Here is a 57,349-nt window from a genome sequence, read left to right as displayed (position 1 = left end):
TGCAGGCGAAGTCCACGACGTCGTAGACGACGCCGTCGCCGGGGATCGTCACCCGGCCGACCTCCGTCCCGACCCGGACCGCCAGCCCGGTCTCCTCGCGCACCTCGCGGGCGACCGCCGCGGGCAGCGTCTCGCCCGGCTCCACCCGCCCGCCGGGCACCGACCACAGCCCCCGGCCGGGGGCGTTGCGCCGGCGGACCAGCAGCAGCCGGCCCTCCCCGTCGAGGACCACGGCGCCGACGCAGGCCTGCACCGGCAGCCGGTCGCCGGGGGAGTCGGGAGCCACGGCGGCAGGCTACGGCCGCGGTCGCGGCGGGGGACACGGCGAGACGGGACGGCACCGTCCGCCTGCGCTTGACGTCAGCCCCGAGTGACAGGACGGTGTCATCCGATGAGCGCCTCCCCGGTCTGTCCCCGCTGTGGCGAACCACTGGTGGTGCGCCCCGGGGACTCGGCGGTGGCCTGGTGCCACGTGCACGGCGCGGTCACCCCGCTGCACCACACCACGCTCATCGCCCACGACGCCATCGCCGCGGTCACCGCGGACGCCCGGGTGCCGGCGTGGGTGCCCGATCCGGTACCGCCGGGCTGGTCGGTGACCGGCCTGGCCTGGGGCGGGGAGCCCGGGGCGCGCGCGATCGTCGTCGGCTGCGCCGGCCCCGCGCCGCTGGGCGGGTCGGCGGAGCTGGTGCTGGTCGCCGAGGAGCCGGGCATGGGGGTGGGCTGCGGCTACGCCGGCCTGCCGGGCCTGGACCCCGGCGGCGTCATCACCGGCCCGTCGTCGGCGTCGGTGGAGGCCGCCGGCCAGCACGCGCCGCTGTGGGCGGTGCCCACCTCCGACGACCGGGCCGCCTTCGTCGGCGAGGCGTTCGGCGTGTGGCTGTGGCTGGTGATGTGGCCGATGTCGACGGCCTGGCTGCTGGCCGAGGAGATGCGCCTGCTCGACCTGCGGGAACGGCTCTACCCGGACCTCCCGCTCGGCCCGCCCAGCGAGCACCTGCTGCCGGGGGACTGACCCGTCCGTCCGCCGCCCGGCGTGTCCCGGCGGGGGGCGCTGGGGCCTGTGTTACCCATGGGGCCGGCCTCCGGGCCGACCCGCGCGGGCACGTCGTCCGCCGGTCCGAGCGGATCCCCCGGGGGTGGCGGTGAACCTGAAGAAGGTGCTCGTCTGGCTGGCGGTGGCCTTCGTCGTGTTCTACGTCATCCAGCGCCCCGAGGCCTCGGCCGACGTGGTGCGCAGCGCCGGGGAGGCGCTCGGCAGCGCGGCGTCGTCGATCGCGGCCTTCGTCGGCTCGCTCGTCTGACCCCGGCGTGAGCGGCCCGGCCGGCGGCCGCCCGCCGCGGTGGGCCAAGGACGCCGCCAAGTACCTGCTCCCCGGCGAGCAGGCGGTCGTGGCGACCCGCCGGCACTGGGCGGTGCTGCTCTGGCCGGCCGCGAAGGCGGTCGCCGTCCTGCTCGTCGGGCTGTGGGTGCTCACCCTCGACCCGGACAACCGGGTCAGCGCGAGCGTCGGCCTGCTCGTCGTCCTCGGTGCCCTCGGCTGGTTCGCGCTGCGGGCCGGCGAGTGGTGGATGCGGCACTTCATCGTCACCCGCCGCCGCGTGCTGCTGACCTCGGGGATCGTCGCCCGCACGGTCAGCCTGCTGCCGCTGCGCCGGATCACCGACCTGACCTGGAAGGAGACCGTCCCCGGCCAGCTGCTGGGCTACGGCACCTTCCGGTTCGAGTCGGCCGGCTCGCAGCAGGCGCTGTCGCAGATCACCTACCTGCCGCGCGCGGACCTGCTCTACCGCGAGGTGAGCGAGCTGCTGTTCGGCAGCGACGGCGGCGGGGCCGCGGCCGGCGACGACGAGGGCAACCCGGACGACGGCCGGCGCCCCGCCGCGGCGCCGCCCCGGCACGACACCCAGCCGATCCCGCGCCCGCCGGGGGCCTGAGCAGCGCGCGCCCGGCTGGGGGAGGCTGGACGCCGATGCGCATCGACCTGCACACCCACTCGTCGGTCTCCGACGGAACCGACACCCCGGCGGAGCTCGTGGCCGCCGCCCGCGCCGCCGGCCTCGACGTCGTCGCGCTCACCGACCACGACACCACCGACGGGTGGGCGGCGGCCGCCGCGGCGCGACCGGAGGGGCTGACCGTCGTCCCGGGCCTGGAGCTGTCCGCGCGCTGGTTCCCCGCCGAGGGGCGGCCGGTCAGCGTGCACCTGCTGGCCTACCTGTTCGACCCCGAGCACCCCGAACTGGCCGGCGAGCTGCGGCGGCTGCGCGAGGAGCGGCTGACCCGCGGCCAGCGGATGGTCGCCGCGCTCGCCGCGGCCGGCTACCCGGTGGAGTGGCAGCGGGTCCTGGACTCCAGCGGCGGCGCGGTAGTGGGCCGCCCGCACGTGGCCCGGGCGCTGGTCGAGGCGGGCGTCGTCGCGTCGGTCGACGCGGCCTTCACCACGCTGCTGCACCAGGGCGGCCCGTACCACGTGACCAAGGCCGACACCGACGTGCTCGAGGGCATCCGGCTGGTCCGGGCGGCCGGCGGCGTGCCGGTGTTCGCCCACGGCCTGGCCACCCGGCGCGGCCGGGTGGTCGACGACGCCGCGATCGCCGCGATGGCCGCCGCCGGACTGGTCGGCCTGGAGGTCGACCACCCCGACCACGACCCGGCCCAGCGCGAGCACCTGCGCGGCCTGGCCGCCGACCTCGGGCTGCTGGTCACCGGGTCCAGCGACCACCACGGCGCGAACAAGGCGACGCCGCTCGGCGCGTGCACCACCGACCCGGAGCAGTACGAGGCGCTGGTGGCTGCGTCCACCGGCAGCGTGCCCCTGGCCGGCTGAGGCGCCGTCGCCGGTTAGCGTGGCCGGGTGAGGCAGTCCGACGGCGCACAGCTCGAGATGCCCGGCCTGCCGCGCCGGCTGTTCCCCGCGACGCCGAGCAAGCTGGCCACCTTCGCCGACTGCCCGCGCCGCTACCGCTTCGCCTACGTCGACCGCCCGACGCCGCCCAAGGGACCGCCGTGGGCGCACAACACGGTCGGCTCCGCCGTGCACGCCGCCCTGCGCTCGTGGTGGGACCTGCCGCGGGGCCGGCGCACCGCCGTCGCCGCCCGGCAGCTGCTCTACGGCGTCTGGTCGGCCAACGGCTTCCGCGACGACGAGCAGGCCGCCCGCTGGCGTGCCACCGCGGCCGGCTGGGTCACCGGCTACGTCGAGTCGCTGGACCCCGCCGAGGAGCCGGTGGGGCTGGAGCGGCAGGTCTCCTGCACCACCGAGCGGCTGGCGTTGACCGGGCGGGTCGACCGCATCGACCAGCGCGGCGACGAGTTGGTCGTCGTCGACTACAAGACCGGCCGGGTGCCCAGCACCGACGACGAGGCGCGCGGGTCGGCGGCGCTCGCGGCCTACGTGCTCGGCGTGCGGCGCACCCTGCGCCGGCCGTGCAGCCGGGTCGAGCTGCACCACCTGCCCAGCGGCACGGTCGCCTCCTTCGAGCACACCGAGCGGTCGCTGGCCAACCACGTGCGCCGGGCCGAGGACGTCGCGGAGGACATCGCCGTCGCCACGCGGCGGATGGAGGACGGCGTGCCGCCGGACGAGGCGTTCCCCGCCGCCCCCGGCCGGCAGTGCGGCTGGTGCGACTTCCGGCCCAGCTGCCCGGTGGGGCAGGCGGCGACGCCGCCGCGGGAGACGTGGAGCTTCCTGCCCGCCGACGGGGACCCGGCGGAGGGCTAGGCGCCGACCTCGACCGCGCCCGCCGTCCGCTCGAAGGCGGCGCGCCGGATCGGGGAGTGCCGGGCCCGGTCGGGCAGCGCGAGCATCCCGGTGCGGAACGCCCGCAGCGCCGCCGTCGCCGCGGTGTCGGTGAGCGTCAGCCCGGGCAGCGAGGCCATCCGGCGCGCCCACGGCGGCAGGGTGGCCACCGCCAGCGACGCCAGCGACCCCCAGGCCGGCCGGGCCGGGGTCAGGAACTGCACCCAGCGCGGCATCGGCGGGACGACGAGGAAGCGCCACGCCTCCCGTCCGGCCGCGGTGAGCGTGAGCTCGGGCCGGAGCCGCTCGAAGTAGCCGGCGAGCGCGGCCGCCGAGTCGGGGACGTCGGCGCGGTCGATCCCGATGAGCTCGGCGGCGGTCACCTGCTCGGCCACGTAGCGGTCGGCCTCGGCGGAGGTGACGACGCCGGAGCGGCGGGCGACGTCGAGCAGCGAGTCGACCTCGCAGTTGTGCACCCACAGCAGCAGGTCGGCGTCGTCGACGCGGTAGGTGCGGCCGGTGGTCTCCTCCGTGCCGCCCAGGCGCCGGTGCATGCCGCGGACCCGCCGCACGGCGCGCACCGCCTCGCGCCGGGTGCCGAAGGTGAGCGTGTCGACGTACTCGGCGGTGCGCACCAGCCGCTGCCACGGGTTCGCGCGGAAGACCGAGTTGCGGGCCACGCCGTCCATCGCGACCGGGTGCAGCGCCTGCAGCAGCAGGGCGCGCAGCCCGCCGACGCTGTAGACCGGATCGGCGTGCACCCGCCAGGTGACGCTGTCGGGCCCGAAGAAGCCGAGCAGGTCCTCCTCGGCGGTCCAGTCGCGCGCCGAGGGCCGGGCGCCGCTCACCGGGTCCCCTCCGGCACCGAGGACCAGAACGCCTCGAGCACCTCGAGCGTGCGGCGCGGGTTCTCGACGGCGGGGGAGTGGATCGCGCCGTCGATGACCTCGTGCCGGGCGCCCAGCCGCCGGGCCATGTCCGCCTGCACGTCCGTCGGCCAGGCGTCGTCGGCCACGCCGTAGGCGACCAGCACCGGCACGCCGGTCGCGGCCAGCTCGGCCACCCGGTCGGGCTCGGCGGTCATCGCGTCGGCCATGCCGCGCAGCCCGGCCGCGGTGTTGCGGAGGAACCGGCGGGCGTAGAACGCGCGGGTGGGGGCGGGCACCGCCTGGGCGCGCTCGTCGGTCATGGCCAGCTGCTCGAGCGTGGCGTGCACGCCCGGGACGCCGCCGGAGTCCAGCAGCGGGCCGAGGTGCTCGAGCAGCTCGGCGCGCAGGCCGCCCAGCCGGGAGGGGCCCGACCCGAGCAGGGTCAGCGAGCGGAAGGCGGCGGGGTCGGCGAGGACGGCGCCGCGGGCGACCAGTCCGCCGAAGCTGTGCCCGAGCAGGTGCGGGGTGCCGGTCTCCTCGCGCAGCAGGCGGGCGACGCCGACGACGTCGGCGGCGAGCTCGGCGACCGAGTAGGCGGCCGGGTCGTCGGGGCCAGGGGACTCGTACTGCCCGCGCTGGTCGATCGCCACCACCCGGTAGCCGTCGGCGGCCAGCGGCGCGAGCAGCGGGGCGAAGTCCTCCTTGCTGCCGGTGTACCCGGCGACCAGCAGCACCGTGCCGCTGGGCCCGTCGCCGCCGGTGTCCAGCGCGGCCAGCGGCCCGGCCCGCCCGGGGAGGGTGCGCGGCGTCGCGTCGTGGTCGGCGAGCTGGCGCAGGTCGTCGGCGGCGATGGCGAGGTCGGGGCTGTGCGAGGTGCCGGGCAGGACCATGGTCCCCAGTGAACCTCGCCCGCGGCGGCCGCGCCGCCGTGCGGGGGACTAGGCGTACCCGAGCACCCGGTCGGGGAGGGCGTAGACGAGCACCGGACCGGCGACGGCGGCCCGCCCGCCCGGCGCCGGCGGGTCCGCCAGCGCCACCCGGGAGAGCTCGGCGCCGGTGGCCGGGTCGCGCAGCACGAGGCCGTCGGGCTCGGGCACCCAGATGCCGGCCTGCCCGACCTCGCCCTTGCCGGCGGCGGACGCGGTGGGCAGGCCGAGGGCCGGCGTCGACCACAGCGTCGCGCCGCTCGTCCGGTCCAGCGCCCAGACGGTGCCGCGCACCCACACCAGGGCGACGTCGCCGGTCCCGGACTGCAGCACCGGATCGCCCTCCGCGCCGCCGTCGGTCGGGGCCGGGAGCGCGAGCTCCTGCAGCTGGGTGCCGTCGTCGGGGCGGTGGACCAGCAGGGCGTCGCCGGAGACGACGCCGACCAGCCGGTCCGCGCCGGCCAGCCGCACCTCGGCGCCGTCCGCGACGGCCAGGTCGCGGGTCCAGCGGGCCTCGCCGGAGAAGGAGTCGAACAGCCGCAGCCGGACGGCGGCCGAGCCGGCGCAGCGCTGCAGCACCGCGACGCCGGCGCTGCCCGCGGCGGTGTCGAGCAGCGTGCAGCCGGACTCCGCGCCCGCCCGCCAGCGGACGTTGTCCCCGACCGGGTCGAGGACGACGACGCCGGTGTCGCTGCTGGCGAGGACCACCTGGTCGGCGCCGGTGACGGTGGCGTCGCCGCGCAGGCTCAGGTTGCGGGTCCAGGCGCGCACGCCGGTGGCCGCGGTGAGCGCCAGCGCCTCGTCGCAGCGGTCCGCGGTGCGGAAGACGGCGACGACGAGCCCGTCACCGGCGGAGAGCCCGCACAGCGCGGCGTCGGTGCGCCGGTAGTGCCAGGCCTCCTCGCCGGTGGCCGGGTCCAGCGCCGTGACGCCGTCGGCGACGGGCACGACCACCCGGCCGCCCTCGACGACGGCGTCCGGCAGCGGGACGTCGACGTCGACCGACCAGGCGGGCGCGAGGTCACCGGCCGGCGTGGCCGAGGGGACCGGCGGGTCGGCGGCGGTGGTGCTGTCGGTCGCGGCGACGCTCGACCCCCGCCACAGCAGGGTGGCGACGACGGCCAGCGCGAGGGTGGCCGCCGTCCAGACCCACACCCGCAGCGGCGGGGGACGCAGCGCCACGCGGCGTCTTACGCGGCGGACTCGGAGTCGCCGCCGTCGCCGTCGCCGTCCCGGCCCTCGGCGCCGGAGCCGGCGGAGGCGCCGGAGCGGCCCCGGCCGCCGCGGCGGCGCCGGCGCCGGCGCGGCTTGGGCGCACCCTCGCCGGACCCGTCGGCTGCGTCCCCGGCCGGGGCCGCGGGGGCCTCGTCGGACCTGGCCTCGTCGGACCCGGCCTCGGCCGGCGGCGCGTCGGCCGGCGGGGCGGCGATGGCCTCGGCCGCGGCACCGCCGCCGCGGGTGCGGCGGCGCGAGCGGGTCCGGGCCGGGCGCTCGTCCTCGGTGCGGGACTCCTCCCGTGCGGGACCGCGGCCGGCGCCCTTGGTCTTCTTGCCCGTCTCGCCGAGGTCCTCGAGCACCTCGGCGTCGAGGCCCTCGCGGGTCCGCTGGGAGCGCGGCAGCCGGCCCTTGGCGCCCTCGGGGACGTCGAGGTCGGCGTAGACCCACGGCGAGGTGGAGTAGGTCTCCGGCGGGTCCACGAACGGCAGGTCCAGCGCCTTGTTGATCAGCTGCCAGCGCGGGATGTCGTCCCAGTCGACCAGCGTGACGGCGACGCCCTCGCGCCCGGCGCGGCCGGTGCGGCCGATCCGGTGCACGTAGGTCTTCTCGTCCTCGGGGCACTGGTAGTTGACGACGTGGCTGACGCCGGTGACGTCGATGCCGCGGGCGGCGACGTCGGTGGCGACCAGGACGTCGACCTTGCCGCTGCGGAAGGCGCGCAGCGCCTGCTCGCGGGCGCCCTGGCCGAGGTCGCCGTGCACGGCGGCGGCCGCGAACCCGCGGTCGACCAGCTCGTCGGCGACCTTCTGCGCGGTGCGCTTGGTGCGGCAGAAGACCATCGCCAGGCCGCGGCCGCGGGCCTGCAGCACGCGGGCCAGCAGCTCGGGCTTGTCGAGGTTGTGCGCCCGGTACACGAACTGCGTCGTCTGCGGGACGGTCGAGCCCTCGTCGTTGCCGTGCGCCCGGATGTGCGTCGGCTGGGTCATGAACGACCGCGACAGGGTGACGATCGGGCCGGGCATGGTGGCCGAGAACAGCATCGTCTGCCGCTGGGTCGGGACCATGCCGAGGATCCGCTCGATGTCGGGCAGGAAGCCCAGGTCGAGCATCTCGTCGGCCTCGTCGAGGACCAGGACGCGGACCTTGCCGAGGATCAGGTGGCCCTGCTCGGCCAGGTCCAGCAGCCGGCCGGGGGTGCCGACGACGACCTCGACGCCGGCCTGCAGCGCGGACACCTGCGGCTCGAACGCGCGGCCGCCGTAGATGGCCTGCACGCGGATGCCGCGCTTGGCGCCGGCGGTGCCGAGGTCGCGGGCGACCTGGACGCACAGCTCGCGGGTGGGGACGACGACCAGCGCCTGCGGGACGCCGTCGCCGCCCTCCGCGGCGGGGACGACGCGCTGCAGCAGCGGGACGCCGAAGCCGAGGGTCTTGCCGGTGCCGGTGCGGGCCTGCCCGATGAGGTCGTTGCCGGCCAGCGCCAGCGGGAGGGTGAGCTCCTGGATCGCGAAGGTCCGGGTGATGCCGGCCTCGGCCAGCGCCGCGACGACGTCGGGGTGGACGTCGAAGTCGCTGAACAGCGGCGCGGTCTCCTCGACGGGGGCGCCGCCGAGCGCCTCGACGGTCTGCTCGACCTGCTCGGGGGCCGGCGCGCCGGTCTCGGCGTGCTCGAGCTCGGTGCTCGGGGTGCTGGTCTCGGTGGGGGTGGTCTCGGTGGGGGTGTTCTCGGTGGAGGTCAGTGCTCTCGCCTCTGGTCGGCTGGGGGAGCTGCCGGGGGCGACGGCGTCGTCGCCCGGGGCGCTCCGCGGTCGGGTGTCGCGGGATGCGTTCCAGCGCCGACGCGGCCAGCGGACCGGGGAGGACCGGGACGCACCCGGTGCCCGGTCGGGGCTCCTGCGGGCGTCGTCCGACGTTCGTCAGCGCACAGATACCAGCGAGCCTGGCGGCCCGCCTGTTCCCCATGCTAGCGCGGACAGCGGCTAGCCTCGGTCGCCGCGCGGCCCGTCCGCCCCGACACCACCCGGAGGTGGCACGTGACCACGGTCGACACCCGAGCCGTCGTCGACCTGCTCGGCGTGCTCGCCTACGCGGAGCTGACCGCGTTCGACCGGCTGGCCGAGGACGCGCGGATGGCGCCGACCCTGGCCGGCCGCGCCGCGCTGGCGCGCATGGCCGCCGCGGAGATGGGCCACCACGACCGGCTGGCGCAGCGGCTGACCGAGCTCGGCGCGGAGCCGACCGAGGCGATGCGCCCGTTCGTCGCCGCGCTCGACGGCTTCCACGAGGGCACCCGCCCGCGCACCTGGCTCGAGGGCCTGGTGAAGGCCTACGTCGGGGACGGCCTGGCCGCCGACTTCTACCGGGAGATCGCGGGCTCCCTGCCCGAGCCGGACCGGTCGCTGATCCTCGAGGTGCTCGCCGACACCGGCCACGCCGACTTCGCCGTCCGCGAGGTGCGGGCCGCCATCGCCGCGCAGCGGACGCTGGCCGGCCGGCTCGCGCTGTGGGGGCGCCGGCTGGTGGGGGAGGCGATCTCCCAGTCGCAGGCGGTGATCGCCGAGCGGGACGGCCTGGCCCGGCTGATCATCGGCGGCACCGGCGACCTGACCGGCGTCGTCCGGCTGGTGGACCGCATCACCGCCGCGCACACCGAGCGCATGAAGACCCTCGGCCTGAACCCGTGAGGACGGCGGGAGGGCGTCCCCGCGGGATGCGGGGACGCCCTCCCGGGACGTGCGGGGTCTCAGGCGCCGGCGACGAAGCCCACCCGGCGCTGGTCGGCCTGGGCGATCTCGACGTAGGCGATCCGGTCGACCGGGACGAGGACACGGCGGCCCCGCTCGTCCTCCAGGGTCAACAGCCCGTCCTTCGTGCCGCCGGACACGGCGGCGGCCACGTCGGCAGCGATCTCGTCAGGGGTCTTCGGGCTGTCGACGACCAGCTCCCGGGGGGAGTGCTGGACACCGATCTTGACTTCCACGGGGGATGCCTCCTCGGGTTGCACGGCTGCCGACCACGCTAGTCCAGCGCGGGGTGCGGGGCCCCGGCGTGCGCCTGTGCCCTCAGCGAACAGGCACGGCGCGGGACCGGATCAGCCTGCGGCCGGCTCGCCCTCGACCCGCGGGAAGCGGGAGATGCCCCGCCAGGCCAGCGCGGACATCAGCGACACCGCCTCGTCGCGGGTCACCGTGCCCTTCTGCGCCAGCCACCAGCGGGCGCTGGTCTCGGCCAGCCCCGTCAGCCCCGAGGCCAGCAGGTGTGCCTGCTCCGGCGAGCTGCCGGTGTCGCCGGAGATGACCTCCGCGATCGCCTCGACGCACGCCCGGTTGCCGCGGTCGACCAGGGCGCGCACGTCGTCGTCGTTGCGCAGGTCGGACTCGAAGACCAGCCGGAACGCGCCGCCCTCGGCATCGATGAAGTCGAAGTAGGCGCCGACGGCGCCGTGCACGCGCTGCCGGTTGTCCTCGGTGCCGGCCATCGCCTCGCGCACCCGGTCGGTGAGCTCGGTGACCTGCTGCTCGAGCAGCGCCAGGTAGAGCTCCCGCTTGCCCGGGAAGTGCTGGTAGAGGACGGGCTTGCTGACGCCGGCGCGGTCGGCGATGTCGTCCATCGCGGCGGCGTGGAAGCCGTGCGCGACGAAGACCTCCTGGGCGGCCTGCAGCAGCTGCAGCCGCCGCGCGCCGCGGGGGAGCCGCGACGTGCGGCGGACGGGGGCCGGTCGGGAGGACTGCATGGTCCCGGGGATGTTACCGGCGGGTCACCCGCTCCACGCGACACCTCCGGCTGGCATACCGTTCGCCGCGTGCCCGAGGTCCGTCGCGCGCGCCGCCGCCCGCCGGCGCCCCCGTCGATCGCCCCGTCGTCCACCGCCCGGCTCTCGACGGCGCCCCTGCCCGTCCCCGCCTCGCCGCCGGACGCGTGGCCCGGCCAGGAGCTGCCGGTCAGCGGCGGCAGCGTGTACGTCCGCACCACCCCCTGGGCCGGGCCGCCCGGGGCGCCGCGCGAGCGCGCGCTCTACGTCCACGGCCTCGGCGGCGCGTCCACCAACTGGACCGACCTGGCGGCGCTGCTCGCCGTCCGCTGCGCGGGGTGGGCGGTGGACCTGCCGGGGTTCGGCCGCTCGCAGCCGCCGACCGGCGGGTCGTACTCCATCCGCGGGCACGTGCGGGCGGTGGTCGAGGTCCTCGAGCACGTCCGGGACCAGCCGGGCGAGGGGCAGGGCGGGCCGGTGCACCTGCTCGGCAACAGCCTCGGCGGCCTGGTCAGCCTGCTGGTGGCCGCCCGCCGGCCGGACCTCGTCGCGTCACTGACGCTGGTCTCCCCAGCGATGCCGGTCTACCGCGTGCCGCAGGCGTTCAGCCGCGCGCTGCTGCTGCTCCTGCTGCCGGGCGCGCCGGGCGTCGCCGAGCGGCGGCTGGCGGGCGTGACGCCGGAGCAGTCGGTGCGCGGCATGCTGCAGATGTGCTTCGGCGAGCCCGCGCGGGTGCCGCGGGAGCGGGTCGACGCCGCCGTCGAGGAGACCCGCGAGCGGGCGCGGCAGGAGTGGGCCAACCGGGCGCTGACCCGCAGCATGCGCGGCCTGATCACCTCCTACCTGCGGGTCGGCCGGGCCAACGCCTGGCGGCTGGCCCGCGCGCTGCGGATGCCGACGCTGGTGGTCTGGGGCGACCGCGACCGGCTGGTCGACCCGCGGCTGGCCCCGCGGCTGGCCGCGGCCGTCCCCGACGCGCGGCTGCTGGTCCTGGAGACCGTCGGCCACGTGGCGATGCTCGAGGCGCCGGAGGAGACCGCCCGGGCGGTGCTCGGCCTGCTCGAGGACCTCGATGCCGGGGACCTCGACGCCGGGGGCCTCGATGCCGGGGACCGCGCCGGCGCCACCGGGACCGCGGACGACGACGAGCCGGAGGTGCGCGCGGGCTGAGCCGGGCCGCGCGACGCGCCACCAGCGGGTCGCACGGGTCTCGTGTGACGCGTGAGAACCTGACCTGGACGCGCGGTGACGCCGCCCGCGACACTGCGTGACCGGAAGGACGACCGGCGGCCCCGCGGCCGCGAGGCCCGACACGGCGAGGAGGCGGCACCGTGGCAGGTCCTCCGCCCGGCCGGCCCCCCGGGGCCCGGACCGGGAGGGAACCGGCCCGCGGACTCCCTCCGCTCCCGCCGCTGCCCTCCCGCCCGCCGCCCTCCCGCCCGCCGTCCTCCCGCGCTCCGTCGCCCGCGGCCGAGCGCCGCGATCCGCGGCCGCGGCCCCGGTCCCCGCGGCCCGCCGAGCCGGAGGTGCGTCCCGGCGCCGGCCGCCGGGCCGCCGGGCCGCAGCGGCGCCGTCGCGGCCCGGTGGGCCGGTTCGTGGCCCGCTGGGGCTGGCGCGCCTACGCGATCCCGCTGCTCGTCGTGGCCACGGTGCTGACGGTGCTCGACCTGCTCGGCCCGGGCACGCCGGCCCGGGTGGGCGCGACCGCCGGCAGCACGGGGTCGGTGGCCTCGACGGCGACCTCCCCGTCGGCGACCTCCCCGTCGGCGGCCTCCTCGACACCGGGCGCGACCCCGACGGACACCCCCGCGCCCACCGCGCCCGCCGAGGGGGACGCCGGCCCGACCGGCCTCCCGGCGCCGGCGGCCGGCACGTACGTGGAGCAGGGCGCGGGCACCGTGGCGGTCGTCCCCGGCAGCTCCGGGGTCTACGGCACCGGCCCGCTGCAGCGCTTCGTCGTCGAGGTCGAGGACGGCATCGGCGTCGACGGCGCGGCGTTCGCGGCCGCGGTGGAGGCCACCCTCGGCGACCCCCGCTCGTGGGGGAACGGCGGCCGGATGTCCTTCCAGCGCGTGGACACCACCGACGCCGGCGCCTACGACTTCCGGGTCAGCCTGGTCAGTCCCGGCAGCATGGAGCGCTACTGCCCGGGCGTGGGCACCGGCGGCTACACCTCCTGCCGCTACGGCGAGCGCGCGGTCATCAACCTGGCCCGCTGGGAGACCGCCGTCCCCGACTACCAGGGCGACGTCGCCACCTACCGCCAGTACGTCGTCAACCACGAGGTCGGCCACGCGCTGGGCAACGGCCACCAGGACTGCCCCGGTCCCGGCCAGGTCGCCCCCGTGATGCAGCAGCAGACCCTCGGCCTCGAGGGGTGCCTGAAGAACGCCTGGCCCTTCCCCTGACCAGGGGCGCGGAGCCCTCCCGCCGGGCGCGGGCCGGGTCTACGCTCCGGGGCCGGTGCGCCGGGAAGTCTGGTCGGCAGTCGTGATCCCGACGACCCGATCGGAGCGCCATGACGACTCCGGACGTCCCCGCCGTGCTGCTGGACTCCCTCGGCAAGCGCTTCGGCGCCACCGAGGCGGTCGTGGACCTCTCCCTCACCGTCCCGCCGGGTGAGGTCTTCGGCTTCCTCGGGCCCAACGGGGCCGGCAAGTCCACCACCGTCCGCATGCTGCTCGGGCTGCTGCGCCCGACGACCGGCCGCGCCGAGGTGTTCGGGCACCCGGCGGCCGACGTCGGGGAGGCGCACCGGCACCTCGCGTACGTGCCGGCCGACGTCGCGCTGTGGCCGTCGCTGACCGGCCGGGAGTGCCTGGACCTGCTGGCCGGGGTGGGCCCGGGCACCGACGCCGCCTACCGCGACGAGCTCGTCGAGCGGTTCGCCCTCGACGTCGGCAAGCGGGCCCGCGCCTACTCGACGGGCAACCGGCAGAAGGTCGCCCTCGTCGCCGCGTTCGCCACCCGCGCCCCGCTGCTGGTCCTCGACGAGCCGACCAGCGGCCTGGACCCGCTCATGGAGCGGGAGTTCCGCGCCTGCATCGCCGAGGCCGCCGAGCGCGGGCAGGCGGTCTTCCTCAGCTCCCACCAGCTGGCCGAGGTCGAGGCGGTGTGCAGCCGGGTCGGGATCCTGCGGGCGGGCCGGCTGGTCGAGGTGGCGGGCCTGGAGGAGCTGCGCCGGCTGCGCCGCTCGGAGGTGACCGTGCAGCTCGCCGGCCCCGCGCCCGGCCTCGCCCGGCTGGCCGAGCTGCCCGGGGTGGCCGACGTCCGGTGGACGACGCCGCTGGAGGTCACCCTCGCGCTCACCGGCCCGCCCGGCCCGGTGCTGCGCGTCCTCGGCGACGCCGACGTGGTGCGCCTCGACGTCCGGGAGCCGTCGCTGGAGGAGATCTTCCTCGACTACTACGGGCGGGCGGCGTGAGCACCCGCACCGCCCCGCGCGCGGTCCCCGGCCGGCGGCCCGCCGTCGCCCCGGCGCGGCCGGCGACGGCGGTCCGGCGGGTGGCGGTCCGGTCCGTGCGCCGCGGGACGCTGGTCGTCGCGCTGCTGTGCGGCGGGCTCCCGGCGTTCGTCGCGCAGCAGTACGAGTCCACGCTCAGCGGCGCGGTCGGCCTGGACTCGCTCGCCGCGCTGGCCGACAACCCCGCGATCCGCACGCTGTTCGGGCCGCCGCTGGCCCTCGACGACGCCGGCGGCTTCACCGTCTGGCGCACCGGCACGGTCGCGCTCGTACTGGCCGGCGTCTGGGCCGCGCTGGCCGGGACGCGGCTCACGCGCGGCGAGGAGGAGGCCGGCCGGGCCGACCTCCTGCTCGCCGGCCGGATCCGGCTCGCGACGCTGGCCCGGACCGCGCTCGGGGTCCTGCTCGGGGCGGGAGCGGTGGTCGGTGCGGCGGTGGTCGCGGGGATGCTGCTCGCCGGGACCGCGCCGGCCGGGGCGGTGCTGTTCGGCGCGGTCGTGGGCGGCACCGCCACGGCCGGCGGCGCGCTCGGCGTGCTGGCCGGGCAGCTGCTGGTCGAGCGGCGGTCCGCCACGGGCCTCGCCGTCGCCGTCGTGCTCGCCGGCCTGCTCGCGCGGATGGTGGGCGACGGGATGGCCGCGCTGTCCTGGCTGCAGTGGGTGAGCCCGTTCGGGCTGCTCGGCCGTGTGGCGCCCTACGCCTCCGACCGATGGGCGCCGCTGCTCGTCCTCGCGGTCCTCGTGGCCGTGCCGGCCGTCCTGGCCGTCGCCCTGTCCGGGGCGCGCGACGTCGGCGCCGGCCGGTGGCACCGGGCCGACCGGGCGCACGCGCCGAGCCGGCTGCTGCGCTCGCTGCCCGGGCTCGCGGTGCACCGGACCCGGCGGCCGACGGCGACCTGGTCCCTCGGCGTCGCCGCCTACTTCCTGCTCATCGGCCTGTTGGCCACCGCGATGGTCGACTTCCTGCGGCAGAACCCGGTCTTCGCGGAGATGGCGGCCGCCGCCGGGTTCGACCGGCTGGCCTCGGTGCAGGGCTACGCGGCGTCGCTGTTCACCCTGCTGGCGGTGCCCGTCGGGGCGTACGCCGCCGCACGGGTGGCGGCGGTCGCCGCCGACGAGACGTCGGGCCGGCTCACCCTGCTCTACAGCCGGCCGGTCGGGCGGGTGCGCTGGGTGGCCTGGGAGACGGGTGCGGTCGCGACCGGTGCCGCCGTCGTCGCCGCGGCCGCCGGGGTGGCGACGTGGGCGGGGGCCGCGTGGGTGGGCGCCGGCCTGGGCCTCGGGGAGGCGCTGGCCGGCGCGCTGTCGGTCGTCCCCGTGGCGCTGCTGTGCCTGGGCGCGGCGCTGTTCGCGCTGGGCTGGCTGCCGTCGGCCGTGCTCGCCGTCGGCGTGCTGCCCGCGGCCGGCGGCTACCTGCTCCTGGTCCTCGCCGACAGCTTCCGCTGGCCGGGGTGGGTCCGGGGGACCTCGCCCTTCGCGCACCTCGCGGCGGTGCCCGCGGACCCCTTCGACGTGGCCGGGGCGGCCGGGATGCTCGCCGTCGCGGTGGTGCTGGCGGCCGCCGGGCTGGCCCGGTACGCCCGGAGGGACCTCGAGGGCTAGACCTCCGGGCCGGGGGAACAAGGCGTCCTGTCACGCTGTTGTGCGCACGAAACACCGGCCAGGGCCGGAGTCCGCGACCCCTGAGGAGCAAGCGTGTCCCTGCCACCCCTGGTGGAGCCCGCCGCCGACCTGTCGATCGACGAGGTCCGCCGCTACAGCCGCCACCTGATCATCCCGGACGTCGGGATGGACGGGCAGAAGCGGCTCAAGAACGCCAAGGTGCTCGCCGTCGGCGCCGGTGGCCTCGGCTCGCCGGTGCTCATGTACCTGGCCGCCGCGGGCGTCGGCACGCTCGGCATCGTCGAGTTCGACGTCGTCGACGAGTCCAACCTGCAGCGGCAGATCATCCACGGGCAGTCCGACGTCGGCCGGTCGAAGGCCGAGAGCGCGCGCGACTCCATCAAGGAGATCAACCCGCTGATCGACGTCCGGCTGCACGAGACCCGGCTGGACAGCGACAACGTCCTCGACATCTTCAGCCAGTACGACCTCATCGTCGACGGCACCGACAACTTCGCCACGCGCTACCTGGTCAACGACGCGTGCGTGCTGCTGGACAAGCCGTACGTGTGGGGCTCGATCTACCGGTTCGACGGGCAGGTCTCGGTCTTCTGGAACGAGCACGGGCCCAACTACCGCGACCTGTACCCGGTGCCCCCGCCGCCCGGGATGGTCCCCTCCTGCGCCGAGGGCGGCGTGCTCGGCGTGCTGTGCGCGACCATCGGCGCCATCCAGGCCACCGAGGCGGTGAAGCTGATCACCGGCATCGGCGAGACGCTGCTCGGCCGGCTCATGGTCTACGACGCCCTGGAGATGACCTTCCGCACCATCAAGGTGCGCAAGGACCCCGAGGCCGAGCCGATCACCGGGCTCATCGACTACGAGGCCTTCTGCGGCGTCGTCTCGGTCGAGGCCCAGGAGGCGGCCGCGGGCTCGACGATCACCGTCGACGAGCTCAAGGACATGATGGACGCGGGCAAGGACTTCGAGCTGATCGACGTCCGCGAGCCCAACGAGTACGAGATCGTCTCCATCCCGGGCGCGACGCTCATCCCCAAGGACGAGATCCTCTCCGGCCGCGCCCTCGCGCAGCTGCCGAACGACAAGCCGATCGTGCTGCACTGCAAGACCGGCGTCCGCTCGGCCGAGGTGCTCGCCGCGGTCAAGAACGCCGGCTTCAGGGACGCCGTGCACGTCCAGGGCGGCGTGACGGCGTGGGCGACCCGCATCGACAAGACGCTCCCGACGTACTAGAAGGGCCTCGTCCCTCCCCACGGCACGCTCCGCGCCGCGGGACCCGGGGACGAGGCCGTTCCAGCGCCTCACCAGGGCCCGGCACCCGTCACGGGTGCCGGGCCCTCGGCGTCCGTGTTGACTGGCCCGGTGACCGAGCCGACGACGTCCCCCACCGAGCTGCTGGAGCTCTTCCAGCGCGCCCAGGCCACGTTCACCGACCGCGTCGACGCGGTCGAGCCGGGGCAGTGGGACCTCGAGGCGCTGCCCGGCTGGACCGTGGCCGACCTCGTCGCGCACCTGGTCGGCGAGGCGCACTGGGTGCCCGGCCTGCTGGCCGGCGAGCCTCTCGACGACGTCGCCGCGCGCGTGCCGTCCGGGACCGACGCGCTGCTCGGCGACGACCCGCTCACGGCGTGGGAGACCGTCGCGGACGAGGCGCTGGCCGCCGTCGCGACCGCCGACCTCACCGCCGGCACCGTGCACCTGTCCCGCGGGCCGACGCCGGCGCACGAGTACGTCGAGGAGCTCACCGCCGACCTCACCGTGCACGCCTGGGACCTCGCCCGCGCCACCGGCGGGGACGAGGCGCTGGACCCGGCGCTGGTCCGCGCGGCGGAGGCGATGGCCGGCCGGCTGCCCGCCGACGGTGTGCCCGGCCTGTTCGCGCCGGCGGTCGAGCTGCCCGACGGCGCCGACCCGCAGCAGCGCCTGCTGGCCCGCCTCGGCCGCCGGGCGTAGCCCACCCGACGCGTCGGAGGGCACTGCCGCCGCCGACGTCTCCCTATCCTCCGGGGGCACGTCAGCGGGAGGTGCCCATGAGTCAGCCGCCCTACGGTCCGCCCGGCCAGCCGGGTCCGTACGGCCAGCCGGGCCAGCCGGGTCCGTACGGCCAGCCGGGTCCGTACGGCCAGGGCCAGCCGCCGCAGTACGGCCCCTCCGGGCAGCCGGGGCAGTACGGGCAGCCGGGTCAGTACGGGCCGCCGGGGTCGTACGGGCCGCCCGGAGGTCCGGGGCCGGGACGCAACCGGCGCGGGCTGGTCGTCGGCCTCGTGGCCGGCCTGGTCGTCCTGGTCGTCGCCGCGGTCGCCCTGTTCTTCGTCCTCCGGGACGACGACCCGGCCCCGGCCCCGGCGGCCGGCGCCACGACCACGTCGACCGGCTCGTCGGAGGCCGGCACGTCGTCGCGCCCGTCCCCGAGTGCGCCGTCGTCGTCGACCAGCGCCCCTCCGCCGACGGGTGGGCCCGGGCCCGGCGGGGACCTGCTGGCGATCCTCCCGGCCGACTTCCCCGACTGCGCGGAGGCCGAGCTCGCCGGCGACGGCGACGTCGCCCACGCGTCGTGCGGCGCGAGCACCACCCAGCCCGGTCCGCAGCAGGCCGAGTTCTTCCAGTACCCCGACAAGGCGACGATGGACTCGGTCTTCACGAACGACGCCTCGGGGCAGGGGCTGGCGCAGCTCCCCGAGGGGCAGGACTGCACCGCGACGACCGGCGTCGGCTCGTGGGGCGGCGGGAGCAACAGCGGCCTGGTGGCGTGCGCCATCGACACCGAGAACAACGCGGTGGTCATCACCTGGACCGACGACGCGGCGCTCGTCGAGGGCATCGTCGGGGCGCCGGGCGCCACGCAGGCCGACCTCGCCGCGCTGTACACCTGGTGGCAGGCGAACAGCGACTACCGGCTGTGAGGCCACCGGCGTCCGGGGGCCCGCGCCGCGCGTCCGACGTGGACGCCGCCGACGTCGACGAGGCGGTGTACGACGCCGTCGACTCGATCCCGCCGGGCCGGGTGAGCACCTACGGGGCGATCGGCCGGCTGGTCGGCGTCGGGCCGCGCCGGGTGGCCCGCGCGCTGTCCGGCGGCAGCGGCGGGGCGGCCGTGCCCTGGCACCGGGTGGTCCGCGCCGACGGCACGTGCGCCGAGCCCGTGCGGGTGCGCCAGCTGGAGCTGCTGGCCGGCGAGGGCGTGCCGGTGCGCGACGGCCGGGTGGACCTGGCCGTCGTCGCCTGGCCCTGAGGCGGGCCGCCGACCAGGGTGGGCCCGTGGCCATGCTGCTGTACTCCGCGACCGCGTCGCTGGACGGCTTCATCGCCGGCCCGGGTGGCGACATGTCTGGCTGACCCCGCACCTCGGCGGGCCGAACCCGACGGCGGACCGGCTGGTGGCCCGCGTCGGCGCGCTGCTGGTCGGCGCCCGCACCTACGGCGGCGACGACCCGAACCGGGGCACCGAGCAGGAGGGCGCCTTCGGCGGCCAGTGGTCCGGGCCGGTCGTCGTCCTCACCCACCGGCCGCCGGCCGGGGCGCCCGACGGCGTGACGTTCACCGACGACCTGCACCGCGCCGTCGACCTGGCCCGCGAGGCGGCCGGGGACGACTACGTCAACGCGCTGGGCGCCGACGTCGCGCGGCAGCTGATCGAGGCCCGGCTGCTCGACGAGGTGCTGCTGTTCTTCGCACCCGTCCTGCTCGGCGACGGCGTCCGGGTGTTCGAGCACCCCGGTGGCACGCAGGTGCTGCTGGACCGCCTCCCCGGGGAGACCGGGCACTGGTACCGGGTGAGGTACCCGACCGCGTGACGAAGCGCTCCGTGGCGCTGTCGGTGAGTCGTGGTGTCATCGGAGGGTGGCACTGCGGGGGGACGAGGGTGCGCCGGTCTACCGGCTCGTGCAGCCGCACCGGGAGCCGGTGGCGCCGCCGCGCCTGGACCCCACCCAGCAGGCCGTCGTCGACCACGCCGGCGGCCCGCTGCTGGTGCTCGCCGGCCCCGGCACCGGCAAGACGACGACGATCGTCGAGGCCGTCGCCGCCCGCATCGACCGCGGCGTCGACCCCGAGCAGATCCTGGTCCTGACCTTCAGCCGCAAGGCCGCCGCCGAGCTGCGCACCCGCATCACCGCCCGGGTCGCCCGCACCATCCGCGAGCCGCTGGCGCGCACCTTCCACTCCTACGCGTACGGCGTGCTGCGGCGGGCGGCGCTGCTGCGCGGCGAGGCCCCGCCCCGGCTGCTCACCGCCGCCGAGCAGGACGCCGTCGTCGCCGAGCTGCTGCGCGGTGACCTGGCCGGCGAGGGCGCGGTCCGCTGGCCGGCGTCGCTGCTGCCCGCGCTGTCCACCGCCGGGTTCCGCGGCGAGCTGCGCGAGCTGCTGCTGCGGGCCACCGAGCGCGGCGTCGACCCCGAGCTGCTGGCCGAGTGGGCCCGGGAGACCGGCACCGACGCGTGGCTGCACGCCGCGGCGTTCCAGGAGCAGTACGAGGCGGTCACCGCCTTCTCCACGGCCGGCGGCGGCGACGCCTCCGGCTACGACCCCGCCGAGCTGGTCCGCGCCGCGATCGCCGAGCTGGAGGACGACCCCGAGCTGCTGCGCCAGGAGCGCGCGCGGGCCCGCTGGCTGTTCGTCGACGAGTACCAGGACACCGACCCCGCGCAGGTCGAGCTGCTGGAGCTGCTCGCCGGGGGCGGCGGCGACCTGGTCGTCGTCGGCGACCCCGACCAGGCCATCTACGCCTTCCGCGGCGCCGAGCCGCGCGGGATCGTCGAGTTCCCCGACCGGTTCCGCACCGTCGACGGCCGGCCCGCGCAGCGTCTCTCGCTCGGCGTCTCCCGCCGCTCGGGTCCGGCGCTGCTCGACGTCAGCCGCCGCGTCGCCGAGGCGCTGCCCGGCCCGTGGGAGCACCGCCGCCTGCAGCCGGTCGAGGGCGCCGACCCGGGCCGCGCCGAGGTGCACGTGTTCGGGTCGGCCGCCGTCGAGGCCGCCTACGTCGCGGACACGCTGCGCCGCGCCCACCTCGTCGACGGCGTCCCGTGGTCGGGCATGGCCGTCGTCGTCCGCACCGTGCTGGCCGTCGGCCCGCTGCGGCGCGCGCTGACCTCGGCGGGCGTGCCGGTCGAGGTGTCCACCGACGACCTGCCGCTGGCCGCGCAGCCGGCCGTCGCCCCGCTGCTGGCGGCGCTGACCGCGCTGCTGCCCCGGCCCGGCGACGAGCCCGGCGCGCTGGCCCTCGACGAGCCCGGCGCCGAGGCGCTGCTGGCCTCCCCGCTCGGCGGCGCCACCGTCCTCGACCTGCGCCGGCTGCGCCGGGCGGTGCGCATCGCGCAGGCCCGGCGCGGCGTCGACGCCGACGAGCGCGGCACGCCGCTGGCCACGGCGCTGGCCGACGCGCCGCTGCTGGAGGAGCTGCCCGAGGCGGTGGCCCGCCCGGCGCTCCGGGTGGCCGGGGTGCTCGCCGCCGGCCGGGTCGCGCTCGCCCGCGACGGCTCGGCCGAGGACGTCCTGTGGGCGATGTGGCAGCGCAGCGGCCTGGCCGGCCGGTGGGCGCGGGCCAGCGCCGCCGGGGGTGCCGCGGGCGCCGCCGCCGACCGCGACCTCGACGCCGTCGTCGCGCTGTTCGACGCCGCGGCCGGGTTCGTCGACCGGCTGCCGTCGGCCACCGTCGCCGCGTTCGTCGAGCACCTGTCGGCGCAGGAGCTGCCCGGCCTCACCGGCGCCGAGCGCGACGCCGCCACCGACGCCGTCCGGCTGCTCACCGCGCACGCGTCCAAGGGCCTGGAGTGGGACGTCGTGTGCGTCGCCGGCGTGCAGGAGGGCATCTGGCCCGACCTGCGCGACCGCGGCACGCTGCTGGGCACCGAGCTGCTGGTCGAGCGGGTGGCCGGCATCGACGGGACGTCGGTGGACCGGCGCACGCAGATGCTGGCCGAGGAGCGGCGGCTGTTCTACGTCGCCGCCACCCGCGCCCGGGAGCGGCTCGTGGTCACCGCCGTCGAGGGCGCGCTGGACGGTCCCGACGCCGGGGCCACCGCCTCGCGCTTCCTCGACCTCGTCGTCGCCCCGCCCGACGACGGCCGGCCGCTCACGCCGCTGCCGCGCTCGCTCACGCTGCCCGCGCTGGTGGCCGAGCTGCGCCGCGCGGTCAGCGACCCGCAGACCGAGCCGGCCCGCCGCTCGGCGGCCGCGGCGGTGCTGCGCCGGCTGGCCGCCGAGGGCGTGCCCGGCGCCTCCCCGGAGGACTGGTGGGGCCTGGCGCCGCTGTCCGACGACGCCCCGCTGGTGCCGGGCGACGAGGTGGTGCGGGTGCGCCCGTCGGCGATCGAGACCTTCCAGCGCTGCCCGCTGAAGTGGGTGCTCGGCGCGGTCGGCGCCGAGGCCGCCCCGGAGTCCCACCGCACGGTCGGCTCGGCGGTGCACGCGGTCGCGCAGAAGGTGGCCGAGGGGCTGCCGCCCGCCGAGGCGCGGGCCGCGCTGGCCGAGGAGCTCGACGCCCTCGACCTCGGCCCCGGCTGGGCCGACCAGCGGCAGCGGGTCGCCGCGCGCGACATGCTCGAGCGCTTCCTCGGCTGGCACGCCGCCAACCGCCGCGAGCTGCTCGCCGCCGAGGCCGACTTCGACGTGACCGTCGGCCGGGCGCGCATCCGCGGCCAGGTGGACCGGCTGGAGCGCGACGCGGCGGGCCGGCTGGTCGTCGTCGACCTCAAGACCGGGCGCACCCACGCCAAGGAGGTCGACACCCACGGGCAGCTGGCCGCCTACCAGGTGGCGGTGGCCGCCGGCGCGTTCGGCGACCACGGCACCGCCCCCGGTGGGGCGTCGCTGCTGCAGGTGGGTACGGGGACGAAGGCCAAGGAGCAGGCGCAGGACGCGCTGCCGCCGGACGTGCCGCTGGGGGAGACGTGGGCGGGGCAGCTGGTCGCCGAGGTCGGCGAGGGCATGGGCGCGGCCACCTTCGAGGTGCGCACCGGCAGCCACTGCGGGCGCTGCCCGGCGCGGCGCAGCTGCCCGCTGCACGAGCGCGGCCGGCAGGTCACCGCGTGACCCGGTGGGGACACCGGTGAGCCGCCGCACGCCCACGCCCGACGAGCAGCTCTCCTTCGACGACCTCCTGGGCCCGGCGGCCGCCGAGCCGGTCGAGCCGAAGCGGCTGCTCGACCCGGCCGAGGTGGCGGCCCGCTGCGGGCTGTCCTACGCGCCCTCGCCGGAGCAGGCCGGCGTGGTGTCCGCGGCCGCCGACCGGCCGCTGGTCGTCGTCGCCGGGGCCGGGTCGGGCAAGACCGAGACGATGGCCGCCCGCGTCTGCTGGCTGGTCGCCAACGAGCTGGTCGCGCCGGAGGAGATCCTCGGCCTCACGTTCACCCGCAAGGCGGCCAGCGAGCTCAACGAGCGGATCCGGCTGCGGCTGACCGCACTCGCCCGCCACCCCGAGACCGACCCGCAGCTGAGGGAGCGGCTGGCCGTCGCTATGCCGACGGTGTCGACCTACCACGGGTACGCCGCCTCGCTGGTGTCCGAGCACGGGCTGCGGATCGGCGTCGAGCCCGGCGCCGGCGTGCTCGGCCCGGCCATGTGCTGGGGGCAGGCGGCCGCCGTCGTGTCCGGCTGGACCGGCGACATGGACGACGTCCCGCTGAGCCCGCTGACCACCACCGAGGACGTGCTGGCGCTGGCCGCCGAGCTCGGCGAGCACGACGTCAGCCCCGCGGCGCTGCGGACCTGGACCGCGCGCCTGGAGGCGCAGGTGGCCGGCTACCCCGACGCGAAGGGCAAGCGCGGCCCCTACAAGCCGGTGGTCGAGATGCTCGCCCGGCAGCGCGCCCGGGTGGCGCTGCTGCCGCTGGTCGAGGCGTTCGAGGGGCGCAAGCGCGCCGCCGGGGCGATCGACCACTCCGACCAGGTCGCGCTCGCCGCGCGGATCGCCGTCTCCGCGCCCGAGGTGGGCCGCCGCGAGCGGTCGCGCTGGCGGATCGTGCTGCTCGACGAGTACCAGGACACCAGCGTCGGCCAGCTGCGGATGCTCGAGGCGCTGTTCGGGCGGGCCACCGGCCACGCGGTGCTCGCCGTCGGCGACCCGCGCCAGTCGATCTACGGGTGGCGCGGCGCCTCGTCCGGGACGATCGAGCGCTTCGACCGCACCTTCCCCGGCGCCCGCAGCAAGCGGGCGGAGCGGCTCACGCTGGCCACGAGCTGGCGCAACGACGGCGCGGTGCTCGACGTCGCCAACGCCGTCGCCGGGCTGCTGCCGGCGCCGGTCGTGGCGCTGCCGGACCTCACCGCCCGGCCGGGCGCCGGGCCCGGCACCGTGCTGGCCGGGCTGTACACGACGGTGGCCGAGGAGACCGACGCCCTCGCCGACCGGCTGGCCGCCTGCTGGCGCGGCGAGGACCCCGCGCTGCCGCCCCGGCCCGACGGCCGCCCGCCCACCACGGCGGTGCTCGTCCGCACCCGCAAGCAGCTGCCCGGCATCGCCGCCGCGCTGCGCGCCCGCGGGCTGCCGGTGACCGTCGTCGGGCTCGGCGGGCTGCTCGAGGTGCCCGAGGTGTCCGACGTCGTCGCCACCCTCACCGTGCTGGTCGACCCCTCCGCCGGCGACGCCCTGGGCCGGTTGCTCACCGGCGCCCGGTGGCGGATCGGCCCCCGCGACCTGGCCGCGCTGGAGGCCCGCGCCCGCTCGCTGGTGCACGCGCGCAAGCCGGACGGGGACGACGACGAGGCGGTCCGGCGGTCCGAGCGGGGCAGCATCGTCGAGGCGCTCGACGACCTCGGCGACCCCGGCGCGTACTCGCGGGCGGCCTGGCGCCGGCTGCGACGGCTCGGTGGGGAGCTCGCGCACCTGCGCGGGCGGCTGGGGGAGTCGCTGCCGGACCTGGTCGACGAGGTCGCCCGGACCCTCGGCCTGGAGACCGAGCTGGCCAGCACTCCCGGCGTGAGCCCCGGGGCGGCGCGGGCGCACCTGGACGCGCTGCACGCCGTCGCCGCGGAGTTCACCGAGCTGGCCGAGCTGCCCTCGCTGCCGGCGTTCCTCGGCTACCTGCGCGACGCCGAGGAGCGCGAGCGGGGCCTGGAGCCCGGCGAGGTGGCGGTCGACCCGGAGTCGGTGCAGCTGCTCACCGTGCACTCGGCCAAGGGCCTGGAGTGGGACGTCGTCGCCGTGCCCGGCATGACCGCCGACCAATTCCCCTCGCGCACCGACACCAGCGACTCCTGGGTCAAGGACCCCGGCGCGATCCCGGTCGACCTGCGCACCACCGACCGCGCCGAGCTGCCGCAGCTCAGGCTGCCGGTGCCCGGCTCCGGGGACCAGGCGGCGGTGCGCGCGGCGCTCGAGGACTACGTGGAGGAGTGGAAGGCCTTCGGCGAGGCCGAGGAGATCCGGCTGGGCTACGTCGCGGTCACGCGCGCCAAGCACCTGCTGCTGTGCTCGGGCAGCTGGTGGCGCGAGGGCGTGAAGCCCAACGGACCCTCGGTGCTGCTGGACACCGTCCGGCGGGCGTGCACCGCCGGCGCGGGCGTCGTCGTCGCCTGGGCCGAGCGGCCGGAGGAGGGCGCGACCAACCCGGCGCTGGAGGAGTGGCCGGTCGGGGTGTGGCCGGCCGACCCGCTGTCCGAGCCGCGCCGCCGCGCGCTCACCGCCGCCGCGGAGCTGGTCACGGGCGCCGCCCCGCACCCGCTGGACCCGGAGGCCGCGCTGGGCACGTCCGACCCGGTGGTCGAGCAGTGGGTGCGCGAGGCCGACCTGCTGCTGCGCGAGCGCCGCCGGACCGCGCGGCCGACCGTCGAGGTGCCGCTGCCCGGCCACCTGTCGGTGTCGGAGCTGGTCGCGCTGCGCCGCGACCCGGCCGAGCTGGCCCGCCGGCTGCGCCGGCCGATGCCGTCGGCGCCCGCGCCGCTGGCCCGCCGGGGGACGGCGTTCCACGCCTGGCTGGAGGAGCGCTTCGGCGTCGCCCGGCTGCTCGACCTCGACGAGCTGCCCGGCTCCGGCGACGAGTCGGCGGCGCCCGACGGCGCGCTGGGCGCCCTGCAGGCGGCGTTCCTCGCCGGCCCCTGGGCCGACCGGCAGCCGGTCGAGGTCGAGGTGCCGTTCGAGACGCCGCTCGGGCCGCTCACCCTGCGCGGCCGCATCGACGCCGTCTTCGCCGACGGCGAGGGCGGCTTCGAGGTCGTCGACTGGAAGACCGGCCCACCGCCGTCCGGCGCGGAGCTCTCGGCGGCCGCGGTGCAGCTGGCCGCCTACCGGCTGGGCTGGTCCCGGCTGACCGGCGTCCCGGTGGAGAAGGTGAGCGCGGGCTTCCACCACGTCGCCGCGGGCGTCACCGTGCGCCCGGTCGACCTGCTCGACGAGGCCGGCCTGCTCGCCCTGGTCACCGGTGAGGCCGTCCACGACGGCCTGCCGCCCGAGCCGGACGACGAGCTGCCCCCGCCGCCCGAGCCCGACGACGACGAGCTGCCCCCGCCGCCCGACGACGACCTCGGCTGACACGTCGGCGCCTTCGCGCCGCCGCCACGGGCCCCACCCTCACCCCGTGGTGCCCGACCTCGCCCTGCAGCGCGAGGTCGGGCACCCCACGGCGAGGACGGGCGGGGGAGCGGTCAGCTGGAGGCGATGCGGTCCAGGATCGCGGCGGCGAGCTGGTCGGGCGCCTGCTCGGGGATCCAGTGGCTCACCCCGGGCAGCTCGACGAAGCGGTAGTCACCGGCGACGAACTCCCCGCAGCCCTCGGCGGCGATCCGGCCGATGGCGATGTCGGCGTCGCTCCAGACGAAGGTGGTGGGCACCGGGACGTCGTCCACCGGCGTCGACGAGCTCATCGCCCGGTACCAGTTGAGCGCGGCGGTCAGCGCACCCGGCGCGGACAGCACGGCCACGTACTGGTCGACCGCCTCCGGGTCGACGGCGTCGCCGTACATGCGGCGCAGCCGGCGGGCGCCGTCGGCCAGCAGCACCTCCTCGGCCTTGCCCTCCTGCCAGAACAGCCGGATGTAGGACGAGCGCTCCTTCTGCTCCGGGTCGGAGCGGAAGGCCGCGGTGAACGCCGTCGGGTGCGGCACCGAGACGGCGGTCAGCGACCGCACCCGGTCGGAGTGCCAGCCGGCCAGCGCCCACGCCACGTTGGCGCCCCAGTCGTGCCCGACGACGTCGGCGACCGGGACGTCCATCGCGGTCATGAGGTCGGCGGTGACCTGCGCGAGGTTGGGCAGCGCGTACGAGTCGACGTCGAGGGGCCGCGCGCCGGGGGAGTAGCCGAGCTGGTCGACGGCGTAGGTGCGCAGCCCCGCCTCGGCCAGCCGCGGCGTCACCGCCGCCCACGACGCCGAGGTCTCCGGGAAGCCGTGCAGCAGCACCACCGGCCGCCCGTCCCCGGGGCCGTCGGCCCGCACGTCGAAGGTCAGGTCACCGACGTCCACCCGCAACAGTTCTCCCGCCATGCCGCCGAACCTAACGAGCGGGGCGCGACGTGTCGGCGCCGGTCCGCCGCTACCGTCGCGCTCGTGACGAGCCCGGAACGCGACTTCGTGCAGGCCCACCTCGACGACCTCCACGCCGACCTCGACGCCTGGCTGCGCATCCCCTCGATCTCGGCCGACCCGGCGCACGCCGGCGACGTCGCGGCGAGCGCGGAGTGGCTGGCCGGGGCGCTGCGCCGCACCGGGTTCCCCGTCGTCGAGATCTGGCCGACGCCGGGCGCCCCGGCCGTGTACGCCGAGTGGCCCAGCGCCGACCCGGACGCGCCGGTGGCGCTGGTCTACGGCCACCACGACGTGCAGCCGGTCGACCCGCTCGAGCTGTGGGACCGCCCGCCGTTCGAGCCGACCCGCGTCGAGACGCCGGCCGGTCCCGAGCTGCACGCCCGCGGCGCCATCGACGACAAGGGCAACGTCGCCTTCCACCTGCTCGGCATCCGCGCGCACCTGGCCGCCACCGGCCGCGACACCCCCGCCGTCACCGTGAAGCTGCTGGTGGAAGGCGAGGAGGAGTCCGGCTCGCCGCACTTCGCCGACCTGCTGCGCGAGCGCGCCGACCGGCTGGCCTGCGACGTCGTCGTCGTCAGCGACACCGGCATGGCCGCCCCCGACGTGCCCAGCGCCGTCGTCGCGATGCGCGGCCTCGCCGACGCCGAGATCACCCTGCGCGGCCCGGCCGTCGACCTGCACTCCGGGTCCTTCGGCGGCGGCGTGCCCAACCCGCTGCACGCGATGGCGTCCCTGCTCGCGGCGCTGCACGACGAGCAGGGCCGGGTCACGCTGCCGGGCTTCTACGCGAAGGTGCGGGAGCTGACCGACCGCGAGCGCGAGCTCATGGCCCGCGTGCCGTTCGACGAGGCCGCCTGGCTGGCCGGGCCGGCCGCCTCCCGCGCCACCGCCGGCGAGGCCGGGTTCAGCACGCTGGAGCGGGTCGGGGCCCGCCCGACCGCCGAGGTCAACGGCATGTGGGGCGGCTACACCGGCCCCGGCCACAAGACGATCGTCCCGGCCGAGGCGCACGCCAAGCTGACCTTCCGGCTGGTCGCCGACCAGCGTCCCGAGGACGTCGGCCCGATGCTGCGCGCGTGGGTCGAGCAGCACCTGCCCGAGGGGATCACGGCCGAGGTGCACACCCCGCCCGGCGGCGTCGCCCCGTGCGCCAGCGACCTCGACTCGCCGCACACGGGCGCCCTGCTGCGCGCGATCGGCCGGGCCTTCGACACCGACCCGGACGACGTCCTGTTCACCCGCGAGGGCGGCAGCGGCCCCGAGGCCGACCTGGTCGAGGTGCTCGGCGCGCCGCTGGTCTTCCTCGGCGCCGGCCTGCCCACCGACCGCATCCACTCGCCGAACGAGCGGGTGCTGCTGCCGATGCTGCACCGCGGCGCCGAGGCCGCGGCCCATTTGTGGCGGGAGCTGGCCGCGCGGTGACCGCGCCGGCGGACGGGCGCTTCGGCCCCTACCGGGTGCTCGGCGTGCTCGGCCGCGGCGGCATGGGCCAGGTGCTGCGGGCCCACGACGGCGAGCACGAGCGCGACGTCGCGCTCAAGGTGCTGCACCCGCAGTGGGCCGCCGACGAGAGCTACCGCGAGCGGTTCCGCCGCGAGGCCCGCATCGCCGCGCGGCTGAACGAGCCGCACGTCGTCCCCATCCACCGGTACGGCGAGGTCGACGGCCAGCTGTTCCTCGACATGCGGCTGGTCGAGGGGGAGGACCTCGCCTCGCTGCTGCGCCGCGCGGGGCGGCTGTCCCCGGCCCGCGCGGTCGACGTCGTCGGCCAGGTGGCCCGCGCGCTGGACGCCGCGCACGCCGGCGGCCTGGTGCACCGCGACGTCAAGCCGTCCAACGTGCTGCTGGTCGCCCGCGCCGACGGCGGCGACCTGGCGGCGTCCGCGCCCGGTGAGGACTTCTGCTACCTCGCCGACTTCGGCATCGCCCGCACCTCGGCCGACGCCACCGGCCCGGCGCTGACCGGCACCGGGATGGCGGTGGGCAGCACCGAGTACATGGCGCCCGAGCGGTTCGGCTCCGGCCCGCTCGACGCCCGCGCCGACGTCTACTCGCTGGCCTGCGTGCTGTTCGAGGCGCTCACCGGGCGGCGGCTGTTCGCCGGCGACGACCCGGTGGCGCTCATGGCCGCGCACGTGCACGAGCCGCCGCCCCCGCCGTCGTCCCTGGCCCCGGGCGTCCCGCCGGCGCTCGACGCGGTGGTCCTGCGGGGCCTGGCCAAGGACCGCGACCGGCGCTGGCCCACGGCCGGGGCCATGGCCGCCGCCGCGCGCGCCGCGCTGGCCGAGAGCGGCGTCCCCGTCCCCGGGGGCGACGCCGGGACGGCGGTGGGCCCGGCCCCCGACGGCGCCCCGGCCCGGGCGGTCACCCGGCAGCAGGGGACGGACCGCCCGGCCGCGCCGCCGACCACCGTCGGACCGCACCCGCCGGCCCCGCAGCGGCCCGCCCGCCTGCCGTGGGTGCTCGCCGGGCTCGGCGCGGTCCTCGCGCTCGCTCTCGCCGGGGCGCTGGTCGCGGTGGTCCTCCGGCTCGACGCCGCCCGCGAGGACGCCCGGGCGGCCGGCCAGCGGCTGGTCGCCACCGCGCTGGCGGCCGGCACCGCCCCCGCCGGGTGCACCGCGGAGGAGCCCGCCGACGGCGTCCTCCGGGAGCTCGGCTGCCCGGGCGACCCGGAGGCGGACGGGCCGTCCGGGGTCACCTACTCGGCCCACGACGGCGACGGCGCCGCGCGGGCCCTCGCCGCCGACGTCGAGGCGCAGGGGCTCCCCGAGCTCGAGGACCGCTGGTCCTGCGGCCAGGACCCCGAGGACGGGGACGGCCCCACCGGCTGGTTCCCGGTCCTCGACGACGACGGCACCGAGGTCGGCCGCGCGGCGTGCTGGGTCGACGGCGAGGGCGACGCCGTGTTCGCGTGGACGTGGGACGACCTGGGGACCCGCGCCGTGGCCGAGCTGCGCGGCGGCGGCGTCGACGGCCTGTACGCGCTGCGCAACTGGTGGGACGACAGCGCCGACCGCGGCTTCGGTTGACCTCCCCCGCGCCGCGGCGGCCGGGGACGGCGCGCCTGCCGCCCTACGCTGCCCCCCGTGACCGGACCTGGGCTGACGCGCGCACCCGCGGGGTGGTACCCCGACCCCGACGGCGCCCCCGGGATGGTGCGCTGGTGGAACGGGGAGACCTGGTCCGACGTCACGACGCCGGCCGGTCCCGGCGTCGCCGTCCAGGCGCCGCCCGTGGCCGCGCCCCCGTCGCCCCGGGACGGCGGGTCCTGGCAGCCGGGCCCCGTGTCGCAGCCGGCCCGGCGTCCCCGCACGGCCTGGTGGGTCGGCGGCTCGGTGCTGGCCGTCGTCGCCGTGGTCGTCGTCGCCCTGGTCGTCGGCCTGTCCGGGGGCAGCCCCACCGGACCGGGCGCCGGGACCGACGCACCGGCCGCCGGTTCCTCGCCGGCCGGCCCGACGTTCCCGCCGGGCACCGTGCGGATCGTCGACGAGGAGTCGGGCATCTCCTACCCGTTCCTCGGCAACGGCTGGTACGAGTACGACCTCGGCCTCATGCCCGAGACCCGCACCATCGCCGGGCAGTACTTCACCACCCAGGAGCTGACCCCCGACGGCGGCAACTTCATCGCCCAGTGCACGTCGGGACCGGTCTCCGACGGCTACGGCTGGACCGGCCCGGGCAGCGAGCAGGCCACGGTGACGGCGCTGGCCGACAGCGTCCGCGCGGCCTACTACCCGTACCCCAACGAGCGGGAGGTGCTGCGCGACGAGGCGCTGAGCGTCGACGGCCACGCCGCGCACCTGGTCGAGTTCCAGCTGACCTGGGACGTCGAAGGCTACGACTCCACCGGCGAGCGGGCGGCGCTGCTGGTCGTCGACGTCGGCCGGCCCGACCCCGCGCTGCTCTACGTCTCGATCCCCAACACGCACGCCGAGCTGTACGGGACCATCGACCGCGTCATCGCCGACATCGACGTCTTGTAGGCCCCCGGCGCGGCGGCGTCCCGCGTGGTTAGGGTCGGTCCGTGACAGCAGCCGGAGCCGACCTGACACTGCGGCACCCGGTGGAGCGCTTCACGCTCGACAACGGGCTGCGAGTGGTCCTCGCACCCGACCGCAGCGTGCCGGTCGTCGCCGTGACCGTCTTCTACGACGTGGGCATGCGCAACGAGCCGGAGGGCCGCACCGGCTTCGCCCACCTCTTCGAGCACGTCATGTTCCAGGGCTCGGCACACGTGCCGAAGATGGAGCACGCCCGCCTGGTGCAGGCCGCCGGCGGCACGTTCAACGGCTCGACCCACCAGGACTACACGAACTACTACGAGGCGCTGCCCGCCGAGGCGCTCGAGCGCGCGCTGTTCCTCGAGGCCGACCGGATGGCCGCGCCGGCCATCACCGAGGAGAACCTCCGCAACCAGATCGACGTGGTCAAGGAGGAGATCCGGGTCAACGTGCTCAACCGGCCCTACGGCGCCTTCCCCTGGCTCCAGCTGCCGCAGATCGCGTTCGAGAGCTTCGCCAACACCCACGACGGCTACGGCTCCTTCGTCGACCTGGAGAGCTCCACGGTCGCCGACGCCGAGGACTTCTTCTCCCGCTACTACGCGCCGGGCAACGCGGTGCTGTGCATCGGCGGCGACCTCGACGTCGGCGAGACCGAGCGGCTGGTCCGCCGCTGGTTCGGCCCGGTCGAGGCGCGCGAGGTGCCCCCCACCCCGTACACCGGCGAGCCCTCGCCGACGACGGTGCGCCGCGACGTCGTCGAGGACCGGCTGGCCCCCGCGCCCGCCGTCGCGCTGGGCTGGCGGGTGCCCGACCCGGTCGGCGACCTCGACACCTACCTCGGCACCGTGCTGCTCGCCGAGCTGCTCAGCGAGGGCGACGCCTCCCGCCTGGAGCGCCGGCTGGTGCACGACGACCGCCTGGCCGTGGCGCAGAGCAGCTACGTGGGCCTGTTCGGCGACCCGTTCGACGTCCGCGACGCCACGCTGCTCACCACCCAGGTGCACCACCCGGCCGCCGTCCCCGTCGAGGACGTGCTGGCCGCGGTGCACGAGGAGATCGGGCGGGTCGCGAGCGAGGGCGTGAGCGCCGAGGAGCTGGCCCGGGTGCAGGCCCGCACCAGCGCGCAGCTGCTGCGGCAGGCCGACTCGGTGCTCGGCCGCACGCTCGCCTTCGCCGGCGCCGAGCTCGTCCACGGCCGCGCCGAGCTGGCCGGCGAGCTCGCCGCCCGGCTGGCCGCGGTCACCCCCGACGCGGTGCAGGTCGCCGCCAAGGGACTCGATCCCGGCACCGCCGCGATCCTCGAGCTGCGCGCCACCGGAGGAGCCCGATGAGCGCCCCCGTCCTCGACCTGGACCTCATCCCGCCGCTGGGCGAGCCGCGCCCGCAGCCGGTCCCCGAGGTCGCGACGACGACGCTACCCAACGGGCTGGCCGTCGTCGTCGTGCCGCGGCCCGGCGTGCCCCTGGTGGAGCTGCGGCTGCGCGTGCCCTTCGCCGCGACCTCCCCGCGCGGCGCCCTCCAGCACGCCGCCCGGTCCTCGGTGCTCTCCGGCGCGGTGCTGCTCGGCACCGGGCAGCGCGACGCCACCGCCGTCGCCGAGGCGCTGCAGGGCCACGGCGCCGAGCTGACCGTGGCCGCCGACCCCGACCGGCTGCTGTTCTCCACCCCGCTGCTGGCCGAGGGGCTGGCCCCGGTCCTCGGCGTGCTCGCCGAGGTGCTCACCGACGCCGCCTACCCGGGCGACCAGGTCGAGGCCGAGCGCGACCGGGTGGCCGAGCGGATCGCCATCGCCCGCTCGCAGCCCGGCGTCATCGCCCGCACCGCGCTGGCCGCCCGCCGCTACGGCACCCACCCCTACGCCGCGCAGCTCCCCGCACCGGACCTGGTCGGCAAGGTCACCGGCTCCGCGCTGCGCAAGCTGCACCGCGAGCGGCTGCTGCCCGCCGGCAGCACGCTGGTGCTCGTCGGCGACCTCGACGTCGCGGCGGCCACCGACGCCGTCGCCGCCGCGCTCGGCGGCTGGACGGGGGAGGGCGCCGCCGCCGGCGCCAAGCCCGCCCCGACGCTCGCGCCCGGCCACCTCGAGGTGGTCGACCGGCCGGGCGCGGTGCAGTCCAACATCCGCCTCGGCGGGCCGGCGCCGGGCCGCACCGACCCCGACCTGCCCGCCGTGCGGCTGGCGAGCATGGTGTTCGGCGGCTACTTCTCCTCCCGGCTGGTCGAGAACATCCGGGAGCGGCGCGGCTACTCGTACAGCCCGCGCAGCGCCGTCGACCACCTGGCCGCCGCCTCGTCGTTCCTCGTCGAGGCCGACGTCGCCACCGAGGTCACCGGCGCCGCGTTCCTCGAGACGTGGGCCGAGCTCGGCCGGATGGCGCTGGCGCCGGTCACCGAGGCCGAGCTCGACGCCGCCCGCCGCTACGTGCTCGGCAGCATGGCGCTGTCGACCGCCACGCACGCCGGGCTGGCCAGCACGCTGTCCGCGCTGGCCGGGTCGGGGCTGTCGGCGGAGTGGCTGGCCGAGCACCAGCGCGCGCTGGCCGAGGTCACCGTCGAGCAGGTGCAGGAGGCCGCGCGGCGCCACCTGGCGCCGGCCGCGCTGACCGCCGTCGTCGTCGGGGACGCCGAGCGGGTCACCGACGCCCTGCGGGCCCTCGGCCCGGTCGACGTCACCGCCAGCGCCGCCGCCGCGCCGGACCCGGCGTGAGCGTCCCGCCGGGCGGCAGCACGCCCGACGACGTCGCCTCCCCGGAGGCGGTGCGCGGGTTCTGGCCGGCCGGCACGCCCGACACCACGGGCGCGGTGCCGGTGCTGTCCCGCTCGGCGCACGACCGCGACCACCTCGGCCGGGCGCTGGAGGACCCCACCCGCGGGCGGCCGGTGCGGGTGCTCACCGTCGACGACCGCCGCGCCGTCCCGGTGCGCGAGACCGACGGCGGCCCCGAGCTGGTCTGGGACGAACAGCCGGCCCTGCCGGCGGGCGCGGTGTACCTCGGCGAGGCCGGCGGCGTCCCCTACGCCGCGGTCCGCGGCGAGCGGGCGCTGACGGTCAACGGCCGTCCGGTCGACCTGTGGACCGGGCTGCGCGAGGTGGGCGCCGACCTCGGCGACCTCGACGCCGGCCTGCTCGCCCAGGCCGTCGGCATCCTCGAGTGGCACGAGCGGGCCCGGTTCAGCCCGCTGTCCGGCGCCGCGACGACGATCGAGCGGGCCGGCTGGGTGCAGCGCGACCCGGTCACCGGCACCGAGCTGTTCCCGCGCACCGACCCCGCGGTGATCATGCTGGTCCACGACGGCGGCGACCGCTGCGTGCTGGGCCGGCAGGCGGTGTGGCCGCCCGGGCGGTTCTCCATCCTCGCCGGGTTCGTCGAGCCGGGGGAGTCCGCCGAGGGCGCGGTGGCGCGCGAGGTCGCCGAGGAGGTCGGGCTGGCGGTCACCGACGTCCGCTACGTGAGCAGCCAGCCGTGGCCGTTCCCGCAGTCGCTCATGCTCGGCTTCGTCGCGCGGGCGGAGGGGGACCTGGAGCTGCGACTGGACCCGACCGAGATCGAGGAGGCCCGCTGGTGGACCCGCGACGAGCTGCGCTCGGGCCGCGGTCCCGCCGCGCTGCCGCCGCCGGTCTCGATCGCCCGGCACATCATCGACCGCTGGGTGGCCGGCGAGCTCAGCTGAAGCGGCCCTGCAGGACCAGCGCCGGGTGCTCGGGGCGGTCGGCCAGCACCACGGCGTCGGCGAGCAGCACGGGGTCGACCTCGTCGTCGTAGCGGTCGAAGGCGGGCAGCTCCCACGCCTGCTCCGCGGGGAAGCGCCGCTTCCGCGCGGCCGGCGCCACCCGCAGGTGGACGACGACGTCGAAGGCCAGGCCCACGCCCTGCAGCAGCGGGCCGGGGACCAGCAGCACCCCGCGCGGTGGCACGGGGCGGTAGCCGGCCCGGGCGGCGCGGTCGCGGGCGACGTCCCACAGGACCGGCAGGTACTCGGCCGGCCCGCCGGGACCCACCCGGTCGAGCACCTCGCGGGCCAGCGCGCCGGCGTCGAGCCAGTCGGTGTAGCGGGCGTCGGGGTCCGTGCGGCCGTGCTCGAAGCGCAGGGAGGCCGGCCGGAGGAACCCGGCGGCCGGGACGACGACGGCCGGGCGGCCGAGCGCGGGCAGCCGGTCGGCGACCGCCCGGGCCAGGTCCTCGGGGCCGGCGACGTCGGGCCCGTCGACGGCGACGCGCAGGGCGGCCGCGCCCGGCTCGGGGTCGGCGTCGGCGAGGAGGGCGGCCAGCCGGTCGGCCAGCGCGCCCGGGGTCAGCGGCTGCGGACCGCTCAGCGGCGGCCGTCCGCGGGCACGGCGGGGCCGGGGCGGCCCGGCGCGTGCGGGACCCGCCGGCCCGGCGGGCGGCGGGGGGCCGGCGGCAGCGCCGTGGCCGCCTCGGCGGCCGCGCCCTCGAGGGGCTCGAGCACCTCGCGGGCCAGCTCGTGCACCGGCCGCCCGAGCGAGCGGGCCTGCGTGCGCAGCGTCTCGAACGCCGCGCGCGGCGAGGTGCCCTGCCGCTCGGCGAGCACCCCGATGGCCCGCTCGGTGGCGACCCGGGAGGCCAGCGCGTGCTCCAGCTGGGCGACGGTCCGCTCGAGCGCGGCGATCCGGGCGTCCCGGGGGTCGCCGTCGGGTCCGGCGTCGGCCGCCCCGCGCGCGGCGCGCCGCGTCGCACGGTCGGGGTCGGCGGGACCGTCGAGCTCCTCGGTGACGAGGTCGGCCAGCGACAGCCCCTCCAGCAGGTCGGCGACGTCGTCGGCGCGGCCGGGGGACAGGACGCTCCAGCCGCGGCCGGTCCGGGCGAGCACGACGGAGGGGCGGTCCGCGGGCGGCTCCTCCGGAGTCGCTGCGGACACGGGGAGGTGCACGGCGTCCGAGGTCACGACAGCGGCTCCCGCGGGTGCTCGGCCGGTGGGCCGGGTGGACGTCGGCGCGTCACGGTCGCGACCCGCCGGGGGACGATGATGCACCGCCGGGGGTCGCGACCCCCACACCACCCGCCGATCAGGCGCTGGGTTGCTGCGCGAGCTGCGCCTTGACCTGGTCGATGCTCGGGTTGGTGAGGGCGCTGCCGTCGGCGAAGACCAGGGTCGGGACGGTGCGGTTGCCGCCGTTGGCGTTCATGACGACCTCCGCCGCGGCGGCGTCGCGCTCGATGTCGACCTCGGCGTAGTCGATGCCCTCGACCTGCATGAGCTTCTTGAGCCGCACGCAGTACCCGCACCAGGTGGTGGTGTACATCGTCACGGCGGCGGGCGCGGCAGTCACTCGGGGTCCTCCAGGCAGTCGGGGCGGGGACGCGACGGCGTCCCAGGGGACCAACACCGCGGGCCCGGCGCCTCTTCCCGGTCTCCCCGTCCCCAGGCGCACCGGCCGTCCCCAGGCGCCGGGGTGTCCCTGCCGTCTGTCGTCCCGGGCTGGGACACTCGCAGGAGCGGTCCGCCGGCCGCCGTCCCCCTGTGCCCTCGGAGGAACCACCGCATGCCCCGGACAGCCGACGCGCCCCTGGCGACCCCCGGGTCCGCGGGGACCTCCGCCGGCGCCGAGGCGGTCCTGGCCGGCCTCGACGAGGAGCAGCGCGAGGCCGCCTCGGCGGTGACCGGCCCGGTGTGCATCCTCGCCGGTGCGGGGACGGGCAAGACCCGCACGATCACCCACCGCATCGCCTACGGCGTGCACACCGGCGCGTTCGTCCCCGAGCAGGTGCTCGCGGTGACCTTCACCGCCCGCGCGGCGGGGGAGCTGCGCACCCGGCTGGCCGGCCTCGGCGTCGGCGGGGTGCAGGCCCGCACCTTCCACGCGGCGGCGATGCGCCAGCTGCGCTACTTCGCGCCGCGCGTGCTCGGCGGGCCGCTGCCGCCGCTGATCGAGAACAAGCTGCGGGTCGTCGCGTCGGCGGCCACCCGCAACCGGCTGACCACCGACCGCACGAGCCTGCGCGACCTCGCCAGCGAGATCGAGTGGGCCAAGACCACCCTGGCCACGCCCGAGGACTACCCGGCGCGTGCTCAGGCCGCCGGCCGCGAGCCGCCGTTCGACGCCGCGGCCGTCGCCCGCGTCTACGCCTCCTACGAGTCGGCCAAGCAGCGCGACGGCGCGCTCGACTTCGAGGACCTGCTGCTGGTCACCGCGTTCGCGCTGGAGGAGCACCCCGACGTGGCCCGGCAGGTGCGCGCGCAGTACCGCCACTTCGTCGTCGACGAGTACCAGGACGTCAACCCGCTGCAGCAGCGGCTGCTCGACGCCTGGCTGGGCGGGCGGGCCGACGTCTGCGTCGTCGGCGACCCCAACCAGACGATCTACTCCTTCACCGGCGCCGACCCCGACTACCTCCTGGGCTTCGCCGACCGCTATCCCGACGCCGCGGTGGTCAAGCTCGAACGCGACTACCGGTCGACGCCGCAGGTGGTGGGGCTGGCGAACAAGCTGATCGGGCAGGCGCCGGAGCGCAAGAGCATCTTCCGGCTCAAGCTCCTCGGCCAGCGGGCCGAGGGCCCCGAGCCGCGCTTCTTCGAGCACCCCGACGAGCCCGCCGAGGCCGCCGCGGTCGCCCAGGCCTGCCGCGCGCTGATCGAGAACGGGACGCCGGCGTCGGAGATCGCGGTGCTGTTCCGGATCAACGCGCAGTCCCAGGTCTACGAGTCCGCGCTGGCCGACGCCGGCGTGCCCTACGTCCTCAAGGGCGGGGAGCGGTTCTTCGAGCGGCCCGAGGTCCGCGAGGCGGTCGTCCTGCTGCGCGGCGCCGCCGCCGGCGGTCACGAGCCCGGCGCGCTGGTGCCCACGGTGCGCGACGTGCTGGCCGCGACCGGCTGGGTGGAGCACCGCCCGCCGGCCGGGGGAGCGGCCCGCGACCGCTGGCAGTCGCTGGCCGCGCTGGTCGACCTCGCCGTCGACCTGGTGGCCGAGGACCCGACCACCGACCTCCAGCGCTTCGTCACCCACCTCGCCGAGCGGGCCGACGCCCAGCACGCGCCGACCGTCCAGGGCGTGACCCTGGCGTCGATGCACGCGGCCAAGGGCCTCGAGTGGGACGCCGTCTTCGTCGTCGGCCTGGTCGACGGCGTGGTGCCCATCTCCCAGTCGCTGTCCCGGCCGGAGGCGGTGGAGGAGGAGCGGCGGCTGCTCTACGTCGCGGTCACCCGCGCCCGCGAGCAGCTCACCCTCTCCTGGTCCCTGGCCCGCAACCCCGGCGCCAAGCGGGCCCGCCCGCGCAGCCGCTTCCTCGACGGCCTGGTGCCCGGCTCCACGCCGTCGGCCCCTGCGCCGCCGCGGAGGACCAAGCGGGCCAAGGTCGTGCTCGAGGGCGAGGCCGGGGAGCTCTTCGAGCGGCTGCGCGCCTGGCGCAGCAGCACCGCGCAGGCCGCCTCGGTGCCCGCCTACGTCGTGTTCACCGACGCCACCCTGCAGGCCATCGCCGAGGCGAAGCCGACGAGCATCCGCGAGCTGTCCGCGCTGCCCGGCATCGGCGCCCGCAAGCTGGAGATGTACGGCGAGGACGTCCTCGCCACCGTGGGCGGCTGACCGGTCACCGGCCGTGCCCACCGCACGGCCGGACCGGCGCGTCCCACGCCATCGGAGGACGCGCCCGTTAATTGCGTTGCGCCGCTGCAGTGACCTTCCCTACTGTCCTGCCTGCGCCCGACGGACGACCGCGGGCGCGCCAGACCGAGCCCGGCCCGACCGCCGGACTCCGACCCCGGGAGGAGGGGTAACGATGATCGACATGCGCTGCGTCCTCGCCCCCGCCGGGGTCTCCGCCTGGGGCGCCCTCGTCGTGCGTCCGGCCCTGACCGGCGCCGTCCCGTCCGCGCGGCCGCGCTACGCCGTCGTCAAGACGATGACGCCGTTCGACCTGACCGGCACCGCCGTCGCTGCGCCCACCGCTCCGGTCCAGGGGACCGGTCTGCCCACCGCCGGGGACTTCGGCACCGGCGTCGGCGGCACCGATGTCCTCCGCACCCACATCTCCAACCAGCGCCACACCCTCGGGATCCACTCCCCGGGGAGACCGCAGAGCTAGCCGCTCGACCGGTCCTCCTCGAGGCCGCGGAACCCGAACCCCGGGATCCGCGGCCTTCGTCTTATCCGCGGCACCCGGCCCGACCACCCCGGTCGGCGGGCCCCCGCCGGCCGCGCAGACGACGAGTACGAGGAGGAGCGGCAGTGCAGCAGACGATCGACCGCCCGACGTCCCACCGCCGACCCGGGCTCCCCCGGACCGGCGGCGCCACCCCGAGGACGCCGCACACCCCCCTGGCCCCGGCACCGGTGCGGCGCCCCCTGCCGTGCCGCGGGACCGACGACCCGGACCTGTGGTTCGCCGAGAGCCCCGCGCTGCTCGAGCAGGCCAAGGTCCTGTGCGGGGAGTGCCCGGTCCGCGACGCCTGCCTGGCCGGCGCCCTGGACCGCGGCGAGCCGTGGGGCGTCTGGGGCGGCGAGATCTTCGAGCGGGGTGTGGTCATCCCGCGCAAGCGCCCGCGGGGCCGTCCCCGCAAGGTCGTCGCGGCGTGAGCCGGGACGGCGACAGCCGACAGCGACAGCCATCCGATCGGGCACCGACGCCCGACGAGCACCGAGGACCCCCGATGACCACGTACGAGTACGACCTGGCCACCACGCGGCTGCGCGAGCTGCGCGCCGAGGCCGACACCGCCGGCCGCGTGCGCCGGCTGCGGGCCGCCCGCCGGTGGGCCCGCCGCGCGGAGTACGCCAGCCGGCGTGCGGCGCGGGCCAGCGCCGCCGTCCGCTGAACGACGGCACCCCTCGGGGACCCGGCGACACGCCGAGCCCCTCCCGGTCGAGGCCGGGCTCCCGACGCTCCCGGTGCGTCGGGAGCCCGGCCTCTCGTCGTCCCGCGCCGGTCGCGGCCGGTCGGTCCGGGTCGGGCGCGGCTCAGGCCTTGAAGCCGGGCAGCCACTCCTCGAGGACGCCGCGGTAGTCGGCGGCGGCGTCGAGCTGGCAGAGCACGCCGATGGAGCCGATCGTCACCCGGTGGATGAGCAGGTAGGCCGGCGGCAGGTTGAGCTGGCGGCCGAGCTTGCTGGCCTCGGTGCGGGGGTCGGCGAGGCGGGCGGCCTGCTCCTGCATCCACTTGCGGGTGAAGCGGAAGCCCGGGCTCTCGACCGGCTCCAGCATCGGCCGCAGGTAGTCCAGCACGCCCTGGGCGTCGACCTCGATGCCCGGTCGCACGAACCCCTCGGCGCGCAGGTCGGTGAGCACCTCCTCGGCGCGGCCCTCCAGCGCCCAGCGGACCAGCCGGCCGATCGGCTCGGGCAGCCCGTCGGGGAGCCGGGCGGTGGCGCCGAAGTCGATGACGCCGAGCCGGCCGCCGTCGACGAGCCGGAAGTTGCCCGGGTGCGGGTCGGCGTGCAGCAGCCCGGCCCGCTGGGGGGCGGAGAAGTGCAGCACCGCCATGAGGTGGCCGGCGCGGTCGCGCTGCTCGCGGGTGCCGTCGGTGATGACCCGCGACAGCGGCAGCCCCTCCAGCCACTCCGAGACGATCACCTTGGGCGCGCTGGCCACCACCCGCGGGACGACGATCTCCGGGTCGCCCGCGTAGGCGGCGGCGAACTGCCGCTGCGCGTCGGCCTCCAGCCCGTAGTCGAGCTCCTCGATCACCCGGGCGCGCAGCTCGGCGATGAGCGGCTTGACGTCCATGCCGGGGAACAGCGCGGCGAACAGCCGGGCGAACCGGGACAGCTGGTTGAGGTCGGCCATCAGGGCGGTGGCCGCACCGGGGTACTGGATCTTCACGGCGACGTCGCGGCCGTCGCGCCAGGTGGCGCGGTGCACCTGGCCGATGCTGGCGGCCGCCGCCGGCTGGTCGTCGAACTCGCGGAACCGGGTGCGCCACGTGCCGCCGAGCTGCTGGGCGAGCACCGCGTGCACGGTGCGCACCGGCATCGGCGGCGCCGCCTCCTGGAGCTTGACCAGCGCCTCGCGGTAGGGGGCGGCCACCTCCTCGGGGACGGCGGCCTCGAACACCGACAGCGTCTGGCCGAGCTTCATCGCCCCGCCCTTGAGCTGGCCCAGGACGGCGAACAGCTGCTCGGCGGTGCGCTGCTGCAGCTCCGCGGCGACCGCCTCCGACGACTGCCCCGACAGCCGCTTGCCGATCCCCAGCGTGGCGCGGCCGGCCGCACCCAGGGGGAGCGAGGCCAGCCGCGCGGTGCGCGAGATCGAGCCCCTCGGGATCCCCCGTGCGTCGTCGGTCACCGTGCCATTGTCCCCGACGCGGAGCCCGGGCCGCTGACGGAGCCGTGGTGGGCGTCACCCGGAGGGGCGGGCGTCCCCTCGCACCCGCAGGACGGGTGCGGCGGCCAGCGGCGCAGCCGCGGCACGAGCCCCGGAGGCGACAGCTCCACCGTGCCCGCCAGCGCCGCCGGGCTGCCGCTGCCGTCGAGGTAGGCCAGCGCCGTCTGCGCCGCGGCCAGCGCGGTCGCCCAGCAGGTGAGGGTGGACCCGCCGGGGACGTCGGCGGCGGTGAGCTGGGCGGCGAGCACCGGCCAGCGCGGGTCGGCGTCGCGACGGCGCAGGTCGGCGCACCGCAGGCAGCCGGTGACGCCGGGGACCACCAGCGGCCCGACGACGCCGGTGTCCCCGCGGACGGCGGCCACCAGGTGCGCCACGCCGGCGTCCCGCAGGCCGGCGACCAGCGGGTCGGAGGCCGCCCAGGGCCGGGCGAGGACGACGAGGTCGGGGACGGCGCCCGGCGGCAGCGGGCGCAGGTCGGTGAGCGGGCTGGCCCGGCGGACGGCGTCCGCGGCGGCGAGCGAGCGGGTCCGCCCCTCGTCGGCCGCGGTGAGGCCGCCGGCGACCGTGTCGGCCGCGGTCGCGACACCGTCGTCGCGGACGTGGACCCGGCCCACGCCGCTGGCGGCCAGCAGCGTCGCCAGGGGCACGCCGACCCGGGTCGCGCCCTCGACGACGACCGTCGCCGCGCGCCGGGCGTGCCAGCGCACCGCGCCGTCGGGGTCCCGCGCGGCGGGCAGCTCCGCGGCGGTGCGGGCCGCGCCGGCCGGGCCGGTGTCGGAGGCCAGCAGGTCCGCCGCCTCCAGGTCGACCAGCGTGCCGGTGGCCCGCAGGTGGTCGAGCAGCGCGGCGACCGAGCGGGGGTCGAGCCCGTCGCCGGCGGCGTCGGCCAGCACGGTCCGCTGGGAGCGCCGGCCGTCGAGGCCGCGCAGCAGGGCGGTCACCGCGGCCGGGGCGGAGCCGACCAGCACGCCGTCGCGCTCGACCCCGCCGACCTGGACGGCGTCGGGGGAGCGGCGGAGCAGCGGCGTGCCCGGGGGCAGCAGGGGGTGGGCGGTGTCGGACACCCGCGCAGGGTGGCAGGACCGGGCCGGCGCCCGCTGCCGTCGTCCACAGGGCCCGGGGACGACGACGGCGGCGCCCGCGGTGCGGGACGCCGCCGTCAGGAGGCAGTGCCTAGGCCTTGCCGAGGATCCGGTTCATCTTGGTGCCGCAGACCGGGCAGGTGCCCTGGGCCATCCGGCGGCCGGACTCGCTGACCTTGACCTCGCCGTCGAAGTCCCGCTTCTCCTTGCACTTCACGCAGTAGCCGTTGTAGCTCTCCGCCACGGTGCCTCCTCTTTCAGCTGCTCGGCGCCCGTCCGGGCGCCGTCTCCGCGAACGCTACCCGGACGGCCCTGTCCGACCCGTCCGGCCGGGGAACCCGGCCTGCCCGCGGTGCCCACAGCCTGTGGACAGCGCTGTGGAGGCGGTGGGGACCCCGCGGCGTGTCGCTGTGCGCAACCGGGGGAGGGGCCGCCGTCCACCCGCCCGTCGCCGGCCCGTTCCACGCACGTCACCTGCGTGGACGCCGTCGGTGACGCTGTGGACGGAGCGTCCCGCCGCGGCAGCCGGGACAGGAGCGGCGTGTCCACCGTCCGTGCGACTCGTACCCGAGCGGGTGGCTCCCCTCCGCGCGTCGTCGGCGGCCGGTGGCTACCGTCCTCCCGTGCCCGGATCGACCCCCGACCCCTCGCGCGGCCCCCTGTCCACGGACGGGCCGGTCGAGGTGCGCCGCAGCGCGCGCCGCCGTCGGACGGTGACCGCCTACCGCGAGTCGGGGCGGACGATCGTGCTCATCCCGGCGGCGTTCACGCCGGCCGAGGAGCGGCGCTGGGTGGCCCAGATGGTGGCCAAGCTGCAGACCCGGGAGGAGCGCCGCCGCCGGTCCCTGGGCGGCGACGACGAGCTCATGAGCCGCGCCCGGGCCCTGTCGGCCGAGCACCTCGACGGCGTGCCCCAGCCGACCAGCGTGCGGTGGGTGGACAACCAGCAGCGCCGCTGGGGCTCGTGCACCCCCGCCGACGGCAGCATCCGGCTGTCCAGCCGGCTGCGGTCGATGCCGGAGTACGTCGTCGACTACGTGCTGGTGCACGAGCTGGCGCACCTGCTGGAGGCCAGCCACGACGCGCGTTTCTGGGCGCTGGTGGCCCGCTACCCGCGGGCCGAGCGGGCCCGCGGCTTCCTCGAGGGGGTCGAGACGGCCCGCGCCGACGGCGCCCGCGAGGACGACGGCGACCTCGTCGACTGAGCGGGGTCCCGCGGGAGCGACTCAGCGGGTGGGGGCGTCCCCGTCGGTGTCCCCGCCGTCGGTGTCGCCGCCGTCGGTGTCCTCGGCCGGGTCGGTCAGCGCGCGCAGCTCGTCGTCGACGCCCTGGCGGGCGACGAAGTCCAGCGGCTCGTCGAGGTCGTCGGAGGTGGGCAGCAGGTCCGGGTGCGACCAGAGCCGGTCGCGGGCCTCGGTGCCGTGCTGCTGCGCCATGGCGCCCCAGACGGTGGCCGCGTCGCGCAGCCGGCGCGGGCGCAGCTGCAGGCCGACCAGCGTGGCGAAGGTCTGCTCGGCCGGGCCGCCCGAGGCGCGGCGGCGGCGCATCGTCTCGGCCAGCGCCCCGTGCCCGGGCAGCCGCTCGCCGGCCGCGGCCGCGACGACGGCGTCGACCCAGCCCTCGACCAGCGCCAGCAGCGTCTCCAGCCGGCGCAGCGCCATCTGCTGCTCCGGCGTCTCCTCCGGCTCGAGCAGCCCGCTGCCCAGCAGCTCCTGCAGCGCCTCGGGGTTGGACGGGTCGAAGCCGCCGCCCATCGAGCCCATCGCGTCGTTGAGCCCGCGCTCGATCGCCTCGCGGTCGATGGTGATGCCGCGGGCGTAGGCGTGGACGGCGTCGTGCAGCTGCTGGCGCAGCCACGGCACGTGGGCGAACAGCCGCAGCGACGCGGCCTCGCGCAGGGCGAGGAACAGGCGGACCTCGTCGGCGGGGCGGTCCAGGCCCTCGGCGAACGCGGCGACGTTCTGCGGGACGAGCACCGCGGAGCCGGCCGGGGCCAGTGGCAGGCCGACCTCGGTGCCGGTGAGCACCTCGCCGGCGAGCCGGCCGAGGGCCTGCCCGACCTGGGCGCCGAACATCAGACCGCCCATCCGGCCCATGATCCCGGCCAGTGGGCCGGCCATGGCCATGGCCTCCTGCGGCAGCGCGGAGGTCATGGCGGCCACGACCTTCTCGGCCAGCGGGTCGATGAGCGCGCCCCAGGCCGGCAGCGTCTGCTCGACCCACTCCACCCGGGACCAGGCCAGCGCCCGGTCGGCCCCCGAGGGCAGGTCGGTGACCTGGTCCAGCCACAGGTCGGCCAGGCGCACCGCCTCGGTGACGGCGGCCCGTTCGGCCTCCGACGTCGGCTGGGTGCCGGTGGCCAGGGAGCTGATCGCGCCCTGTCGGGCGAGGTCCCAGTTGACCGGCCCGCCCGACCAGTTCATGAGCTTCTGCAGCTCGGCGAACAGCGGCATCTTGCCCAGGAGCTCCTCCGGGGTGCCGCCCCCGGCGCCGCCCGGGCCGCCGAACCCGAACAGGGCGCCGAAGCCGAACGGGTCGCCGCCGGGCTGGTCCCGGCGCTCGGGGTCGCGGTCGGGCATCCCGAATCCGAACGGCACGTCACTCATGCCCCCACGGTAGACGCGTGATCACACCGCCGGAGGCCGAGCGCGGGCTCCCGCGTCCGCTCTCGGCGGACGCTGCCAGCGGGAGGTTCTACGCTGGCCGGTCGTGACCCGTCGGATCGCCGTCCTCGCCGTCGGTGTGGTGCTGCTGCTCGTCGCCGGCGTCCTCGGCGCGGCCCTGCCGGTGCCCTACGTCGCCCAGGTGCCCGGCCCGACCTTCAACACCCTCGGCGACATCGACGGCGACCCGGTCATCTCCCTCCGCGGCCGCGACCGCAACGACGTCACCGGCAACCTCAACCTGACCACGGTCGGCGTCGGCCGGGCGGGCCTGAGCCTGGTCGAGGCGGTCCGCGGCTGGTTCGACGACGAGATCAGCGTGGTGCCCGAAGAGTCGGTGTACCCGCCGGACCAGACCGAGGAGGAGATCGAGCAGGCCAACCGGCAGGCCTTCCTCACCTCCGAGGAGTCCGCCGAGGCCGCGGCGCTGGGCCATCTCGGCTACCCGGTGAAGGTCGTCGTCCGCGGGCTGTCCGGGGACGACTCGCCGTCGGACGGGCTGCTCGAGGAGGGCGACGCGATCGAGTCCGTCGACGGGCAGCCGACGCCGGACTCCGACGCGCTGGCCGCCGTCCTCGCCGCCATCCCGGCCGGCACGACCGTGGAGGTCGCCTACACCCGGCTCGGGCAGCCGGGCACGGCCACGCTGACCACGGGCGGGTCCTCCGACCGCGAGGGCTCGGTGCTCGGCGTCGTGGTGCGCGAGCAGCCCTCGGCGCCGTTCGACGTGGACATCGACGTCGCCGACGTCGGCGGTCCGTCGGCGGGCCTGATGCTCACCCTCGGCATCCTCGACCTGGTCGGCGACACCGACCTGACGGAGGGCGCCGTGGTGGCCGGCAGCGGCACGATCGACGCCGATGGCGCGGTGGGCGCGATCGGCGGCATCCAGCTGAAGATGGTCGCCGCCGAGGAGATCGGCGCCGAGTTGTTCCTCGTCCCGGCCGACAACTGCCCCGACGCGCTCGGGTCCCCCGCCACCGGCCTCACCCTGGCGCGGGTGGCCACCCTGGACGACGCCCTGACCGCCCTCGAGGACGTCCGGGAGGGGCGCACGCCCGCGGGCTGCTGAGCGCCGCCCGCCACGGGTCGCCCCGCGTGGTGGATGCTGTCGGCCAGCACGGGCTCCCCGGGGAACCCGGTGCCGCGCCGAGCGTTGGTCAGGGGCGACACCGGCCGCTCGTGCGCCAGCCCGGCGCCCGTGCCGACCGGCGCCCCAGACGTCCGACCGCACGCGGTCGCCACACCGCGACGGCGCCTCCCGGTGCCCGCCGCACCTGCAACTGAAGGAGACCGCTCGTGGCCATGCGGCCCCCCGTGTCCGTGCCGACGCTGTCGCGGCGCGCGAAGGTGGTCATCGGGTCCATCGCCGTGCTGCTGGTGCTGTTCACGGCCATCGGGACGTTGACCAACGTCTACGTCGACTACCTCTGGTTCGACGAGACCGGGTACACCGAGGTCTTCTGGACCGAGCTCCAGACCCGGGCCCTGCTGTTCGCCGTGGCCGGCGTGGCCACCGGCGGGCTCACCGCGCTGGCGATCTACCTGGCGTACCGGTTCCGCCCGGCGTTCCGGCCGATGTCGCTGGAGCAGCAGAACCTGGAGCGCTACCGGCAGTCGCTGGAGCCCCGCCGCACCCTGGTGCTGTCGGCCGTCGCGGTCGTGGTCGGCCTGTTCGCCGGGTTCACCGCGCAGGGCAGCTGGGAGACCTGGCTGACCTTCCGCAACTCGACGCCCTTCGGCGACGTCGACCCGCAGTTCGGCCTGGACCTGTCGTTCTTCGTCTTCGAGTACCCCTTCTACCGGCTGCTGCTGAGCTTCGGCTTCGCCATCGTGCTGCTCGCGCTGATCGGCTCGCTGCTGACCCACTACGTCTTCGGCGGCCTGCGGCTGCAGACGCCGGGGCAGAAGCTCACCGGCGCGGCGATGGTGCAGCTGTCGGTGCTGCTCGGCCTGTTCGTGGCGCTCAAGGCGGTCGCGTACTGGTTGGACCGCTACGGGCTGGTCTACTCCGACCGCGGCGAGCTGTTCAGCGGCGCGAGCTACACCGACGTCAACGCGCTGCTGCCGGCCAAGACGATCCTGGTCTTCGCGGCGGCGTTCTGCGCGCTCGCGTTCCTCGCCAACGTCGTCGTCCGCAACTTCCGGCTGCCGGCCGCCGCGCTGGTCCTGCTGCTGCTGTCCAGCCTGGTGATCGGCGTGGCCTACCCGGCGATCGTGCAGCAGTTCGTCGTCCGCCCGAGCGCCAACGAGCGCGAGGCCGACTACATCGAGCGGGCGATCGCCTCGACCCGCGCGGCCTACGACCTCACCGACGTCGAGTACACGGACTTCGCGCAGGAGAACACCGGGGAGGACGTCGACACCGACGCCGCCCTCGCCGAGCTGCGCAACGACGACGCGACCATCCCGAACGCCCGCCTGCTCGACCCGAACGTGCTGGCCGGGACCTTCACCGCGCGCCAGCAGATCCGCAACGTGTACGGCTTCCCCGAGAAGCTCGACATCGACCGGTACACGGTCGACGGCGAGACCCGCGACTACGTCGTCGCCGTCCGCGAGCTCGACAGCGGCAGCCTGTCGGAGAACCAGGACACCTGGATCAACCGGCACACCGTCTACACGCACGGCAACGGGTTCGTCGCCGCGCCGGCCAACCAGGTGGTCACCGGCCAGGAGGGCGGCGAGCCCAACTTCACCAGCCGCGACCTGCCCACCACCGGCGACATCGACGTCGAGCAGGGCCGGATCTACTACGGCGAGCTGATCGACGACTACTCCGTCGTCGGAGCGCCCGAGGGTGCCGACGCCCGCGAGTTCGACCGGCCCGAGGACGGCTCCGAGGGCGAGGTCAACAACACCTACGACGGCAAGGGCGGCGTCGCGATCGGCAGCTTCTTCCGGCAGCTGACGTTCGCCATCTACTACCGCGAGCGCAACTTCCTGCTCTCCGGCGCGGTCAACGACGCCTCGAAGGTGCTCTACGTCCGCGACCCGCGCGAGCGGGTGGAGAAGGCCGCGCCGTTCCTCACCGTCGACGGGGACCCCTACCCGGCGGTGATCGACGGCCGCGTGCAGTGGATCCTCGACGGCTACACGACGTCCGACGCCTACCCGTACTCCGAGCGGATGGAGCTCGGCGAGGCGGCGCAGGACGCGCTCACCGGCCAGGGGACCGCGGCGCTGCCGAACGAGCAGTTCAACTACATCCGCAACTCGGTCAAGGCCACCGTCGACGCCTACGACGGCACCGTCCGGCTCTACGAGTGGGACGAGGAGGACCCGGTGCTCAAGGCCTACATGGCCGCGTTCCCGGGCGTGATCGAGGAGCGGTCGGAGATGAGCGACGAGCTCATCGGTCACGTCCGCTACCCGGAGGACCTGTTCAAGCTGCAGCGGGACATCCTCACCCGCTACCACGTGAGCGACCCCGGCGACTTCTACAGCCAGAACGACCGCTGGGCGGTGCCGGCCGACCCGACGCAGGACACGCAGACCGAGGAGGCGCAGCCGCCGTACTACATCCTCGCCGCGCGGCCGGGGGAGCCCGACGCGACGTTCCAGCTGACCAGCGCGCTGAACGCCTTCCGCCGGCAGAACCTCTCGGCGTTCATCTCCGCCTCCAGCGACCCGGACACCTACGGCTCGATCCAGGTGCTCCGGCTGCCCGGCAACACGCCCTTCCGCGGGCCGCAGCAGGTGCAGCAGTCGTTCAACACCAACGACGAGGTCGCCCGGGACCTGACGCTGTTCAACAGCGAGGACTCGCAGGCGGTGTTCGGCAACCTGCTGACCCTGCCCATCGGGGAGAACGGCCTGCTCTACGTGCAACCGCTGTACGTGGAGGGGACCGGGCAGAACTCCTTCCCGCTGCTGCGCAAGGTGCTGGTCAACTACGGCGGGCGGGTCGGCTACGCCGACACCCTCTCCGACGCGCTGGACCAGGTCTTCGGGGCCGGGGCGGGGGACACCGCGACCGACTCCGACGACGCCGGGACCACCCCGGACACCGAGGAGCCGACGCCGGCCGAGCCGACCACGCCCGCGGAGCCGACCACGCCGGCCGAGCCGACGACGCCGCCGGCCGACGGGTCGAACCCGGGGCTGGACCAGGCGGTCGCCGACCTCGACGCGGCGCTGCAGCGGCTGGCCGACGCCCAGCGCAGCGGCGACTTCGCCGCGCAGGGCCAGGCGCTGGCCGACCTGCAGGCGGCGGTCGAGGCCTACGAGGCGGCCCAGGGCGCGGCCGCGGCGCCGGCCACGCCGACCGGCTGAGCCGCGCGGGCGGGGGTGTGCCGACCCGGTGCGCCCCCGCCCGCGACCGGGTGTAGGCTGGTCTCACCGACGCGGGGTGGAGCAGCTCGGTAGCTCGCTGGGCTCATAACCCAGAGGTCGCAGGTTCGAATCCTGCCCCCGCTACCACAAGACAGTGGCCCTCACAGTGACTGTGAGGGCCACTGTCGTTCGTGCAGGGGTCCGCGAGTCGCGGCTGACGTCGAACCGCAGCACGCCGAGGCGGTCGCCCTGCCTTCCGCAGTGGCCGGCACCCCCGCCGCGCTCCTCGGGGCCCGCGAGGCCCCGGCCCCGGCGAAGCTCCGGCCCCGGCGCTCCGGGTCGCAGTCGAGCGGGATGACCGGCTGCGGCGCGGGACGGAGCGGGAGACGTGCTCGCCGGAGCGCCCGTACCCCTCCGACGGTAAGGTCGATCCCACTTGCGCGACCGGGAAGCCATCCTCGGGTTCGACGGACGCAGGGAGCCCGTCGTGGCAGAGCTCGGCTACCCACCCTCCTGCGAGGAGCACGGGGCGTCGGATCTGGTGCGGTTCGCCGCGGGTGCGGAGCAGGTGGGCCTCGGCTACGCCTCCATCTCCGACCACTTCCATCCCTGGCTCGCGCGGGGGATCCCGCGGGCTGGTGCCGCGGACCGGTGACGATGCCGCAGGGCTGGGACGGCGTGCACGTCGAGCGGCTGTGGGTCCGCGGCCGCCCGGCATCGCCGACCGCTGTCCACGGTGAGGGCCGCGCGCGGCTGGATCTCGCGTGATCGCGGACGCCGTGGAGCCGGCGACCGCCGGGCCGTGGATGAGCACCCGGCCCGCTGGGTAGCGGGCACCAGAGCAGACCCTGGGAGCCACATGGACGCGAGGTCGGTGCACGACGCGCGGGAGCACGGCCTGACCGGGGACGGGGTGACCAACGACCAGCCGGCCCTCGCCGCGCTGGTCGATCGGCTCGGGGACGCGTGCGCCGAGGACGGCCGGCCACGGGTCATCTCCGTGCCGCCGGGGAACTACTGCATCCGGGACGCCGCGACGGTGTGGCGCTCCGGGGTCTCACTGGTGGGCTCCGGGATGGCCGCGACCCGCTTCCTGCTGGCCAACCCGGGTGCACCGGGGACGCCGACCCCGCTGACGTGGTTCACCGCCGAGCAGCACGGTGCCGGGCCCGACAACCACCTGGCCGACTGCACCTTCGCCGGCTTCGAGGTCGACGGCTCGGGCATGCACCTGGACGAGTACGACCCACTCGCCAAGGGCCTGGGCCTGCAGTACGTGCTGCGCGGTCGCTTCCGGGACCTCTGGGTGCACGACACCCCCGCGACCGGGTTCGGCTGCGACTTCCTGCAGGACACCGTCGTCGACGCCGTCCTGGCCGAGCGGTGCGGCCGGCTCGACAACGGCGAGCAGCCGGGTGGGGCGGGCATAGGCATCGGCATCGGCGGGTGGGGGACCACCGAGCGGCTGACCGTCACCGCGTGCACGGCCCGGGGCAACGGGACCAACGGCATCTTCGTCGAACTGCAGCAGGAGATGTGGCCGCCCCCGCGGGGCATCCGGATCACCGCCTGCCACGTCGAGGACAACCGTTTCGGCATCTCCGACTGGGGCGCCGACGGCCTGGTCGTGACCGGCTGCACGATGATCGGCAACCACGAGGCCGGGTTCGACATCTCCGCCCAGGGCACCGCCGGGATGGCCGGCCGGGGCGGCATGGTCGTCAACTGCACCATCGACGGGAACCTGCGCGACGGCATCGGCATCGGCAACACCCCCGGCCCGTACACCATCAGCGGCAGCCGGATCAGTGCCAACGGGCGCTACGGCTACTGGCAGCACCCTCTCGGCGAGGGGTACCGCGGACCGGCGATCGACCTCGTCCTGGACGGGAACTCGATCCGGGACAACGGGCTGGACGGGATCCGGGTCGACGCCGGGCTGGACCACTGCGCGTTCACCCGCAACCGGGTCCGCAACAACGGCCGGCGGGCCGCCCCGGCCGCGTCGGGGGGCGGGTCCGGCGTCTCCTACGGCGAGCTCAGCCTCACCGACGAGACCGCCGACTGGCGTCCCGACGGGCACCGGGGCAAGCACGTGGCCGTCGCCGGGGAGGACGCGGTGGTGCTGTTCAACACCGCGACGACGCTGGGGCTGGCGCCGCACCGGCCGGGCGCCGGGAGCGCCTGGCGGTCCGGCCGACCTGCCGAGGGCACGCCCTACCACCTGCCGGGCTCCCCCCGGCTGCGGGCCGGGATCACCCTCGACGCCCCGGTCGGCGTGCTCGACCTCGACGGCAACCGGATCTGGGACGACCAGGAGGAACCCTCCCAGACCCACGCGACCTGGACGACCGAGCGGGTCTCGCGCGCCACCGCCCGGGCGCAGGGGCACCCGGAGAGCGGGGATCCCGATGGGTGAGGACCAGCGGCTGGTCGCCGACCTGGCCGTCGAGCGGCTGCGCGCGTGGGGGGTCCAGCGGGTGTTCGGGCACTCCGGCGACGGCATCAACACGGTGCTCGGGGCCATCCGGCGGGCGGGCGGCGCGCCGGCGTTCGTCCAGGCGCGGCACGAGGAGAACGCCGCCCTGATGGCGGTCGGGCACGCCAAGTACAGCGGCGGGGTCGGCGTCGTGGTCTCCACCCAGGGTCCGGGCGCGGTGCACCTGCTCAACGGTCTCTACGACGCGAAGCTGGACAACGTCCCGGTGGTCGCCGTCGTCGGCCAGCAGGAACGGACCGTGCTCGGCTCGGCCTACCAGCAGGGCCTGGACCTGCAGACGCTGTTCACCGACGCCACCCGGTACGTGCAGACGGTGGTCGCCGCCGAGCAGGCGCAGATGGTCATCGACCGGGCCTTCCGGAGTGCCCTGGCCACCCGCCAGCCGTGCGCGGTGGTCCTCCCGCACGACGTGCAGCAGCTGCCGCTCCCGGAGCCCCTGCCCCAGCGGCACGGAGTGGTGGTCAGCGCGCCGGAGTGGCGCCGTCCCCGCGTCCGGCCGCAGGACGAGGACCTCCGGGACGCCGCCGACCTGCTCAACGACGGCCGGAAGGTGGCGCTGCTGGTCGGTCAGGGGGCCAGGCACGCCGGCGCCCAGGTGCGGGCCGTCGCCGACCGGCTCGGGGCCGGGATCACCACCAGCCTGCTGGGCAAGCCCTGGGTGGATGAGCGGCTGTCCACCAGCGCCGGCGTCATGGGCCACCTCGGCACCAGCGCCAGCGCCTTCCTGATGAGCTCCTGCGACACCCTGCTCATCGTCGGCAGCAACGACCCGTGGACGGAGTTCTACCCGCCGCCGGGCCGGGTGCGCGCCGTCCAGATCGACGTCGACAGCCGCAACCTGGGCAACCGGTACCCGGTGGACGTCGGGCTGCCCGGCGACGCCGCGGAGACCCTCGACGCGCTGCTGCCGCTGCTCGCAGCACCGGCCGACGACGGCTGGCGGGCCGAGGTCGAGGACGCGGTCGCCCGCTGGCGCGCCCTGGCCGAGGAGCGGGCGGCGCTGCCGGCCGAGCCGCTGAACCCGGAGTTCGTGATCCGCGAGCTGTCGCCGCGCGTGCCGGTCGATGCCCAGGTCAGCGTCGACGTCGGCTCGGTGACCTACTGGTACGCCCGGCACCTGACCCTGCCACCGGGGGTTCCGGCGCACCTGTCCTCCACGCTGGCGAGCATGGGCTCGGCCCTCCCGTACGGGATCGCGGCCAAGCTCGCCGCGCCCGACCGCCCGGTGATCGCCCTGGCCGGCGACGGCGCCATGCAGATGAACGGCATCGCCGAGCTGATCACCGTCGCCGCGCGGTGGCGGGACTGGCCGGACCCGCGGTTCGTCGTCTGCGTGCTGCACAACCAGGATCTCGCCGAGGTGACCTGGGAGATGCGCGAGATGGAGGGCGACCCGCGGTTCGACGCCAGCCAGCGGCTGCCCGCCTTCCCCTATGCCGGGTACGCGGACCTGCTCGGCCTGCGCGGCATCCGGGTCGACGCCCCGGCCGACGTGGGGACCGCCTGGGACGCGGCGCTGACCGCCGACCGCCCGGTCGTGCTGGAAGCCGTGGTGGATCCGGAGGTCCCGCTGCTGCCGCCCTTCCCGGCCGGTGAGCAGAAGCTCGACCAGATGCGGCAGGGGCTCGCCCAGGACGGCCCGGCGGGCGAGCGCGCCCTGCGCCTGCTGGACGAGCAGGTCCGGCAGGAGCGCGAGCGCCGGTGACCCCGGGGTGCCGCCCTCGGATGCCGCTCGTTGGAGGTGCCCAGTACTGCAGCCCCACCCATCTCGGTCGGCTCCGGCGTGGCTGCGGCGGAGTGGCGGACCTCAGTCCCTCGGCGGCCGAGGATCTCACCGTGGCACGGGTCGTCGATGGGTCCGCCGCGCCGAGGCTGGCATCGCCCCTGACGTGCCGTTCCGGACCGGACCGGAGCTGGACCTGGCCGTGCTGAGCCGCGCGCTGGATGCCGGAGTGCCGGCCGGCTGGGTCGCCGCCGATGAGATCCACGGGCGGAACGCCGCACTCAGGCCCGGACCTGCGCGGCGAAGCTGACCGAACTCTCCGCCGCCGAGATCCGCCACCTCGTCATTGGCCTGGCCTGGGCCACCAACCAGCGCCCCGAGCAGGTGCTGCACCGGCCACGCTGGCGCCGCAGACACCAGGCCCGCGCGCCGCTGCCACTACGCGACGCGAGAGCGCACGTGACGTGCGGCTGTAGTACTGGCCGGCGGCGAGGGTCAGCGGATCGTGCTGGAGATCGAGGGGGTCCGGCGTGCGCGCCGAGATCACTGCGTATCCCGAGGCGGGGAGGCGTCGGTCGGGAAGTGAACCGGACAGGGGTGCGCAGATGCCTGTGCACAGGGTTGTGAGCTGCGAGAACGGGCGACGACCAACAGGAAGGGGGGTGGTTCGGCCGGTCCTCCCGCTACTCCGAACGGCGCCGGCCCCCACCACCCAGCGGTGGGGGCCGGTGCCGTTCCCGCGCCCTGGGGTGCCCGGGGTCAGACGGTCTCGGGCACCCGGAGATGAGCGACGACGAGGTCCATCTCGGCGACGTCGAGGATGTCGATGCCCATCGTGTCGACGGCGCCCTCGCGGATCATGCGGGCCGCGTCCCGTGTCCCCTCGAGGTGCGCGCGGTCCGCGAACACGACCGTGCCGACGGCGCGGCCGCTGTCCCGGTCGACGAGCAGGCTGAGGCTGCAGAAACCGGGCAGCTCCTGGATCCGCGGCATCAGGGTGGTGCGGTACATCTCGAGGATCTGGTCGACCCGGGCCGGCTCGCCGCGGCTCCAGGTGACCCGTGCGCAGGCGCCGTCCCCGGCGTTGTGCTCGCGGTGCAGGACGGCGATCTCCCACTCCCGCACCTCGAGGTCCTCGCCCGTCCCGAAGCGCTCCCGCATGTGCTCGCGCATCGGGTGCACGCGGTCGGCGGTGGCCCGCATCGCCTCCTGGTCCTCCCACGCCGACGTCGCGATGCACCGGCCGGACTCCCGGTCGCACAGCATCGACAGGCCGACGCAGCCGTCCATGTCCTGCAGGGCCGGCCACACCTCGTCGCGTACGTACGCGATCGCGTCGTCGAGCGAGCCGGGGTTGGCGCGGATGGTGGTGGATCGGGCGTACATGCCGCCCCCCTCTCGGACCGGCGGCGGTGCCCCTGCGGCATCGCCGCGCGGTCGAGCGTCCTCCCGCGCCCGACGGCGGACAAGGTCCCCGGCGGCGCACCGGGCCCCGGCCCTCCGGCCGGAGGACCGGGGCCCCGTGCCTCAGGTGTTGTCCGACCGCCCGGTCAGTGCGTCGCGGAGCCGGTCCACCATCCCGACGCCCGGTCCCACCGTCTTGTGGAACAGCGCGCTGTGCGGCGCCGACGGGTGCGGACGGGTGGGCGCGGCCTTCTTCGCCGCCTCCACCTTCCGGCCGATCTCCACGAGCTGGTCCGGGCTCAGCCGGGCGCGCAGCGCGGGGAACTGCTCGGTCTCCTCGTCGGTGACGTGGTGGCGCAGCACCTGCTCGAGGCGGCCGAGGGTCTCCAGGAACCGGGGGTCGGCGGAGTCGACGTCCTCGAGCTCCTTCATCACCTCCACCAGCTGCTGGTGCTCCTGGATGTCGTCCTGCACCGCGGCCTCGCCGTCGGGCAGGTGCTCGCGCACGGCCGGGTAGACGAACATCTCCTCGGCGACCGAGTGCCGCATCAGCTCGGCGATCACGGTGTCGGCCATGTCCCGCCGCTCGGCGGGGTCGGCGGCGGGGATGCGGCCGACCAGGTCGAGGACCTCGTGGTGGTCGGTGGTCAGGATCTCGACGACGTCCTGGTTGCTCGTACTCGCGGTCATCGGGCTGCCTCCGGGCCGGAGCGTTGCCGGGCGGCTGCTCACCCGGTACCGCGGTCCTACCCGGGTGGCACTGCCCACACCCCCCGCAGCGGCCCCGGAGAGGCGTGTACAGTGGGTTCTACCGACGCGGGGTGGAGCAGCTCGGTAGCTCGCTGGGCTCATAACCCAGAGGTCGCAGGTTCGAATCCTGTCCCCGCTACCACGGCACGAGGGCCCCGGAGCAGACGCTCCGGGGCCCTCGTCGCGTCCCGGGGCCGTCGGCGGGAACAGAGCGGACGCCGGCCGGGTTGCGGAACGGCATGGAGCCGACCGTGCAGGACGCCCCCGAGTCCGAGCGTTACGAGATCCGCGACGGCGACCGCCTGCTGGGGCTGGCCGCCTACTCCCGCCGGGGTGCGCAGGTGGTCTTCACCCACACCGAGATCGACCCCGACGCCGAGGGGTCCGGGCTGGGCGGCAGGCTCGTCCGGGCGGCCCTGGACGACGTCCGGTCGCGCGGGGAGACGGTGGTGCCGCGCTGCTCGTTCGTCCGCGGCTGGATCGAGCGCCACCCCGAGTACGGCGACCTGGTGGACCGCGGCGACGCCTGACCCGCGGGCGGCCGGACGGCCGCGGACACGGACGCGGAGGTGTGTTGCCTGTCACAGGGCGCCCTCTCTAGGTTGACGGTCACTGCTGACCGTTCGACGAGGAGGTCGTCCGTGAGCGTCGAGGCCCCGATCCCGCAGACAGCGTCCGGTGCGGAGGTCGCCGACCTCACCGACGTCGACCTCACCGACGTCGACCTGTCCGACCGGGACTGGTGGACCCGCCCGCCGGCCGAGCGGCACGCGGCCCTGGACCGGCTCCGCCGGGAGCGGCCCTTCGCCTTCTTCGCCGAGCCCGACCTCCCCGGCATCCCCGCCGGCCCGGGCTACCACGCGGTCACCCGCTACGCCGACCTCGAGGCGATCAGCTCGCAGCCGGCGGTGTTCTGCTCCGGCCAGGGCGCGGTGTCGATGCAGGACGTCCCGGCCGAGCTGCACGAGTTCTACGGCTCGCTGATCAGCATGGACGACCCGCGGCACGCCAAGATCCGCCGGATCGTCTCGAAGACGTTCACCCCGCGGATGCTCGAGCGGACCCTGGACTCGGTGCGCGCCGTCGTCGACGACGTCCTGGCGCGGGCCCGGGCGACGGCCGAGGCGAACGACGGCGTCATCGACGTCGTCGCGGACATCGCCGCCCTCATCCCGCTGCGGGTCATCTGCGACATGATGGGCGTCCCCGAGGCCGACCGGCCGGCCGTGCTGGCCAACTCCAACGTCATCCTGTCCGGCGGCGACCCCGAGCTCATCGAGAACGACGACCCGCTCACCGCCTTCCTCACCGCCGGCATGGAGATGGCCGCGCTCATGGAGCGACTGGCCGCCGAGCGGGTGGCCGAGCCCCGCGACGACCTCACCACCGCGCTGGTCACCACCGAGGTCGACGGCGAGCGGCTGTCCCACCAGGAGATCGCCTCGTTCTTCATCCTGCTGCTGGTGGCCGGCAACGAGACCACCCGCAACGCCATCTCCCAGGGCCTGCTGACGCTGTCGGAGTGGCCGCAGGAGCGGGCGCGGTGGGCCGCCGACCCCTCGCTGGACCGCACCGCCGTCGAGGAGGTCGTGCGCTGGGTCAGCCCGGTCACCTGGATGC

General features: G+C 76.5%; 52 protein-coding genes and 2 tRNA genes (2 of these 54 only partly in view). 37 read left to right on the top strand and 17 right to left on the bottom strand.

From position 1 onward, the window contains the following. On the bottom strand, positions 1–286 hold the 5' portion of the coding sequence (locus ACI79B_RS05050) for an NUDIX hydrolase (RefSeq protein ID WP_456929375.1). The gene continues 143 nt to the left of window position 1, outside the view; only the first 286 of its 429 coding nucleotides appear in the window; the start codon lies at positions 284–286; its stop codon lies off the left edge, out of view. Positions 287–391: 105 nt separating this feature from the next. On the opposite strand from ACI79B_RS05050, the gene ACI79B_RS05045 reads away from it, so the two are divergent. The 5 genes from ACI79B_RS05045 (at position 392) to ACI79B_RS05025 (ending at position 3,725) form a co-directional block, all read left to right on the top strand. After that, entirely contained in the window at positions 392–1,015 is a 624-nt protein-coding gene (locus ACI79B_RS05045) for a DUF6758 family protein (protein ID WP_456929374.1), read from the top strand. A 124-nt stretch (positions 1,016–1,139) separates the two neighbouring features. Beyond that, a complete protein-coding gene (locus tag ACI79B_RS05040) occupies positions 1,140–1,304 on the top strand; it encodes a hypothetical protein (RefSeq protein WP_456929373.1) in 165 nt (54 codons plus the stop codon). A 7-nt stretch (positions 1,305–1,311) separates the two neighbouring features. Next, the gene (locus tag ACI79B_RS05035; RefSeq protein ID WP_456929372.1) at positions 1,312–1,938 is read left to right on the top strand and encodes a PH domain-containing protein; all 627 of its coding nucleotides are present in this window, start codon (positions 1,312–1,314) and stop codon (positions 1,936–1,938) included. A gap of 35 nt (positions 1,939–1,973) precedes the next feature. Beyond that, positions 1,974–2,831: a PHP domain-containing protein gene (locus ACI79B_RS05030; protein ID WP_456929371.1), complete on the top strand. Its 858-nt coding sequence runs from the start codon at positions 1,974–1,976 to the stop codon at positions 2,829–2,831. 27 nt (positions 2,832–2,858) lie between these two features. Further along, on the top strand, positions 2,859–3,725 hold the full coding sequence (locus ACI79B_RS05025) for a RecB family exonuclease (protein WP_456929370.1): 867 nt from the start codon (positions 2,859–2,861) through the stop codon (positions 3,723–3,725). On the opposite strand, the gene ACI79B_RS05020 is transcribed toward ACI79B_RS05025, so the two are convergent. Genes ACI79B_RS05020 through ACI79B_RS05005 form a run of 4 tightly spaced genes read right to left on the bottom strand, consistent with a single transcriptional unit; the run spans position 3,722 to position 8,216 of the window. Continuing rightward, entirely contained in the window at positions 3,722–4,591 is an 870-nt protein-coding gene (locus tag ACI79B_RS05020) for an oxygenase MpaB family protein (RefSeq protein ID WP_456929369.1), read from the bottom strand. The two genes, ACI79B_RS05025 and ACI79B_RS05020, sit on opposite strands and share 4 nt — an antisense overlap. Beyond that, positions 4,588–5,502 (bottom strand): alpha/beta fold hydrolase, encoded by a 915-nt coding sequence (locus tag ACI79B_RS05015; RefSeq protein ID WP_456929368.1) that lies wholly within the window; start codon positions 5,500–5,502, stop codon positions 4,588–4,590. Before ACI79B_RS05015 ends, ACI79B_RS05020 begins: the two co-directional genes overlap by 4 nt. A gap of 48 nt (positions 5,503–5,550) precedes the next feature. Next, entirely contained in the window at positions 5,551–6,720 is a 1,170-nt protein-coding gene (locus ACI79B_RS05010; RefSeq protein WP_456929367.1) for an outer membrane protein assembly factor BamB family protein, read from the bottom strand. An 8-nt stretch (positions 6,721–6,728) separates the two neighbouring features. After that, positions 6,729–8,216: a DEAD/DEAH box helicase gene (locus tag ACI79B_RS05005; protein WP_456929452.1), complete on the bottom strand. Its 1,488-nt coding sequence runs from the start codon at positions 8,214–8,216 to the stop codon at positions 6,729–6,731. Positions 8,217–8,789: 573 nt separating this feature from the next. Here ACI79B_RS05005 and ACI79B_RS05000 point away from each other — a divergent pair. Further along, a complete protein-coding gene (locus tag ACI79B_RS05000) occupies positions 8,790–9,440 on the top strand; it encodes a ferritin-like fold-containing protein (RefSeq protein WP_387991597.1) in 651 nt (216 codons plus the stop codon). Positions 9,441–9,499: 59 nt separating this feature from the next. Here the strand turns inward: ACI79B_RS05000 and ACI79B_RS04995 are convergent, their stop codons facing one another. Further along, a complete protein-coding gene (locus ACI79B_RS04995; RefSeq protein WP_387991600.1) occupies positions 9,500–9,736 on the bottom strand; it encodes a DUF3107 domain-containing protein in 237 nt (78 codons plus the stop codon). Positions 9,737–9,847: 111 nt separating this feature from the next. Beyond that, the gene (locus ACI79B_RS04990; protein WP_456929366.1) at positions 9,848–10,489 is read right to left on the bottom strand and encodes a TetR/AcrR family transcriptional regulator; all 642 of its coding nucleotides are present in this window, start codon (positions 10,487–10,489) and stop codon (positions 9,848–9,850) included. A 69-nt stretch (positions 10,490–10,558) separates the two neighbouring features. On the opposite strand from ACI79B_RS04990, the gene ACI79B_RS04985 reads away from it, so the two are divergent. From ACI79B_RS04985 to ACI79B_RS04935, 11 genes are all read left to right on the top strand, one after another. Next, a complete protein-coding gene (locus ACI79B_RS04985; RefSeq protein ID WP_456929365.1) occupies positions 10,559–11,677 on the top strand; it encodes an alpha/beta fold hydrolase in 1,119 nt (372 codons plus the stop codon). A gap of 356 nt (positions 11,678–12,033) precedes the next feature. Beyond that, positions 12,034–12,915 carry a DUF3152 domain-containing protein gene (locus ACI79B_RS04980; RefSeq protein ID WP_456929364.1) on the top strand — a complete coding sequence of 294 codons (882 nt, stop codon included), beginning with the start codon at positions 12,034–12,036 and terminating at the stop codon, positions 12,913–12,915. 110 nt (positions 12,916–13,025) lie between these two features. Further along, a complete protein-coding gene (locus ACI79B_RS04975) occupies positions 13,026–13,931 on the top strand; it encodes an ATP-binding cassette domain-containing protein (protein ID WP_456929363.1) in 906 nt (301 codons plus the stop codon). After that, positions 13,928–15,571: a hypothetical protein gene (locus ACI79B_RS04970; protein ID WP_456929362.1), complete on the top strand. Its 1,644-nt coding sequence runs from the start codon at positions 13,928–13,930 to the stop codon at positions 15,569–15,571. Before ACI79B_RS04975 ends, ACI79B_RS04970 begins: the two co-directional genes overlap by 4 nt. 93 nt (positions 15,572–15,664) lie before the next feature. Beyond that, positions 15,665–16,825: an adenylyltransferase/sulfurtransferase MoeZ gene (gene moeZ, locus ACI79B_RS04965; protein ID WP_456929361.1), complete on the top strand. Its 1,161-nt coding sequence runs from the start codon at positions 15,665–15,667 to the stop codon at positions 16,823–16,825. Positions 16,826–16,954: 129 nt separating this feature from the next. Next, positions 16,955–17,545: a TIGR03086 family metal-binding protein gene (locus ACI79B_RS04960; RefSeq protein ID WP_456929360.1), complete on the top strand. Its 591-nt coding sequence runs from the start codon at positions 16,955–16,957 to the stop codon at positions 17,543–17,545. A gap of 77 nt (positions 17,546–17,622) precedes the next feature. Then, entirely contained in the window at positions 17,623–18,495 is an 873-nt protein-coding gene (locus tag ACI79B_RS04955; RefSeq protein WP_456929359.1) for a hypothetical protein, read from the top strand. Positions 18,496–18,533: 38 nt separating this feature from the next. Then, complete coding sequence (locus ACI79B_RS04950; RefSeq protein ID WP_456929358.1) at positions 18,534–18,824, top strand: MGMT family protein; 291 nt, start codon at positions 18,534–18,536, stop codon at positions 18,822–18,824. Between the two features lie 145 nt (positions 18,825–18,969). Then, positions 18,970–19,386, top strand: coding sequence for a dihydrofolate reductase family protein (locus tag ACI79B_RS04945; RefSeq protein WP_456929357.1), 417 nt, complete (start codon positions 18,970–18,972; stop codon positions 19,384–19,386). A gap of 46 nt (positions 19,387–19,432) precedes the next feature. After that, positions 19,433–22,621, top strand: a complete 3,189-nt coding sequence (locus tag ACI79B_RS04940; protein ID WP_456929356.1) for an ATP-dependent helicase — start codon at positions 19,433–19,435, stop codon at positions 22,619–22,621. Positions 22,622–22,637: 16 nt separating this feature from the next. Further along, complete coding sequence (locus ACI79B_RS04935) at positions 22,638–26,057, top strand: ATP-dependent helicase (protein ID WP_456929355.1); 3,420 nt, start codon at positions 22,638–22,640, stop codon at positions 26,055–26,057. A gap of 113 nt (positions 26,058–26,170) precedes the next feature. On the opposite strand, the gene ACI79B_RS04930 is transcribed toward ACI79B_RS04935, so the two are convergent. Next, positions 26,171–27,007 (bottom strand): alpha/beta fold hydrolase, encoded by an 837-nt coding sequence (locus ACI79B_RS04930; protein WP_456929231.1) that lies wholly within the window; start codon positions 27,005–27,007, stop codon positions 26,171–26,173. Positions 27,008–27,070: 63 nt separating this feature from the next. Here ACI79B_RS04930 and ACI79B_RS04925 point away from each other — a divergent pair, with 63 nt between their 5' ends. Genes ACI79B_RS04925 through nudC form a run of 6 tightly spaced genes read left to right on the top strand, consistent with a single transcriptional unit; the run spans position 27,071 to position 34,728 of the window. Beyond that, positions 27,071–28,474 carry a M20/M25/M40 family metallo-hydrolase gene (locus ACI79B_RS04925; protein ID WP_456929232.1) on the top strand — a complete coding sequence of 468 codons (1,404 nt, stop codon included), beginning with the start codon at positions 27,071–27,073 and terminating at the stop codon, positions 28,472–28,474. Then, positions 28,471–30,081, top strand: a complete 1,611-nt coding sequence (locus tag ACI79B_RS04920) for a serine/threonine-protein kinase (protein WP_456929233.1) — start codon at positions 28,471–28,473, stop codon at positions 30,079–30,081. Before ACI79B_RS04925 ends, ACI79B_RS04920 begins: the two co-directional genes overlap by 4 nt. Before the next feature lie 57 nt (positions 30,082–30,138). After that, a complete protein-coding gene (locus ACI79B_RS04915) occupies positions 30,139–31,035 on the top strand; it encodes a DUF2510 domain-containing protein (RefSeq protein WP_456929234.1) in 897 nt (298 codons plus the stop codon). 41 nt (positions 31,036–31,076) lie between these two features. Next, on the top strand, positions 31,077–32,387 hold the full coding sequence (locus ACI79B_RS04910; protein ID WP_456929235.1) for a M16 family metallopeptidase: 1,311 nt from the start codon (positions 31,077–31,079) through the stop codon (positions 32,385–32,387). Next, positions 32,384–33,763: a M16 family metallopeptidase gene (locus ACI79B_RS04905; RefSeq protein WP_456929236.1), complete on the top strand. Its 1,380-nt coding sequence runs from the start codon at positions 32,384–32,386 to the stop codon at positions 33,761–33,763. The genes ACI79B_RS04910 and ACI79B_RS04905 overlap by 4 nt, the downstream gene beginning before the upstream one ends. Next, entirely contained in the window at positions 33,760–34,728 is a 969-nt protein-coding gene (gene nudC, locus ACI79B_RS04900; RefSeq protein ID WP_456929237.1) for an NAD(+) diphosphatase, read from the top strand. The genes ACI79B_RS04905 and nudC overlap by 4 nt, the downstream gene beginning before the upstream one ends. On the opposite strand, the gene ACI79B_RS04895 is transcribed toward nudC, so the two are convergent. The 3 genes from ACI79B_RS04895 to ACI79B_RS04885 all read right to left on the bottom strand — a co-directional run bounded on the left by ACI79B_RS04895 (position 34,721) and on the right by ACI79B_RS04885 (position 36,346). Next, positions 34,721–35,056, bottom strand: coding sequence for a hypothetical protein (locus ACI79B_RS04895; RefSeq protein WP_456929238.1), 336 nt, complete (start codon positions 35,054–35,056; stop codon positions 34,721–34,723). The two genes, nudC and ACI79B_RS04895, sit on opposite strands and share 8 nt — an antisense overlap. A 311-nt stretch (positions 35,057–35,367) precedes the next feature. Continuing rightward, positions 35,368–35,934 carry an ANTAR domain-containing protein gene (locus ACI79B_RS04890; RefSeq protein ID WP_456929239.1) on the bottom strand — a complete coding sequence of 189 codons (567 nt, stop codon included), beginning with the start codon at positions 35,932–35,934 and terminating at the stop codon, positions 35,368–35,370. 148 nt (positions 35,935–36,082) lie between these two features. Next, on the bottom strand, positions 36,083–36,346 hold the full coding sequence (locus ACI79B_RS04885; RefSeq protein WP_456929240.1) for a mycoredoxin: 264 nt from the start codon (positions 36,344–36,346) through the stop codon (positions 36,083–36,085). A gap of 213 nt (positions 36,347–36,559) precedes the next feature. Between ACI79B_RS04885 and ACI79B_RS04880 the strand changes: the two genes are divergently transcribed. From ACI79B_RS04880 to ACI79B_RS04865, 4 genes are all read left to right on the top strand, one after another. After that, positions 36,560–38,599, top strand: coding sequence for an ATP-dependent helicase (locus ACI79B_RS04880; protein ID WP_456929241.1), 2,040 nt, complete (start codon positions 36,560–36,562; stop codon positions 38,597–38,599). 193 nt (positions 38,600–38,792) lie between these two features. Beyond that, complete coding sequence (locus ACI79B_RS04875; RefSeq protein WP_456929242.1) at positions 38,793–39,098, top strand: hypothetical protein; 306 nt, start codon at positions 38,793–38,795, stop codon at positions 39,096–39,098. Between the two features lie 143 nt (positions 39,099–39,241). Continuing rightward, entirely contained in the window at positions 39,242–39,589 is a 348-nt protein-coding gene (locus ACI79B_RS04870; protein WP_456929243.1) for a WhiB family transcriptional regulator, read from the top strand. A 74-nt stretch (positions 39,590–39,663) separates the two neighbouring features. Further along, complete coding sequence (locus tag ACI79B_RS04865; protein WP_456929244.1) at positions 39,664–39,828, top strand: hypothetical protein; 165 nt, start codon at positions 39,664–39,666, stop codon at positions 39,826–39,828. Between the two features lie 142 nt (positions 39,829–39,970). Here ACI79B_RS04865 and ACI79B_RS04860 read toward each other — a convergent pair whose 3' ends face one another. The 3 genes from ACI79B_RS04860 to ACI79B_RS04850 form a co-directional block, all read right to left on the bottom strand. Beyond that, complete coding sequence (locus tag ACI79B_RS04860) at positions 39,971–41,293, bottom strand: ABC1 kinase family protein (protein ID WP_456929245.1); 1,323 nt, start codon at positions 41,291–41,293, stop codon at positions 39,971–39,973. Then, positions 41,290–42,396 (bottom strand): ThiF family adenylyltransferase, encoded by a 1,107-nt coding sequence (locus tag ACI79B_RS04855; protein ID WP_456929246.1) that lies wholly within the window; start codon positions 42,394–42,396, stop codon positions 41,290–41,292. The genes ACI79B_RS04860 and ACI79B_RS04855 overlap by 4 nt, the downstream gene beginning before the upstream one ends. 109 nt (positions 42,397–42,505) lie before the next feature. Beyond that, complete coding sequence (locus ACI79B_RS04850) at positions 42,506–42,658, bottom strand: DUF5679 domain-containing protein (RefSeq protein WP_012950213.1); 153 nt, start codon at positions 42,656–42,658, stop codon at positions 42,506–42,508. A 379-nt stretch (positions 42,659–43,037) separates the two neighbouring features. Here ACI79B_RS04850 and ACI79B_RS04845 point away from each other — a divergent pair, with 379 nt between their 5' ends. Next, complete coding sequence (locus ACI79B_RS04845; protein WP_456929247.1) at positions 43,038–43,619, top strand: M48 metallopeptidase family protein; 582 nt, start codon at positions 43,038–43,040, stop codon at positions 43,617–43,619. 21 nt (positions 43,620–43,640) lie between these two features. Here ACI79B_RS04845 and ACI79B_RS04840 read toward each other — a convergent pair whose 3' ends face one another. Continuing rightward, a complete protein-coding gene (locus ACI79B_RS04840) occupies positions 43,641–45,020 on the bottom strand; it encodes a zinc-dependent metalloprotease (protein WP_456929248.1) in 1,380 nt (459 codons plus the stop codon). Between the two features lie 103 nt (positions 45,021–45,123). Here ACI79B_RS04840 and ACI79B_RS04835 point away from each other — a divergent pair, with 103 nt between their 5' ends. The 6 genes from ACI79B_RS04835 to ACI79B_RS04810 all read left to right on the top strand — a co-directional run bounded on the left by ACI79B_RS04835 (position 45,124) and on the right by ACI79B_RS04810 (position 53,557). Next, positions 45,124–46,149: a YlbL family protein gene (locus ACI79B_RS04835; RefSeq protein ID WP_456929249.1), complete on the top strand. Its 1,026-nt coding sequence runs from the start codon at positions 45,124–45,126 to the stop codon at positions 46,147–46,149. A gap of 233 nt (positions 46,150–46,382) precedes the next feature. After that, complete coding sequence (locus ACI79B_RS04830; RefSeq protein WP_456929250.1) at positions 46,383–49,352, top strand: UPF0182 family membrane protein; 2,970 nt, start codon at positions 46,383–46,385, stop codon at positions 49,350–49,352. 70 nt (positions 49,353–49,422) lie between these two features. After that, positions 49,423–49,499 (top strand) — tRNA-Met (locus ACI79B_RS04825). A gap of 340 nt (positions 49,500–49,839) precedes the next feature. Then, positions 49,840–50,007, top strand: coding sequence for a hypothetical protein (locus tag ACI79B_RS04820; RefSeq protein WP_456929251.1), 168 nt, complete (start codon positions 49,840–49,842; stop codon positions 50,005–50,007). 204 nt (positions 50,008–50,211) lie between these two features. Next, entirely contained in the window at positions 50,212–51,771 is a 1,560-nt protein-coding gene (locus ACI79B_RS04815) for a right-handed parallel beta-helix repeat-containing protein (RefSeq protein ID WP_456929252.1), read from the top strand. Further along, a complete protein-coding gene (locus ACI79B_RS04810) occupies positions 51,764–53,557 on the top strand; it encodes a thiamine pyrophosphate-requiring protein (RefSeq protein ID WP_456929253.1) in 1,794 nt (597 codons plus the stop codon). The genes ACI79B_RS04815 and ACI79B_RS04810 overlap by 8 nt, the downstream gene beginning before the upstream one ends. 777 nt (positions 53,558–54,334) lie before the next feature. On the opposite strand, the gene ACI79B_RS04805 is transcribed toward ACI79B_RS04810, so the two are convergent. Together ACI79B_RS04805 and ACI79B_RS04800 are read right to left on the bottom strand one after the other, a co-directional pair. Beyond that, positions 54,335–54,961 (bottom strand): putative quinol monooxygenase, encoded by a 627-nt coding sequence (locus ACI79B_RS04805; protein ID WP_456929254.1) that lies wholly within the window; start codon positions 54,959–54,961, stop codon positions 54,335–54,337. A gap of 141 nt (positions 54,962–55,102) precedes the next feature. After that, entirely contained in the window at positions 55,103–55,669 is a 567-nt protein-coding gene (locus ACI79B_RS04800) for a hemerythrin domain-containing protein (RefSeq protein ID WP_456929255.1), read from the bottom strand. A gap of 125 nt (positions 55,670–55,794) precedes the next feature. Between ACI79B_RS04800 and ACI79B_RS04795 the strand changes: the two genes are divergently transcribed. The 3 genes from ACI79B_RS04795 to ACI79B_RS04785 form a co-directional block, all read left to right on the top strand. After that, positions 55,795–55,871, top strand: a tRNA-Met gene (locus ACI79B_RS04795). A gap of 97 nt (positions 55,872–55,968) precedes the next feature. Beyond that, positions 55,969–56,259: a GNAT family N-acetyltransferase gene (locus tag ACI79B_RS04790; RefSeq protein WP_456929256.1), complete on the top strand. Its 291-nt coding sequence runs from the start codon at positions 55,969–55,971 to the stop codon at positions 56,257–56,259. Between the two features lie 111 nt (positions 56,260–56,370). Further along, a protein-coding gene (locus ACI79B_RS04785) for a cytochrome P450 (RefSeq protein WP_456929257.1) crosses the window boundary here: on the top strand, positions 56,371–57,349 show its 5' portion. The gene runs 341 nt beyond the window's last position; 979 of the gene's 1,320 nt are visible here — the first part of the coding sequence; its start codon is at positions 56,371–56,373; the stop codon falls past the right edge of the window.

This window comes from Geodermatophilus sp. SYSU D00879, assembly GCF_054050375.1.
The sequence above is the reverse complement of the archived record's forward strand: the minus strand, read 5'-3'. Positions and strand labels throughout refer to the sequence as shown.

What these genes read in the sequence shown, in the direction of transcription:
- ACI79B_RS05045 (WP_456929374.1), top strand. Translation starts at nt 392, where the DNA reads ATGAGCGCCTCCCCGGTCTGTCCCCGCTGTGGCGAACCACTGGTGGTG.
- ACI79B_RS04800 (WP_456929255.1), bottom strand. Translation starts at nt 55,669, where the DNA reads ATGACCGCGAGTACGAGCAACCAGGACGTCGTCGAGATCCTGACCACC.
- ACI79B_RS04880 (WP_456929241.1), top strand. Translation starts at nt 36,560, where the DNA reads ATGCCCCGGACAGCCGACGCGCCCCTGGCGACCCCCGGGTCCGCGGGG.
- ACI79B_RS04930 (WP_456929231.1), bottom strand. Translation starts at nt 27,007, where the DNA reads ATGGCGGGAGAACTGTTGCGGGTGGACGTCGGTGACCTGACCTTCGAC.
- ACI79B_RS04815 (WP_456929252.1), top strand. Translation starts at nt 50,212, where the DNA reads ATGGACGCGAGGTCGGTGCACGACGCGCGGGAGCACGGCCTGACCGGG.
- ACI79B_RS04865 (WP_456929244.1), top strand. Translation starts at nt 39,664, where the DNA reads ATGACCACGTACGAGTACGACCTGGCCACCACGCGGCTGCGCGAGCTG.
- ACI79B_RS04875 (WP_456929242.1), top strand. Translation starts at nt 38,793, where the DNA reads ATGATCGACATGCGCTGCGTCCTCGCCCCCGCCGGGGTCTCCGCCTGG.
- ACI79B_RS05030 (WP_456929371.1), top strand. Translation starts at nt 1,974, where the DNA reads ATGCGCATCGACCTGCACACCCACTCGTCGGTCTCCGACGGAACCGAC.
- ACI79B_RS04905 (WP_456929236.1), top strand. Translation starts at nt 32,384, where the DNA reads ATGAGCGCCCCCGTCCTCGACCTGGACCTCATCCCGCCGCTGGGCGAG.
- ACI79B_RS04990 (WP_456929366.1), bottom strand. Translation starts at nt 10,489, where the DNA reads ATGCAGTCCTCCCGACCGGCCCCCGTCCGCCGCACGTCGCGGCTCCCC.
- ACI79B_RS04805 (WP_456929254.1), bottom strand. Translation starts at nt 54,961, where the DNA reads ATGTACGCCCGATCCACCACCATCCGCGCCAACCCCGGCTCGCTCGAC.
- ACI79B_RS05015 (WP_456929368.1), bottom strand. Translation starts at nt 5,502, where the DNA reads ATGGTCCTGCCCGGCACCTCGCACAGCCCCGACCTCGCCATCGCCGCC.
- ACI79B_RS04840 (WP_456929248.1), bottom strand. Translation starts at nt 45,020, where the DNA reads ATGAGTGACGTGCCGTTCGGATTCGGGATGCCCGACCGCGACCCCGAG.
- ACI79B_RS04955 (WP_456929359.1), top strand. Translation starts at nt 17,623, where the DNA reads ATGAGTCAGCCGCCCTACGGTCCGCCCGGCCAGCCGGGTCCGTACGGC.
- ACI79B_RS04810 (WP_456929253.1), top strand. Translation starts at nt 51,764, where the DNA reads ATGGGTGAGGACCAGCGGCTGGTCGCCGACCTGGCCGTCGAGCGGCTG.
- ACI79B_RS04790 (WP_456929256.1), top strand. Translation starts at nt 55,969, where the DNA reads ATGGAGCCGACCGTGCAGGACGCCCCCGAGTCCGAGCGTTACGAGATC.
- ACI79B_RS04830 (WP_456929250.1), top strand. Translation starts at nt 46,383, where the DNA reads ATGCGGCCCCCCGTGTCCGTGCCGACGCTGTCGCGGCGCGCGAAGGTG.
- ACI79B_RS04975 (WP_456929363.1), top strand. Translation starts at nt 13,026, where the DNA reads ATGACGACTCCGGACGTCCCCGCCGTGCTGCTGGACTCCCTCGGCAAG.